The sequence below is a fragment of the Enterobacter sp. HMSC16D10 genome, from assembly GCF_001807145.1.
GTDB lineage: Bacteria > Pseudomonadota > Gammaproteobacteria > Enterobacterales > Enterobacteriaceae > Enterobacter > Enterobacter roggenkampii.
The window spans coordinates 62,857-120,527 of record NZ_KV787817.1 but is presented as its reverse complement, the minus strand read 5'-3'; the positions used below and the strand labels follow the sequence as shown (position 1 = coordinate 120,527).

At 59.8% G+C, this 57,671-nt stretch carries 52 protein-coding genes (1 of these 52 running past the window's edge); 27 read left to right on the top strand and 25 right to left on the bottom strand.

The window, feature by feature from the left end:
• A protein-coding gene (locus tag HMPREF3143_RS26440) for an ash family protein (protein ID WP_157843337.1) crosses the window boundary here: on the bottom strand, window positions 1-63 show its 5' portion. 45 nt of this gene lie to the left of the window's left edge; 63 of the gene's 108 nt are visible here — the first part of the coding sequence; it begins with the start codon at window positions 61-63; its stop codon lies beyond the left edge, outside the window.
• A 254-nt stretch (window positions 64-317) separates the two neighbouring features.
• Window positions 318-1,199: a LysR family transcriptional regulator gene (locus tag HMPREF3143_RS00795; RefSeq protein ID WP_021242639.1), complete on the bottom strand. Its 882-nt coding sequence runs from the start codon at window positions 1,197-1,199 to the stop codon at window positions 318-320.
• Between the two features lie 105 nt (window positions 1,200-1,304).
• Between HMPREF3143_RS00795 and budA the strand changes: the two genes are divergently transcribed.
• The 4 genes from budA to HMPREF3143_RS00775 all read left to right on the top strand — a co-directional run bounded on the left by budA (window position 1,305) and on the right by HMPREF3143_RS00775 (window position 5,173).
• Window positions 1,305-2,084: an acetolactate decarboxylase gene (gene budA, locus HMPREF3143_RS00790; RefSeq protein ID WP_031275271.1), complete on the top strand. Its 780-nt coding sequence runs from the start codon at window positions 1,305-1,307 to the stop codon at window positions 2,082-2,084.
• Between the two features lie 13 nt (window positions 2,085-2,097).
• The gene (gene alsS, locus HMPREF3143_RS00785; protein WP_008499405.1) at window positions 2,098-3,777 is read left to right on the top strand and encodes an acetolactate synthase AlsS; all 1,680 of its coding nucleotides are present in this window, start codon (window positions 2,098-2,100) and stop codon (window positions 3,775-3,777) included.
• Window positions 3,778-3,797: 20 nt separating this feature from the next.
• Window positions 3,798-4,568, top strand: coding sequence for a (S)-acetoin forming diacetyl reductase (locus tag HMPREF3143_RS00780; protein ID WP_008499406.1), 771 nt, complete (start codon window positions 3,798-3,800; stop codon window positions 4,566-4,568).
• Between the two features lie 131 nt (window positions 4,569-4,699).
• On the top strand, window positions 4,700-5,173 hold the full coding sequence (locus HMPREF3143_RS00775; protein WP_008499407.1) for a cold-shock protein: 474 nt from the start codon (window positions 4,700-4,702) through the stop codon (window positions 5,171-5,173).
• 108 nt (window positions 5,174-5,281) lie between these two features.
• On the opposite strand, the gene HMPREF3143_RS00770 is transcribed toward HMPREF3143_RS00775, so the two are convergent.
• The 5 genes from HMPREF3143_RS00770 to HMPREF3143_RS00750 all read right to left on the bottom strand — a co-directional run bounded on the left by HMPREF3143_RS00770 (window position 5,282) and on the right by HMPREF3143_RS00750 (window position 10,315).
• Window positions 5,282-5,986, bottom strand: coding sequence for an ABC transporter ATP-binding protein (locus tag HMPREF3143_RS00770; RefSeq protein ID WP_070531367.1), 705 nt, complete (start codon window positions 5,984-5,986; stop codon window positions 5,282-5,284).
• Window positions 5,973-6,809: an ABC transporter ATP-binding protein gene (locus HMPREF3143_RS00765; RefSeq protein WP_070531364.1), complete on the bottom strand. Its 837-nt coding sequence runs from the start codon at window positions 6,807-6,809 to the stop codon at window positions 5,973-5,975. Before HMPREF3143_RS00765 ends, HMPREF3143_RS00770 begins: the two co-directional genes overlap by 14 nt.
• Window positions 6,802-7,635: an ABC transporter permease gene (locus HMPREF3143_RS00760; RefSeq protein ID WP_008499410.1), complete on the bottom strand. Its 834-nt coding sequence runs from the start codon at window positions 7,633-7,635 to the stop codon at window positions 6,802-6,804. The genes HMPREF3143_RS00765 and HMPREF3143_RS00760 overlap by 8 nt, the downstream gene beginning before the upstream one ends.
• On the bottom strand, window positions 7,635-8,648 hold the full coding sequence (locus HMPREF3143_RS00755; protein ID WP_070531361.1) for an ABC transporter permease: 1,014 nt from the start codon (window positions 8,646-8,648) through the stop codon (window positions 7,635-7,637). Before HMPREF3143_RS00755 ends, HMPREF3143_RS00760 begins: the two co-directional genes overlap by 1 nt.
• Before the next feature lie 98 nt (window positions 8,649-8,746).
• Window positions 8,747-10,315 (bottom strand): ABC transporter substrate-binding protein, encoded by a 1,569-nt coding sequence (locus tag HMPREF3143_RS00750; protein WP_070531359.1) that lies wholly within the window; start codon window positions 10,313-10,315, stop codon window positions 8,747-8,749.
• A gap of 201 nt (window positions 10,316-10,516) precedes the next feature.
• On the opposite strand from HMPREF3143_RS00750, the gene HMPREF3143_RS00745 reads away from it, so the two are divergent.
• Complete coding sequence (locus tag HMPREF3143_RS00745) at window positions 10,517-11,215, top strand: GNAT family N-acetyltransferase (protein WP_008500968.1); 699 nt, start codon at window positions 10,517-10,519, stop codon at window positions 11,213-11,215.
• Window positions 11,216-11,248: 33 nt separating this feature from the next.
• Here the strand turns inward: HMPREF3143_RS00745 and HMPREF3143_RS00740 are convergent, their stop codons facing one another.
• The 8 genes from HMPREF3143_RS00740 to betI form a co-directional block, all read right to left on the bottom strand.
• A complete protein-coding gene (locus HMPREF3143_RS00740; RefSeq protein ID WP_070531356.1) occupies window positions 11,249-12,943 on the bottom strand; it encodes a thiamine pyrophosphate-binding protein in 1,695 nt (564 codons plus the stop codon).
• Window positions 12,944-12,976: 33 nt separating this feature from the next.
• A complete protein-coding gene (locus HMPREF3143_RS00735) occupies window positions 12,977-13,717 on the bottom strand; it encodes an SDR family oxidoreductase (protein ID WP_070531353.1) in 741 nt (246 codons plus the stop codon).
• A 273-nt stretch (window positions 13,718-13,990) separates the two neighbouring features.
• Window positions 13,991-14,638 carry an anti-sigma factor gene (locus HMPREF3143_RS00730; protein WP_070531349.1) on the bottom strand — a complete coding sequence of 216 codons (648 nt, stop codon included), beginning with the start codon at window positions 14,636-14,638 and terminating at the stop codon, window positions 13,991-13,993.
• Window positions 14,635-15,189, bottom strand: a complete 555-nt coding sequence (locus tag HMPREF3143_RS00725) for an RNA polymerase sigma factor (RefSeq protein WP_032674326.1) — start codon at window positions 15,187-15,189, stop codon at window positions 14,635-14,637. Before HMPREF3143_RS00725 ends, HMPREF3143_RS00730 begins: the two co-directional genes overlap by 4 nt.
• A 43-nt stretch (window positions 15,190-15,232) precedes the next feature.
• Entirely contained in the window at window positions 15,233-15,796 is a 564-nt protein-coding gene (locus tag HMPREF3143_RS00720) for a fasciclin domain-containing protein (RefSeq protein ID WP_008500973.1), read from the bottom strand.
• A gap of 143 nt (window positions 15,797-15,939) precedes the next feature.
• Entirely contained in the window at window positions 15,940-17,604 is a 1,665-nt protein-coding gene (gene betA / locus HMPREF3143_RS00715) for a choline dehydrogenase (protein WP_023293075.1), read from the bottom strand.
• Window positions 17,605-17,617: 13 nt separating this feature from the next.
• Complete coding sequence (gene betB / locus HMPREF3143_RS00710) at window positions 17,618-19,090, bottom strand: betaine-aldehyde dehydrogenase (protein WP_070531346.1); 1,473 nt, start codon at window positions 19,088-19,090, stop codon at window positions 17,618-17,620.
• A gap of 13 nt (window positions 19,091-19,103) precedes the next feature.
• The gene (gene betI / locus HMPREF3143_RS00705; RefSeq protein WP_008500977.1) at window positions 19,104-19,691 is read right to left on the bottom strand and encodes a transcriptional regulator BetI; all 588 of its coding nucleotides are present in this window, start codon (window positions 19,689-19,691) and stop codon (window positions 19,104-19,106) included.
• 128 nt (window positions 19,692-19,819) lie between these two features.
• Here betI and betT point away from each other — a divergent pair, with 128 nt between their 5' ends.
• From betT to HMPREF3143_RS00670, 7 genes are all read left to right on the top strand, one after another.
• Window positions 19,820-21,853 (top strand): choline BCCT transporter BetT, encoded by a 2,034-nt coding sequence (gene betT, locus HMPREF3143_RS00700; RefSeq protein ID WP_045335450.1) that lies wholly within the window; start codon window positions 19,820-19,822, stop codon window positions 21,851-21,853.
• 676 nt (window positions 21,854-22,529) lie between these two features.
• Window positions 22,530-22,910: a hypothetical protein gene (locus tag HMPREF3143_RS00695; RefSeq protein ID WP_025912684.1), complete on the top strand. Its 381-nt coding sequence runs from the start codon at window positions 22,530-22,532 to the stop codon at window positions 22,908-22,910.
• A gap of 33 nt (window positions 22,911-22,943) precedes the next feature.
• The gene (locus HMPREF3143_RS00690) at window positions 22,944-23,540 is read left to right on the top strand and encodes a hypothetical protein (protein WP_025912685.1); all 597 of its coding nucleotides are present in this window, start codon (window positions 22,944-22,946) and stop codon (window positions 23,538-23,540) included.
• Window positions 23,541-23,643: 103 nt separating this feature from the next.
• A complete protein-coding gene (locus HMPREF3143_RS00685) occupies window positions 23,644-24,198 on the top strand; it encodes a fimbrial protein (protein ID WP_025912686.1) in 555 nt (184 codons plus the stop codon).
• Window positions 24,199-24,258: 60 nt separating this feature from the next.
• Entirely contained in the window at window positions 24,259-24,936 is a 678-nt protein-coding gene (locus HMPREF3143_RS00680) for a fimbrial biogenesis chaperone (RefSeq protein ID WP_050009998.1), read from the top strand.
• 172 nt (window positions 24,937-25,108) lie between these two features.
• Complete coding sequence (locus HMPREF3143_RS00675) at window positions 25,109-27,472, top strand: fimbria/pilus outer membrane usher protein (RefSeq protein WP_046092251.1); 2,364 nt, start codon at window positions 25,109-25,111, stop codon at window positions 27,470-27,472.
• A 77-nt stretch (window positions 27,473-27,549) separates the two neighbouring features.
• On the top strand, window positions 27,550-28,530 hold the full coding sequence (locus HMPREF3143_RS00670; protein ID WP_025912689.1) for a fimbrial protein: 981 nt from the start codon (window positions 27,550-27,552) through the stop codon (window positions 28,528-28,530).
• Between the two features lie 161 nt (window positions 28,531-28,691).
• Here the strand turns inward: HMPREF3143_RS00670 and entD are convergent, their stop codons facing one another.
• Together entD and HMPREF3143_RS00660 are read right to left on the bottom strand one after the other, a co-directional pair.
• Complete coding sequence (gene entD, locus HMPREF3143_RS00665; RefSeq protein ID WP_046092250.1) at window positions 28,692-29,333, bottom strand: enterobactin synthase subunit EntD; 642 nt, start codon at window positions 29,331-29,333, stop codon at window positions 28,692-28,694.
• A gap of 86 nt (window positions 29,334-29,419) precedes the next feature.
• Window positions 29,420-31,669: a TonB-dependent siderophore receptor gene (locus tag HMPREF3143_RS00660; protein WP_008500981.1), complete on the bottom strand. Its 2,250-nt coding sequence runs from the start codon at window positions 31,667-31,669 to the stop codon at window positions 29,420-29,422.
• A gap of 144 nt (window positions 31,670-31,813) precedes the next feature.
• Between HMPREF3143_RS00660 and fes the strand changes: the two genes are divergently transcribed.
• From fes to entF, 3 genes are read left to right on the top strand one after another with little or no spacing between them, the layout of a single operon-like run.
• On the top strand, window positions 31,814-33,013 hold the full coding sequence (fes, locus tag HMPREF3143_RS00655; RefSeq protein WP_070531342.1) for an enterochelin esterase: 1,200 nt from the start codon (window positions 31,814-31,816) through the stop codon (window positions 33,011-33,013).
• Between the two features lie 10 nt (window positions 33,014-33,023).
• Window positions 33,024-33,236 carry an MbtH family protein gene (locus HMPREF3143_RS00650; RefSeq protein WP_063453219.1) on the top strand — a complete coding sequence of 71 codons (213 nt, stop codon included), beginning with the start codon at window positions 33,024-33,026 and terminating at the stop codon, window positions 33,234-33,236.
• Window positions 33,233-37,090, top strand: coding sequence for an enterobactin non-ribosomal peptide synthetase EntF (gene entF, locus HMPREF3143_RS00645; protein WP_070531339.1), 3,858 nt, complete (start codon window positions 33,233-33,235; stop codon window positions 37,088-37,090). The genes HMPREF3143_RS00650 and entF overlap by 4 nt, the downstream gene beginning before the upstream one ends.
• 40 nt (window positions 37,091-37,130) lie before the next feature.
• Here the strand turns inward: entF and fepC are convergent, their stop codons facing one another.
• Genes fepC through fepD form a run of 3 tightly spaced genes read right to left on the bottom strand, consistent with a single transcriptional unit; the run spans window position 37,131 to window position 39,915 of the window.
• Window positions 37,131-37,925, bottom strand: coding sequence for an iron-enterobactin ABC transporter ATP-binding protein (fepC, locus tag HMPREF3143_RS00640; RefSeq protein WP_070531336.1), 795 nt, complete (start codon window positions 37,923-37,925; stop codon window positions 37,131-37,133).
• Window positions 37,922-38,911 carry an iron-enterobactin ABC transporter permease gene (gene fepG / locus HMPREF3143_RS00635; protein WP_139145848.1) on the bottom strand — a complete coding sequence of 330 codons (990 nt, stop codon included), beginning with the start codon at window positions 38,909-38,911 and terminating at the stop codon, window positions 37,922-37,924. The genes fepC and fepG overlap by 4 nt, the downstream gene beginning before the upstream one ends.
• Window positions 38,911-39,915: a Fe(3+)-siderophore ABC transporter permease gene (gene fepD / locus HMPREF3143_RS00630; RefSeq protein ID WP_070531331.1), complete on the bottom strand. Its 1,005-nt coding sequence runs from the start codon at window positions 39,913-39,915 to the stop codon at window positions 38,911-38,913. The genes fepG and fepD overlap by 1 nt, the downstream gene beginning before the upstream one ends.
• Window positions 39,916-40,023: 108 nt before the next feature.
• Between fepD and entS the strand changes: the two genes are divergently transcribed.
• Window positions 40,024-41,262: an enterobactin transporter EntS gene (gene entS / locus HMPREF3143_RS00625; RefSeq protein ID WP_070531326.1), complete on the top strand. Its 1,239-nt coding sequence runs from the start codon at window positions 40,024-40,026 to the stop codon at window positions 41,260-41,262.
• 77 nt (window positions 41,263-41,339) lie between these two features.
• Here entS and fepB read toward each other — a convergent pair whose 3' ends face one another.
• Window positions 41,340-42,299 (bottom strand): Fe2+-enterobactin ABC transporter substrate-binding protein, encoded by a 960-nt coding sequence (gene fepB / locus HMPREF3143_RS00620; RefSeq protein ID WP_070531324.1) that lies wholly within the window; start codon window positions 42,297-42,299, stop codon window positions 41,340-41,342.
• A gap of 188 nt (window positions 42,300-42,487) precedes the next feature.
• Here fepB and entC point away from each other — a divergent pair, with 188 nt between their 5' ends.
• From entC to HMPREF3143_RS00585, 7 genes are all read left to right on the top strand, one after another.
• The gene (gene entC / locus HMPREF3143_RS00615) at window positions 42,488-43,663 is read left to right on the top strand and encodes an isochorismate synthase EntC (protein ID WP_032674342.1); all 1,176 of its coding nucleotides are present in this window, start codon (window positions 42,488-42,490) and stop codon (window positions 43,661-43,663) included.
• Between the two features lie 9 nt (window positions 43,664-43,672).
• Window positions 43,673-45,283, top strand: coding sequence for a (2,3-dihydroxybenzoyl)adenylate synthase EntE (entE, locus tag HMPREF3143_RS00610; RefSeq protein ID WP_070531321.1), 1,611 nt, complete (start codon window positions 43,673-43,675; stop codon window positions 45,281-45,283).
• Between the two features lie 10 nt (window positions 45,284-45,293).
• The gene (locus tag HMPREF3143_RS00605) at window positions 45,294-46,148 is read left to right on the top strand and encodes an isochorismatase (RefSeq protein WP_059363406.1); all 855 of its coding nucleotides are present in this window, start codon (window positions 45,294-45,296) and stop codon (window positions 46,146-46,148) included.
• Window positions 46,145-46,900, top strand: coding sequence for a 2,3-dihydro-2,3-dihydroxybenzoate dehydrogenase EntA (entA, locus tag HMPREF3143_RS00600; RefSeq protein WP_087450592.1), 756 nt, complete (start codon window positions 46,145-46,147; stop codon window positions 46,898-46,900). Before HMPREF3143_RS00605 ends, entA begins: the two co-directional genes overlap by 4 nt.
• Complete coding sequence (entH, locus tag HMPREF3143_RS00595) at window positions 46,901-47,314, top strand: proofreading thioesterase EntH (RefSeq protein ID WP_008500995.1); 414 nt, start codon at window positions 46,901-46,903, stop codon at window positions 47,312-47,314. It begins immediately after the preceding gene.
• A 145-nt stretch (window positions 47,315-47,459) separates the two neighbouring features.
• A complete protein-coding gene (gene cstA, locus HMPREF3143_RS00590; RefSeq protein ID WP_032656163.1) occupies window positions 47,460-49,565 on the top strand; it encodes a pyruvate/proton symporter CstA in 2,106 nt (701 codons plus the stop codon).
• Between the two features lie 59 nt (window positions 49,566-49,624).
• Window positions 49,625-49,822, top strand: coding sequence for a YbdD/YjiX family protein (locus HMPREF3143_RS00585; protein ID WP_006809671.1), 198 nt, complete (start codon window positions 49,625-49,627; stop codon window positions 49,820-49,822).
• Here HMPREF3143_RS00585 and HMPREF3143_RS00580 read toward each other — a convergent pair.
• From HMPREF3143_RS00580 to HMPREF3143_RS00565, 4 genes are all read right to left on the bottom strand, one after another.
• A complete protein-coding gene (locus tag HMPREF3143_RS00580) occupies window positions 49,819-50,223 on the bottom strand; it encodes a helix-turn-helix domain-containing protein (RefSeq protein WP_008500997.1) in 405 nt (134 codons plus the stop codon). The genes HMPREF3143_RS00585 and HMPREF3143_RS00580 overlap by 4 nt on opposite strands.
• On the bottom strand, window positions 50,204-50,500 hold the full coding sequence (locus HMPREF3143_RS00575; protein ID WP_023326881.1) for a type II toxin-antitoxin system RelE family toxin: 297 nt from the start codon (window positions 50,498-50,500) through the stop codon (window positions 50,204-50,206). The genes HMPREF3143_RS00580 and HMPREF3143_RS00575 overlap by 20 nt, the downstream gene beginning before the upstream one ends.
• Before the next feature lie 183 nt (window positions 50,501-50,683).
• Window positions 50,684-51,427, bottom strand: a complete 744-nt coding sequence (locus tag HMPREF3143_RS00570) for an SDR family NAD(P)-dependent oxidoreductase (protein ID WP_070531318.1) — start codon at window positions 51,425-51,427, stop codon at window positions 50,684-50,686.
• Between the two features lie 57 nt (window positions 51,428-51,484).
• Window positions 51,485-52,573, bottom strand: a complete 1,089-nt coding sequence (locus HMPREF3143_RS00565) for an oxidoreductase (RefSeq protein ID WP_070531315.1) — start codon at window positions 52,571-52,573, stop codon at window positions 51,485-51,487.
• Between the two features lie 159 nt (window positions 52,574-52,732).
• Between HMPREF3143_RS00565 and HMPREF3143_RS00560 the strand changes: the two genes are divergently transcribed.
• The 4 genes from HMPREF3143_RS00560 (at window position 52,733) to HMPREF3143_RS00545 (ending at window position 57,636) form a co-directional block, all read left to right on the top strand.
• Window positions 52,733-54,235 (top strand): sugar ABC transporter ATP-binding protein, encoded by a 1,503-nt coding sequence (locus tag HMPREF3143_RS00560; RefSeq protein WP_070531313.1) that lies wholly within the window; start codon window positions 52,733-52,735, stop codon window positions 54,233-54,235.
• The gene (locus tag HMPREF3143_RS00555; RefSeq protein WP_045909610.1) at window positions 54,232-55,227 is read left to right on the top strand and encodes an ABC transporter permease; all 996 of its coding nucleotides are present in this window, start codon (window positions 54,232-54,234) and stop codon (window positions 55,225-55,227) included. The genes HMPREF3143_RS00560 and HMPREF3143_RS00555 overlap by 4 nt, the downstream gene beginning before the upstream one ends.
• Window positions 55,228-55,246: 19 nt before the next feature.
• Window positions 55,247-56,311, top strand: coding sequence for a sugar ABC transporter substrate-binding protein (locus tag HMPREF3143_RS00550; RefSeq protein WP_070531310.1), 1,065 nt, complete (start codon window positions 55,247-55,249; stop codon window positions 56,309-56,311).
• A gap of 83 nt (window positions 56,312-56,394) precedes the next feature.
• Window positions 56,395-57,636, top strand: a complete 1,242-nt coding sequence (locus tag HMPREF3143_RS00545; RefSeq protein WP_172513528.1) for an LVIVD repeat-containing protein — start codon at window positions 56,395-56,397, stop codon at window positions 57,634-57,636.
• Window positions 57,637-57,671: the final 35 nt, after the last annotated feature.

Below are 57,671 nucleotides of genomic sequence, written 5' to 3'. Positions count from 1 at the left end.
GGAGGTAGGAATACCGTGCATAAAGAAAAACGGCCAGCCTTTCGACTGCTCCGTCAGCGCCACCGTGATTCTAACGGGATATGCGCTGTCGCGACAAAAAATATCGCTTTATGCTAACGGGTTCCTACGCCCGGTTACGGATGGGCCGCAACGCAGGCACTTTACGGCGGTGAAAAAAGGATGGAAAGGGGATAACCCTGAATTACATAAGGTTGCTTGCAGGTTTGCGAGGCGGCTTCCAGAAGGGCATTGCCGGGTGGCGGCTACGCCTTACCCGGCCTACAAAAACCACCAACCAATCCCGCCGGGCACGGCCGCTACCCCTCGCTCATCATCGCCAGAAACCGCTTCACCGTCCGCGAGCGTTCAAAGCGCCGCCAGCAGAGCGCGATATCGGTGTAAAGCTCCGGCGAGCTCAGCGCGTGGTAGGTGACATTCGGCGGAGAAATGGCCGCCATGGATTTCGGCACCAGCGCAAACCCGCCGCCCGCGGAAACCATGCTCAGGGAGGATGAAAGCTGTGACGACTGCAGCGCGTGCTGCACGTCGATGCCGGCCCGCTCGCAGCAGCCGTGAACCCGGTCGTACAGGCCGGGCGCGACCTCCTGCGGGAACAACACCACCGGCGTATCCCGAAGCTGCTCTAACGCCAGCGAATCGCACGCCGCCAGCGGATGGTCGCGATGCAGCGCCACCACCATCGGCTCCCGGTCGAGGATGGTTAACTCGAACGCCTTGCTGCTCTCGCACGGCAGGCGCACGAAGGCGATATCCAGTTCACCCTCCGCCAGCATCGTCGTCAGCGACGACATATTGGCTTCCACCTGGTGAACCTGCACCGCCATGTTCTGCACCTGAAACTGGCGAATCAGCGCGAAAATTTTGGGATGAAAAGCATCGGAGCTGGTGATGCCAATCGACAGGTTACCGTTCAGCCCGCGCGCGATGCCGCGGGCTTTCTCCAGCGCGGCGTCGCTCAGCGCCAGGATCTTGCAGGCGTCCTCGTAGAAGGCTTCTCCCGCTTCGGTCAGCTCCACGCCCCGCGTCAGGCGTCTGAACAGCGGCGTGCCCACTTCCTCTTCGAGCCGTTTGATCTGCTGACTCAGAGGAGGCTGTGAAATACCCAGCGCTTCGGCCGCCCTGGTGAAGTGTCGCTCGCGTGCTACCGCGACAAAATACCGCAGATAACGAAGTTCCATATCTAAAACGTCTCAAACCAGCATGGTTTCTATATTGGAACTCTCTGCTGAATCGGGTCAACATTTATTTAACCTTTCTAAATAAAGTTGAAGAGGACGAGCATGATGGTGCATTCATCTGCCTGCGACTGTGAAGCCAGCCTGTGCGAGACCCTGCGCGGGTTCTCCGCCCAGCATCCTGACAGCGTGATCTATCAGACATCGCTAATGAGCGCCCTGTTAAGCGGCGTATATGAAGGTGAGACCACCATCGCCGATCTGCTGGCACACGGTGACTTTGGTCTGGGCACCTTCAACGAGCTGGACGGCGAAATGATTGCCTTCAGTAGCCAGGTGTACCAGCTGCGCGCCGACGGCAGCGCCCGGGCCGCGAAGCCGGAGCAGAAAACGCCGTTCGCGGTGATGACCTGGTTCCAGCCGCAGTACCGTAAAACCTTCGACGCGCCGGTCAGCCGTCAGCAGATCCACGACGTCATCGACCAGCAGATCCCCTCCGATAACCTGTTCTGCGCGCTGCGCATTGACGGCAACTTCCGCCATGCCCACACCCGCACCGTACCGCGCCAGACGCCGCCGTACCGCGCGATGACCGACGTGCTGGACGACCAGCCGGTGTTCCGCTTTAACCAGCGCGAAGGGGTGCTGGTCGGGTTCCGCACGCCGCAGCATATGCAGGGGATCAACGTGGCGGGTTACCACGAACACTTCATCACCGACGACCGTCAGGGCGGGGGCCATCTGCTTGACTACCAGCTGGAGAGCGGCGTGCTCACCTTCGGTGAAATTCACAAGCTGATGATTGACCTGCCCGCCGACAGCGCCTTTTTACAGGCCAACCTTCACCCCAGCAATCTGGATGCGGCGATCCGTGCCGTCGAAAACTAACAGGAGAACTACCGTGAACAGTGAGAAACAGTCACGTCAGTGGGCGCACGGCGCCGATTTGGTTGTCGGCCAGCTGGAAGCGCAGGGCGTGAAGCAGGTGTTCGGGATCCCGGGGGCGAAAATCGACAAGGTCTTTGACTCTCTGCTGGACTCCTCCATTGAGATCATCCCGGTGCGCCACGAGGCGAACGCGGCGTTTATGGCGGCGGCGGTAGGGCGGTTGACCGGCAAGGCCGGGGTGGCGCTGGTCACTTCCGGGCCGGGCTGCTCGAACCTGATCACCGGCATTGCTACCGCCAACAGCGAAGGCGACCCGGTGGTGGCGCTGGGCGGGGCGGTGAAGCGGGCGGATAAAGCCAAGCTGGTGCACCAGAGCATGGACACCGTCGCCATGTTCAGCCCGGTCACCAAATACGCCGTGGAGGTGAGTGCGCCGGACGCGATTGCTGAGGTGGTATCGAATGCGTTTCGCGCCGCCGAGCACGGCAGGCCGGGGGGCGCGTTCGTCAGCCTGCCGCAGGATATTGTCGACCAGCCCGCCACGGGGGCGATTTTACCCGCCAGCGGTCCCGCGCTGATGGGCCCCGCACCAGAATCCGCTATCAACGACGTGGCGAAGCTTATCGAAAAGGCCAAAAACCCGGTCATCCTGCTGGGGCTGATGGCGAGCCAGCCCGCCAACAGCGCGGCGCTGCGCAAGCTGCTGGAGAAAAGCCGTATTCCGGTCACCAGCACCTATCAGGCCGCCGGGGCGGTGAATCAGGAGCACTTCACCCGCTTCGCCGGACGCGTCGGTCTGTTCAATAACCAGGCGGGCGACAGGCTGCTCCATCTGGCGGACCTGATTATCTGCATCGGCTACAGCCCGGTGGAGTACGAGCCGTCCATGTGGAACAGCGGCGACGCCACGCTGGTGCACATCGACGTGCTGCCTGCCTATGAAGAACGTAACTACGTGCCGGATCTGGAGCTGGTGGGGGACATCGCCGAAACGCTGAATCAGCTCGCGAACCGTATCGATCACAAGCTGGAGCTGAGCCAGCGGGCCTCCGAAATTCTGGTCGACCGCCAGCATCAGCGCGATCTGCTCGATCGCCGCGGCGCCTCGCTCAACCAGTTCGCCCTGCATCCGCTGCGCATCGTGCGGGCCATGCAGGACATCGTGAATAACGACGTGACCCTGACCGTCGACATGGGCAGCTTCCACATCTGGATCGCCCGCTACCTCTACAGCTTCCGGGCGCGCCAGGTGATGATCTCCAACGGCCAGCAGACCATGGGCGTCGCGCTGCCGTGGGCCATTGGCGCGTGGCTGGTCAACCCGGGCCGCAAGGTGGTGTCGGTCTCCGGTGACGGCGGCTTCCTGCAGTCAAGCATGGAGCTGGAAACCGCGGTGCGCCTCAACGCTAACGTGCTGCACATCATCTGGGTGGATAACGGCTACAACATGGTTGCCATTCAGGAAGAGAAAAAATACCAGCGTCTTTCCGGCGTCGAGTTCGGCCCGGTCGATTTCAAAGTCTATGCCGACGCCTTTGGCGCGAAAGGCTTTGCCGTGGAGAGCGCCGACGCGCTCGAACCCACGCTGCGCGCGGCGATGGATGTGGATGGCCCGGCCGTGGTGGCCATTCCCGTCGACTACAGCGATAACCCGCTGCTGATGGGCCAGCTCCATCTCAGCCAGATTTTGTGACTCAACATAAGGACAGAGAAATGCAAAAAGTTGCTCTCGTAACAGGCTCAGGCCAGGGGATTGGTAAAGCGATTGCGCTTCGCCTGGTGAAGGATGGCTTTGCCGTCGCCATCGCCGACTATAACGCGGAAACGGCCAGAGCCGTGGCCGATGAAATTATCCGCAACGGCGGTAACGCCGTCGCCGTGAAGGTGGACGTCTCTGACCGCGAGCAGGTATTTGCGGCGGTGGAGAAAGCCCGCACCGCGCTGGGCGGTTTCCACGTGATCGTCAATAACGCCGGGGTCGCGCCGTCCACGCCAATCGAATCCATCACGCCGGAGATTGTCGATAAGGTCTACAACATCAACGTGAAAGGGGTGATCTGGGGCATTCAGGCCGCGATTGACGCGTTTCGTAAAGAAGGGCACGGCGGGAAAATCATCAACGCCTGCTCCCAGGCGGGCCACACCGGTAACCCGGAGCTGGCCGTCTACAGTTCCAGTAAATTCGCGGTGCGCGGCCTAACTCAGACCGCCGCGCGGGATCTTGCTCCGCTGGGGATCACCGTTAACGCCTACTGCCCGGGCATCGTGAAAACGCCGATGTGGGCGGAGATCGATCGTCAGGTCTCCGAGGCGGCGGGTAAACCGCTCGGCTACGGAACCGAGACTTTTGCCAAACGCATTACGCTTGGCCGCCTGTCCGAGCCGGAAGATGTCGCCGCCTGCGTCTCATACCTGGCAGGACCGGACTCTGACTACATGACAGGCCAGTCTCTGCTCATCGATGGTGGGATGGTGTTCAACTAAATTCTAATAAGCTCTGACATGAGTTTTCCCCTGCCCCCGTGCAGGGGCTTTTTTTTGTCTCCTCCGTCATTGTGCATTACACTGCGCGCTGCAAAACTTTAGTCATTACGATCTGACAGGCGGTAACAGCGATGAACGGTACAATCACAACGTGGTTTAAAGATAAAGGCTTTGGATTTATCAAAGATGAAAACGGCGACAACCGCTATTTTCATGTGATTAAGGTCGCGAACCCCGATCTGATTAAGAAAGATGCCGCGGTGACCTTCGAGCCTACCACCAACAACAAAGGCCTTTCCGCCTATGCGGTGAAGGTGATCCCCGAAAGCAAACATCTCTATATCGCAGGCGAGCGCGTAAAGCTCACCTCGATCAAATCCTTCGTGGTGTTCAGCGAAGAAGAGCCCGTTGATACCAAAATCGACAAAGAGAACGCGGTGCTGTCGGTGGGCCTGCTGATGAACAGCATCAAGCCAAAATCCGATAAAAAGCCGGGCGAAATGCGCACGGTGAAGAAGCTGGCGATCACCACCTTCCAGAATACGACGCTGATCTTCACCGAAGATGAGATCGACATCGATGCCACGGTGAAGCTGCTGAAGTAATTGTTTGCCGGGTGGCGGCTACGCCTTACCCGGCCTACGAAAAACCATCAACGCGGCACAAAACGTAGGCCCGGTAAGCGCAGCGCCACCGGGCACCGCCGCACGCACTTAACCCATCCTGTGCTCGCCCCGTAACATCGCCTCACGGTCAAACACCTTCTGGATCTTCCCGTGCGCCATCAATGCCGCCCGGTCGGACATATGGGCAATCACGTCCGCGTCGTGGCTCACCAGCAGATACGTCATCTCATGCTCGGCCTTCAGGCGGTTAAGCAGGTTCAGGATTTCCGCCTGCACCGACATATCCAGCGCCGAGGTCGGCTCGTCCAGCAGCAGTAGCTGCGGGCGCAGCAGCAGCGCGCGGGCAATCGCAACGCGCTGACGCTGGCCGCCGGAAAGCTGGTGCGGATAGCGCCTGCCCGCGTCGGCGGAGAGCCCCACTTCGTGCAGCGCATTGGCCACCTTCTCCGCGACCTGCGTCTCGCCGCGAATGTTCAACGGCTCCGACAGCGTGCGAGAAATCGTGTGGTTGGGATGCAGCGACGCCCACGGATCCTGAAACACCATCTGCACGTTGCGGCGAAGCTCGCCTTCAAAGCGTCGCCCTGGCGTTAACGCTTCTCCCAGTAGCGCAATACTGCCGCGCCACTCGCGCTGCAGCCCCGCCAGCACGCGCAGAAGGGTCGATTTCCCGCAGCCGGATTCACCGATCAGGCTGAACGTCTCGCCTTTCTCAATGCTAAAGCTGGCGGCCGAAACCGCCGTTTTTTCCCCGAAGGCGACCTGCACCTGGTTAACCTCAACGATCGCCATCGCTGGCCTCCTTCCACGGCTGCGAACGGTCGAGCGTCGGCAGCATCTGCCCATAGGTATGGGCGTCTGGACGACATGTCCACAGGGTGCGCGTGTACGGATGCGTCGCCTGCGGGAGCCGGCTTGCCGCCATCTCATCGACCTTTTCGCCCTGATACATCACCAGCACGCGGTCGCAGTGCTCCGCCACCAGCGTCAGATCGTGGCTGATGAGCAGCATCGCCATCTGGCGTTCTTCGCACTGCTGCACCAGCAGCTCGAGGATCTGGTTGCGCAGGCGGGCGTCCAGCGCGGAGGTCGGTTCGTCGGCAATCAGCACCTGCGGGTTGTTGATCAGCGCCATCGCAATCATCACCCGCTGGCCCATGCCTCCGGAAAGTTCGCCGGGATAGCGTGACAGCACGTTCTCGCTCAGCCCGACGGCGCGGAGGATGTCGTGAATACGCGCCGTACGCTCCGGACGCGGCAGGCGCTGATGCAGGCTCAGCGCCTCATCAAGCTGCGCGGCGACGCTTTTCACAGGGTTAAGGGCGTAGCGCGGGTCCTGCAGGACCATCGCAATCCCGTTGCCGCGCAGCGCCTGCCAGCGGCGGGCGTTCAGGGTCAGCAGATCGTTGCCCAGCACGTTAAGCCGGTTGGCGCTTACGATACCGGGTTTACGCACCAGACCCATCAGGGCGCGGGCGGACATGGACTTGCCGGAGCCGGATTCCCCCACCAGCGCCAGCCGCTCGTTGCCAAGCGTAAAGCTCAGGTTGTTGACCACGCGTGCGGCGGGGTAGTCGATATTCAGCGCATCGACGATGACGCGGTGTTCAGTCATGCTGTGGCTCCAGTACATCGCGCAGGCCATCGCCCAGCAGGTTAAACGCCAGGCTGGCAAACAGAATCGCTCCGCCCGGAATAGCGGCAATCCACCACTGGTCGAAAATCACCTGCATGCCGTCGGCAATCATCGCGCCCCATTCGGCCATGGGCGGCCGTGCGCCAAGGCCGAGGAAGCCGAGACCGGCGGCGGCCAGAATAATCCCCGCCAGATCCAGCGCCAGCCGCACAATCGCGGACGGCAGGCACAGGGGCAGAATATGGCCGACCAGCAGGCGCGGGCCGCGGATCCCCATCATCTCCGCGGCGGCCAGATAATCGCTGTGGCGCAGACGCTGAATCTCGCTCCGGGCCTGACGCGCGTAGGCGGGCCAGCTGGTTAAGGCCAGCGCCAGCGCGCCGTTGACCAGCCCCGGGCCGAGCATCGCCACAAACGCGAAGGCGAGGATCAGGCGCGGCATCGACATCACCACGTCGGTAAAGCGCATCAGGACTCGCTCCAGCCAGCCGCCGTAGTAGCCGGACAGGATCCCCACCAGCAGCCCGGCGGGCAGGGTGATAACGGTGACTAATGCCACCAGCCCGAGCGCCGGACGGGTGCCGTAAATCAGGCGCGAGAGCAGATCGCGCCCGTAGCTGTCGGTGCCCAGCCAGTGCTGGCCGTTCGGTGCCTGCAGGCGCGCGGCGGCGTCCTGCCAGTTCGGATCAACCGGTGCCAGCCAGGGCGCGAACAGGGCAATAAACACCAGCAGCGCCAGGGCAATCAGCCCGCAAACGGCGGCAGGGGAGCGGCGCAGGCGGCGTAAGAAGAGATAAAACGGCATCAGCGCACCCTGGGATCGGTCGCCCGCACAAGCAGGTCGGTAAGGTTATTGATCAGGACAAAGCAGACGCCGATCAGCAGCGTGCCGCCCATGACCGCGGTGGTGTCTCCGGCGAACAGGGCGGTGGTGAGATAGCGTCCGATGCCCGGCCACGAGAAGACGGTTTCGGTTAATACCGCACCTTCCAGCATGCTGGTATAGGCCAGGGCGATCACCGTCAGCAGGGTGCTGCGAATGTTCGGCAGCACGTGGCGCAGCAGAATGGTCATCTCCCCGGCGCCCTTGGCGCGGGCAAGCAGGATGTACTCCTTGTTCATTTCGCTGAGGCAGGCGGAGCGGGTCAGACGGGTAATGCTCGCCAGCGAGTAGTAGGCCAGCAGCACCACCGGCAGCACCAGGTGGCTGATGGCGTTGCGGAATGCCTCGCGATCGCCGGAAAGCCAGGTATCTATCAGCGCAAAGCCGGTGCGCGGCTCGACGGTGAACTGCCAGATATCGTCCAGCCTGCCGGGGCCCGCGCTCCACTGCAGCTTCGCGTAGAACAGAGCCAGCATCAGCAGGCCGAGCCAGAAAATCGGCACCGAGTTGCCGAGCAGGGTGAGCGTTCTGATCGCTAAGTCCACTGGCGAACCGGCGTAGCGGGCGCACAGCACACCCGCAATCACGCCGAGTATCGTGCCGATAATTAGCGCCAGCGTTGCCAGCTCCAGCGTGGCGGGGAAGGCGTGCAGCAGATCCTGCAGCACCGGCTGCCCGGTGGCGCTGGCGGTGCCTAAATCACCGTGGGCGAGGCTCTGCAGATAGTGCCAGAACTGCACGGGCAGGGGACGATCCAGCCCAAGCTGGTGGCGAACCTGATCGTAGGTTGACTGGCTGGCGTGATCGCCGACGATCTGCAGCACGCGATCGACCGGGGAAAACGCCGAGAGCGCAAACGTGACGAGCAGCAGCCCGAAGAGCGTGAGCAGCAGGGTCAGAAGACCCTGAAGCACGCGGGTGGAAAGATGTGGCATGGAAAATCTCTTCATGCCGGGTGGCGGCTTCGCCTTACCCGGTCTACAAAAACCGAGAACACAGGCCGGGTAAGCGCAGCGCCACCCGGCAACAAGGGCTACTTCGTGACGCGATCGTACCAGACCATATCCGCGTTCAGCCCCTGCTGATACCCCTTCACGTTATCGCGCACCACGATCTGGGTTTTGCCCTGATCGACGAACACGTACGGCGAGCTCTGCTGCAGCTGTTCCTGCATCTTCTTGTACAGATCCAGACGTTTCGCCGGATCCGGTTCGGCAACCGCCGCCAGCGTGGCCTTGTTCAGCTCCGGAATTTTCCAGCCGTTCAGACCGGCCACGGTGCTGGACTTCCCGTCGTTCCACGCGAAGGCGCTGGCGTTGGAGTGCGCATCGAAGTAGTCCGGGATCCACAGACGAATCGCCGCCTGAGGCTGCTTCGCGCGCACGCGGGCATAGACCTGGCTCCCGGCGGCAGGCAGCAGATCCACCTTCACACCACCCTGCGCAAAGCTCGCCTGCATCGACTGGGCGATGGTGATAAACGGCGGCTTGTTCTCCACGTCCAGCGTGAAGTGCGCGTCCTTAATGCCCGCTTTGGCGAGGATTGCCTTCGCTTTTGCCGGATCAAATTTAAACGGATTGTCTTCCAGCGCGCCCGGCAGGCCGACCGGCAGGAAGCTCTGGTGAACAAAATACTGGCCTTTCAGCAGGTTCTTCGTGATGCCGTCATAGTCGACCAGCCAGCGCGACGCTTCCCAGAACGCCGGGTTGTTCAGCAGCGGATTGGCGCTGTTGCCGGTGTTAAACACCAGGTAATTCTGCTCGGCGGACGGAATGCTCAGCACCTTCACGCCCGGCTTGCCGTCCAGGGCGCTAATCTGGTCTGCACCCAGATCGCGCGCCACGTCCGCATCCCCCTGCTGGATCAGCAGGCGGCGTGAAGCCGGATCGGGGACGTTTTTAATGATGATGCTTTTGAGCTTCGGCGCGCCGCCGGGCGCGGAATCGTTGGCTTCCAGCACGATGGCCTGATGCGGCTGATAGACGCGCATTTTGAACGCGCCGCTGCCCGCCGAGTGCATTTTCAGCCAGGCGTTACCGAAGTCGTTATCCTTGACGTTCGCGGCGACCTCTTTTTCATCGACGATAGAGGCAATCGGCGTGGAGAGGATATTCAGCGCCACCGACGGGCTGACGTCCGCCGTCCAGTGAAGCTGGAGGGTATGATCGTCCACCTTTTTCAGCTGGCTGGCGATGTTGCTCGCGTCCCAGCCCAGCACGTTGAGGATAAAGGCCGGGGATTTGTTCAGCGTCACGGCGCGGGTATAAGAGAAGATCACGTCTTCCGGGCGCAGCGGGTTGCCGGAGGCGAATGTCGCATCGGGTTTAAGCTTGATGGTCAGGGTTTTTGCTGCTGCGTCCGCTTCCCAGCTTTCTGCCAGAACCGGCGTGATTTTTTCCGGATTATCGCGGTCCGGCTGCACCAGACGCTGGTACAGGCTCGGCACGGTCTGGATGCTGGAGAGCTCGTTGGCTTCGGCCGGGTCGAGGCTCACGATATCATCAAGCCCCTGGGCAACCACCAGCGTGTTGGGCGGCGTAGCGGCGTGGGCGGCGCCTGAGAGCGCAGCCAGCACCAGTAACGGCAACAGTTTTTTTGTCATAGCGATCCCTGAGAAGAATATATTGTGATTGTTTTATGCTCCGCTACGTTAGGGCGACTGTGACATTCCACAAAGTCGAAATTCAGCTTTACTTATGCCTTCCGGGAATATCGCATGCGCTCGGGCTATTAAAACACGCGGCTTTTCGCCTGCTTTTTAACCTGCTATAACAAATGCCTTACCTTTCAGGGAGTCACCGCCGTGCCCGAAATCAATCAACATGGTCAAACCGTTAACGATATCGTTCCCGACTGGAAAGGCGCGCGCGCGTTAACCCGCACGCCGCTGTTCGGCCAGTATTGTCGCCTGGAGCCGCTGGACGCCGATCGCCACGCGGCCGATCTCTTTGAGGCCTACGCGCTGGGAGACGACAGCGACTGGACGTGGCTTGCCAGCACGCAGCCCACGAGCGTGGAAGCCACCGCGCACTGGATCATGGCGAAGGTCATGGACGATGAACTGGTGCCGTTTGCCGTCATTGACTTACGCACCGAACGAGCGGTGGGGCTGGTGAGCTATATGGCCAACGAGCGGCTGCTGGGGTCGGTGGAAATTGGTCACGTCACCTGGTCGCGCAAAATGAAAGGTTCCCGCATCGGCACCGAAACGGTGTGGCTGCTGCTGAAAAATGCGTTTGAGCACGGCTACCGGCGCCTCGAGTGGAAGTGCGATTCCATGAACGTGGCGTCGCGCAGGGCGGCGGAGCGGCTGGGGTTTGTCTGGGAAGGACGCCTGCGCCAGAAGCTGGTGCGTAAAGGGCGCAACCGCGACAGCGATATGCTTTCTATTATTGACGGCGAATGGCCGCAAAGAGATGCGGAGCTGCGCGCCTGGCTGGCGGCAGAGAATTTTGACGAGGAAGGGCGGCAGATAAAGCGGCTTGAGGCGTTTCGGTTATAAGTTTTTTATGTAGGGTACAGCGTAAACGCGCGGTTAATCCGCGGAAATCGCGATTTCAATCAGGTTGGTTTTTCCTGACTGCAGGCCGCGCGTTACCGCTTCGGCGATATCGGCAGCCTCGGTTACCCGGCAGCAGTGGACGCCCATGGCGGTGGCTAGCGACTGAAAATCGATATGCGGGTTCACCAGGTCCATCCCGATAAAACGCCCCAGCCGCGTTGAGCTGTAGTCAGCCTGGCTCTTCATAAAGTTTTTCAGGATGTTGTACTCCCTGTTATTCATGACGATAAAGGTGACCGGCAGATTTTCGTGTGCCGCCGTCCAGAGCGCCTGCGGCGAGTAGAGGGAGGCTCCGTCTCCAACTAAACACACTACCGGCTCGCGGCCCAGCCCCAGCGAGTGACCTACTGCTGCGGGCATCCCCCAGCCCAGTCCGCCGCCGCGCATAAAGTAGTAGCGCTGGTGCTGCTGGTCAGAGATGAACCGGCGGACATGCCTGGCGGTCGCTATCGCCTCATCCACGATGGTGGTACCCGCCGGAATGGATCGGATGACTTCCCAGGCTGCGACCATCGGCGAAAGGGCCGGGCGTAGCCGCTCGACGGCCAGACGTTCCTCCTGCTGCTGCCACTCCTTCTCTCGTTCGTCGCGGGCCGCCACCAGCAGCCGCTGGTGGGCCAGCGTGCTGGCGATCAGGCGCTGCTTAAGCTTTGGCAGCAGTTCGTGCAGGGACAGTTTGATATCCCCCATCACCGAAAGGCGAGTGGCATAGGTGCGGCCAAGCTCGTGCATATCCGCCGAGAGCTGGTACACCGCGCAGGTCGCCGGAATAGCCTCGCCCTCGCTGTACAAAATGGTGATCAGGCTTCTGCCGCCGATGATAAATACGGCATCGTAGGCATTGATGATGCTGGCGATTTCGCTGGCGGTGGTGGGCATATTGCCCCGCCAGAGCGCGTGCTGAGTGGGAAAAGGCAAATTCAGCGGCCAGGAGGAGCCGTAGACGTGGGCGCTGAGCGCTTCCGCCAGCTCGACAATCTCCTGCGTCGAGCCGCTGGAGTGCACCTCATCGCCCGCCACAATCATGATCCTGCCCGGCGCGATCTCGCTGAGCGCCTCCGCCAGCTCGTCCAGCGAGCCCGCCACGGTGTGGTAGTTCACTCTCGACGCCGTCTGTATTCCGGCGTCGCTCAGCTCTTCCATCACGTTCATCGGCAGGGAGAGCAGCACCGGACCAGCCGGAGGGTAGCTGGCAGCGTGAAACGCGCGGCGTACCAGCACCGGGAGCTGGTCGGCGCTGGTGACCTCCTGCGCCCACTTCATGACCGGAGAGCCGATGGACACAATATCGTCATACAGCAGCGGGTCGCGGACGTAGTGCCGCGTATCCTGCTGTCCAACGGTCACCACCAGCGGGGTTTTCATGATCCGCGAATTAATGAGATTCCCCATGCCGTGCCCCAGGCCGCTCGCGGTATGCAAATTGATAAAGCCCGTTTTGCCGGAGGCTTTCGCATAGCCGTCGGCAATCGCCACCACGGTGCTCTCCTGAAGCGCCAGAATATAGTGAATATTTTCATGGCGAAGCAGGGCATCAATCAGAGGAAGTTCGGTGGTGCCGGGGTTGCCAAAAATATATTCCACGCCTTCACTCTCCAGCACTTCAAGAAGAATATCGGCACCCGTTCGCATATTGAGATCTGATAAGGACGTTAATGATTTAATCATACTGACACCTCATTCAGTATTATTTAACCCAGGCTAAAATTCTTCCTGCGTCGGACGAACAACAATTTCATTAATATCAACGTCGCCAGGCTGTTCTATGGCAAATAAAACCGCGCGGGCAATTGCGTCAGCCGGAATAGCCTGCTTATAAAACTCATGGAGAAATTTTTTACTCTCTTCGTCAGAGCTGCCGAATTGCAGTTCGCTCTCGACGGCGCCGGGTGAAATAAGCGTCGTGCGGAGGGTTCTACCCGCCTCCTGACGTAAGCCTTCACTCAGCGCGCGGACGGCGAATTTCGTGGCGCTGTACACCACGCCGCCAGGCGCCAGCACCTTGATGCCCGCAACGGAGGCAACGTTAATAAAATGCCCGCTGCCCTGACGCTGGAACACCGGCCACGCGGCCGCGATGCCGTACAGCACCCCTTTCAGATTGGTGTCAATCATCTTGTCCCATTCGTCGGTTTTCAGCTCGCTCAAGGGGGCGATAGCCATAAAGCCCGCGTTGTTGATCAGCACATCCACGCGCTGGTAGGCGGCAACGGCAGCGTCAATGGCGCGCTGAACCTCCTCCTGACGGGTGACATCGGCCTTCACGGCTATCGCCTTGCCGCCTTGCTGAATAATCTGATCCACCAGGGCATTAATTCTGTCCAGACGGCGCGCCACCAGCACCAGCGAAAACGCGTTATTCGCTAAATGGAGGGCAATCGCCTGACCAATACCGCTGCTGGCACCGGTAATGACAACAACCTTGTTTGCACTATTATTCATGATCTTATCTCGCTATTGAGTGATGCAAAAAATAAAAGGCAGAGAAGCGTAAATGAATAATGACAAATTCATTAATGCGGTTTTTGATATATTGTGTATCGGAAATAAAATGATGTTCATTTAAAACTTAATGGAGTGCGCAAGAGTCTGTCAATGTTGTTTTTTAATAATTAAATTAATTACAGGCTTAATATTTAATTCTTATAGGTAACCGAGAATAGTATTTAAATGAAATGGGGTCACGATAGCGGCCCTGCGAACAGGGCCTGAGAATTACAATTTGCCACTGTAAAGCACCGGGCCTGTGGGGAGCCCAGTGGGCGATCCGCCCGCTGGTTCAAGGCTTATGGCTATCGTGGCGTCAGGAGGGAGCGTTGTGTTCCTGAGGGTGACGCGTGTCGGTATGTCGTTATGCAGCAGCCCCATGGAGACCGGCGCCTGCCCGCCTGGGATCAGCCAAAGCTGGAGGCTGTGTTGCGCCGCGACGGCCGTCGGCCGAAGAGGGGCAATGCTCAGGTGCTGGCGGCTGGCATCCGCGCTGACGACCCATTCCCCGTGCTGTTGGGCATCGTTGAGGACGATCAGCGGAGCGAGTTCCGGTGTACGGGTGGCATACCAGGCAACGACCGACAGGGCGGCGAGGGAGGCCGCAACCATCCAGCCGACATAAGGCCGACTTTTGCGTAAAGGCTTTTTGGGCGGCAGGTCGAGGGCGATTCTTTTCCACACCGTCTCGGGTGGAGGGACGGGCACAAGATGACTATCCAGCGTGCTGAACATTTTCTGCCAGTACGCGACGCGGGCGGCCAGAGCCGGTTCACGGAGGACCCTTTTCTGGAACTGAAGCCGTGCTCCTCCCCGCAGCGTGCCGAGGGCATACTCTGCTGCCAGCATGTCGTCGCGTTTTTCTGCGTCATTCATAGCCCCACGCACTCCCGAAGATGATCCATTGCCCGACGTATCCAGCTTTTCACCGAGCCTACAGGCTGCTGGAGCCAGTCGGCAATGTCGCTGTGAGACATGCCTTGATAGTAGGCGAGCGTAATGCTCTGGCGCTGCTCGCTGCTCAAATGTTCGAGACAATGCCTGAGCCGCTCTGCCTGCGCATCGTCGTGCCAGTTATTCTGCTCATCGCTTTCGCTCAGCAGAATATCTTCCGAATACGACTCTTCACGGGCTGCAGCCCGGGTTTGCCCGCTGCGCAGCCAGTCAATACAGCGGTTGCGAACAATATGCGTAAGCCAGGTCATCGGGGAGCTCAGGGTAGCGTTATAGGTTTCGGCTTTACTCCAGACGGTGACAAAACAGTCGTGCAGGATCTCTTCTGCCCAGGCGCGGTCGCGCAGCATGCGCAGCGCAACGGCAAACAGGTGAGGCGATGTGAGTCGGTAAAGTTGTTCAAATGCGCGGCGATCGCCGTTAGCGATCGCCTGCATTAATTTCAACTGCTGTTCAGCCAGCGCGTTATCCATGTTTTTTCCGGAAGGCAACGTCACACTTCCGAAGTATAGACAACTACTTAGGCATCAGGACGGTATCAATCACATCGATCACGCCATTTTTCTGATGGACGTCGTAGGTGCTGATGTTCGCCACGTTACCTTTACCGTCCTTAAGCTGAATATTGTGCGGGCCGTTGCTCATGATCCACAGCGGTTGACCGTTAACGGTCTTCAGCTCCGCGTGGCCGCCGCCCTGTTTAATTTTCTGCTCCAGCGCTTTCATATCGTAATTACCGGCGACCACGTGATAGGTGAGGATGCTGGTGAGCGTGGCTTTGTTTTCGGGTTTGACCAGGTTCTCGACCGTGCCGGCAGGCAATTTCGCAAACGCCGCATCGGTCGGCGCAAAGACGGTGAAAGGCCCTTTGCTCTGAAGCGTATCCACCAGCCCGGCCGCTTTGACGGCGGCCACCAGCGTAGTGTGATCTTTCGAGTTCACGGCGTTTTCAACAATATTTTTGCTCGGGAACATCGCCGCTCCGCCCACCATCACGGTGTCTGACGTCATGGCTGCTGATGCGCCTGCACAGAAGAGTATCGCGCTGGATACGAATGCAACACTGAGTAGCTTTTTCATCATTTATCCTCGGATTAAGGAGCAAAGGCGTTGCTCACATACTCATATACGAGGGGCGGGGGGAAACTGGATGCAGGGAAATGAAAATAAATTTGTGGCTGGGAAGTGAATTCCCTCTCCCCGGTGGGGAGAGGGCAAATGACTTAGCGTCTCACCGGCGCCCCGTTCGCCACATAATACGCCGCCGTGCTCTTCGCCAGCGGCTCGCGCCCGCGAATGGCGTCGGCAATCTTCTCACCAATCATAATGGTGGTGGCGTTCAGGTTGCCGGTGATAATCTGCGGCATAATCGACGCATCCACCACGCGCAGCCCTTCCAGCCCGTGAACGCGGCCTTCGCCGTCGACCACCGCCATCTCGTCATAGCCCATCTTGCAGGTGCCGCACGGGTGGAAGGCGGTTTCGGCGTGGTTGCGCACGAACTCGTCCAGCTGCTCGTCGGTCTGGCAGTCAATACCCGGACTGATTTCACGGCCGCGGTACTTGTCCAGCGCGGGCTGGTGCATGATCTCGCGGGTGATGCGGATCGCGTCGCGAAACTCCTGCCAGTCCTGCTCGTGGGACATATAGTTGAACAGGATCGCCGGATGCTGGTGCGGATCGCGCGACTGGATGCGCACGTGTCCACGGCTCGGGGAGCGCATGGAGCCGACGTGGCACTGGAAGCCATGTTCTTTCACCGCGTTCGAGCCGTTGTAGTTAATCGCCACCGGCAGGAAGTGGTACTGAATGTTTGGCCACTCAAACTCCTCGCGGCTGCGGATAAACCCGCCCGCTTCGAAGTGGTTGCTCGCACCTATGCCGGTGCCGCCAAACAGCCACTCCGCGCCAATCTTCGGCTGGTTCCACCACTGCAGGGCAGGGTAGAGGGAGACCGGCTCTTTACATTCGTACTGGAGGTACATCTCCAGGTGATCCTGCAGGTTTTCCCCCACGCCGGGCAGATCGTGCACCAGCGGGATATCAAACTGCTTCAGCAGGTCAGCGTTGCCCACGCCGGAGCGCTGGAGGATCTGCGGGGAGGCAATCGCCCCGGCACTCAGTAGCACTTCTTTTTTTGCCGTCGCTTTGGATGGGATGGTGCTTTCACCCTCCAGCCACTCGACGCCCACCGCGCGCTTGCCCTCAAAGAGGATGCGATCGGTCATGGCGTGGGTGCGGATGGTCAGGTTCGGACGCGGTTTCGCCTGATCCAGATAGCCGCGCGCGGTGCTGGCGCGTCGGCCCTGCGGCGTGACCGTGCGGTCCATCGGGCCGAAGCCCTCCTGCTGATAGCCGTTGAGATCGTCGGTGCGCGGATAGCCCGCCTGCACGCCCGCCTCCACCATCGCCTCAAACAGCGGGTTCACGCCCGGTTTCGAGGTGGTAACGCTCACCGGACCGTCGCCGCCATGGTAGTCGTTCGGCCCCACGTCGCGCGTCTCTGCCTTGCGGTAGTAGGGCAGGCAGTTGAGGTAGCTCCAGTGCTCCAGGCCCGGCTCTTTCGCCCAGTGGTCGAGGTCCATCGCGTTACCGCGGATGTAGCACATGCCGTTGATCAATGACGAGCCGCCCAGCCCTTTGCCGCGTCCGCACTCCATGCGGCGGTTGTTCATGAAGGGTTCTGGCTCGGTTTCGTACGCCCAGTTGTAGCGCTTGCCCTGCAGCGGGAACGCCAGCGCGGCGGGCATCTGGGTGCGGAAGTCAAATCGGTAATCCGGTCCGCCCGCCTCAAGCAGCAGGACGGTGGTGTTCGGATCTTCAGTCAGTCGTGTCGCCAGCACGTTGCCGGCAGAGCCGGCCCCGATAATGATGTAGTCAAATTGCAAATAAACCTCCCGGTTAAAATATGGACTGGAATTTACCCATCTCAACCTGGATGGACTTCACCTGGGTGTAGCTCTGCAGCGTCATCACGCCGTTCTCGCGGCCAATGCCGGAGTGCTTGTAGCCGCCGACCGGCATCTCTGCGGCGGATTCACCCCAGGTGTTGATCCAGCAGATGCCCGCTTCGAGCTGATGAATGGCGCCGTGGGCGCGGTTCAGGTCGGCCGTGACGATGCCTGCCGCCAGCCCGTAGTCGGTGTCGTTGGCGCGGCGAATCGCTTCCTCAATGGACTCATAGGTGAGGATGGACATCACCGGGCCGAAGATCTCTTCGCGCACGATGGTCATCTCGTCGGTGCAGTCGGTGAACACGGTCGGGGCCACCCACGCGCCGTTATCGAAGCCTTCGCCCTTCAGCACGTCACCACCGCACAGCACGCGCGCGCCTTCCTCTTTGCCTTTGGCGATGTAGCGCATCACGCTGTCGCGGTGCGGGAAGCTGACCATCGGGCCAAAGTTGGTAGCTCCATCGAACAGATCGCCCGCGCGGATGCGGCCCACGCGTTCAACGATTTTCTGCTCAAACGCGGCTTTGAACTTAGCCGGAACAAACACGCGGGTGCCGTTGGTGCACACCTGGCCGGAGCTGAAGAAGTTGGCCATCATGGCGATGTCCGCCGCGAGATCCAGATCCGCATCGTCGAAAATAATCAGCGGGGATTTACCGCCCAGCTCCATCGTCACCTCTTTCAGGGACGAGGCCGCGGCGTTCGCCATCACTTTTTTGCCGCTGGCGACGCCGCCGGTGAAAGAGACTTTCGCGATGCCCGGATGCTCGGTCAGGTACTGGCCGGTCTCTGCGCCCACGCCAGGCAGGACGTTAAACACGCCGTCCGGCAGGCCCGCTTCGGTGTAGATCTCGGCAAGCTTCAGGGCGGTAAGCGGCGTCACTTCGCTCGGCTTGAAGATCATCGCGTTGCCCGCCGCCAGCGCCGGGGCCGATTTCCACAGGGCGATCTGGATCGGGTAGTTCCACGCGCCGATGCCCGCCACCACGCCCAGCGGCTCGCGGCGGGTGTAGACGAATGAGGTCTCACGCAGCGGGATCTGGCTGCCTTCCAGCGCCGGGATCAGCCCCGCGTAGTACTCCAGCACGTCCGCGCCGGTGACGACGTCGACGGTGGAAGTTTCGGAATACGCTTTACCGGTGTCGAGGGTTTCCAGCTTTGCCAGCTCGTCGTTGCGCTCGCGCAGGATGTCGACGGCGCGACGCAGAACGCGGGAGCGCTCCATGGCGGTCATCGCCGCCCAGATTTTTTGCCCGCGTTTTGCGCTTTCCACGGCGCGGTCGACGTCTTCACGCCCGGCGGCCTGTACGGTCGCCAGAACGTCACCGTTGGCCGGGTTGATGGTCTCGAAGGTGCGACCGCTGGTGGCCGATGTATAACCACCATTGATATAAAGCTGCTGTTCTGCCATTCGGGACATAAATTCTCCTCGGTTAATCGGTCGGTAAATGCTGGCTGATAAAGTGGCTGGTGAGCGACTGCGCCAGGGTCTTATCCAGCGGCTTGCCGCTCAGCGCGGCGCGCAGCCACAGCCCGTCGATCAGCGCCGCCAGCCCGTAGCCCGCCTCCTGGGCCTGCTCGCGCGGCAGCTCGCGGCGGAACTCGTACACCAGGTTCGACAGCAGGCGGCGGCTACTCACCTGCTGCAGGCGGTAGAGCATGGGCTGATGCATGCTGCTTGCCCAGAAGGCCAGCCAGGCCTTCATCGCCGCGCTGCTCACCTGGGTTTCATCAAAGTTACCGCCGACAATCGCCTGCAGACGCTGCTCCGCGCTGCCGTTCGGCAGGGCGTGCAGGCGGCTTAATACCGCATCGCGCAGCTGGCCGGTGATGTCGCGCATGGTCGCTTCCAGCAGACCGTTTTTGTCTTTGAAATAGTGACTGATGATCCCCGTGGAAACGCCCGCCCGACGGGCGATCTGCGCGATCGTCGCGTCATGCATTCCCACTTCATTTATTGCTTCCAGCGTGGCGTCGATAAGCTGCCTGCGCCGGATCGGCTGCATCCCCACTTTGGGCATTATTGCCACTCCATTCATCAGCTTTGGTTAACCATTAAAGCGGTTTTTGATTGGACGTTCAATATAAAATGTGTCTTAATTGTTGCGGATTTGGATTTTAATAGTTACAAAAACAGTGAGGATACTGGATGACAGACCTTTCACAGGACAGAGAAAAAGACAAAATCAACCCGGTCGTTTTTTATACGTCCGCCGGGCTGATTTTGTTGTTTTCCCTGACAACGATCTTCTTTCGCGATTTTTCTGCCGAGTGGATTGGGCGCACCCTGAACTGGGTATCGAAGACCTTCGGCTGGTACTACCTGCTGGCGGCGACGCTCTACATCGTCTTTGTGGTCTGCATTGCCTGCTCGCGCTTCGGCTCCGTGAAGCTCGGGCCAGAGCAGTCCAAGCCTGAGTTCAGCCTGCTGAGCTGGGCCGCGATGCTGTTTGCCGCGGGCATCGGCATTGACCTGATGTTCTTTTCCGTGGCGGAACCGGTCACGCAGTATATGCAGCCGCCGGAAGGGGCAGGGCAGACGATGGAGGCTGCGCGCCAGGCGATGGTCTGGACGCTGTTCCACTACGGCCTGACCGGCTGGTCAATGTACGCCCTGATGGGCATGGCGCTGGGATACTTTAGCTATCGTTATAATTTGCCCCTCACCATTCGCTCCGCGCTGTACCCGATTTTCGGTAAAAAGATTAACGGCCCGATTGGCCACAGCGTCGATATCGCGGCGGTGATCGGCACCATCTTCGGTATTGCGACCACGCTCGGGATTGGCGTGGTGCAGCTCAACTACGGGCTGAGCGTGCTGTTTGATATTCCGGATTCGATGGCGGCGAAAGCGGCGCTGATTGCGCTCTCCGTCATTATTGCCACCATTTCGGTGACGTCGGGCGTCGATAAAGGCATCCGCGTGCTCTCCGAACTGAACGTGGCGCTGGCGCTGGGCCTGATCCTGTTCGTGCTGTTTATGGGCGACACCTCGTTCCTGCTCAATGCCTTAGTGCTGAACGTGGGCGACTACGTAAACCGCTTTATGGGCATGACGCTGAACAGCTTCGCCTTTGACCGTCCGGTGGAGTGGATGAACAACTGGACGCTGTTCTTCTGGGCGTGGTGGGTGGCGTGGTCGCCGTTTGTCGGCCTGTTCCTGGCGCGTATTTCGCGCGGGCGCACCATCCGCCAGTTTGTGATGGGCACGCTGATTATCCCGTTCACCTTTACCCTGCTGTGGCTGTCGGTGTTCGGCAACAGCGCGCTGCATGAGATTATCCACGGCAACGCGACCTTTGCACAGGAAGCGATGGCGCACCCGGAGCGCGGCTTCTACAGCCTGCTGGCGCAGTACCCGGCGTTCACCTTTAGCGCCTCCGTGGCGACCATTACCGGCCTGCTGTTCTACGTCACCTCGGCGGATTCCGGCGCGCTGGTGCTGGGCAACTTCACTTCGAAGCTCAAAGACATCAACAGCGATGCGCCGAACTGGCTGCGCATCTTCTGGTCGGTCGCCATCGGCCTGCTGACGCTCGGCATGCTGATGACCAACGGCATCTCGGCGCTACAGAACACCACGGTGATCATGGGGCTGCCGTTCAGCTTCGTCATCTTCTTTGTCATGGCCGGGCTGTATAAATCGCTCAAGGTGGAAGATTACCGCCGCGTCAGCGCCAGCCGCGATACCGCACCGCGTCCGATGGGGGCGCAGGACAGACTGAGCTGGAAGAAACGCCTGTCGCGCCTGATGAACTACCCGGGCACGCGCTACACCAAACAGATGATGGAGACGGTCTGCTTCCCGGCAATGGAAGAGGTGGCGCAGGAACTGAAGCTGCGCGGTGCGTACGTGGAGCTGAAAAACCTGCCGCCAGAGGAGGGTGAAACCCTGGGTCACCTGGATCTGCTGGTGCACATGGGCGACGAGCAGAACTTTGTCTACCAGATCTGGCCGCAGCAGTACTCTGTCCCCGGCTTTACCTACCGGGCGCGCAGCGGGAAATCGACCTACTACCGGCTGGAAACCTTCCTGCTTGAAGGAAGCCAGGGGAATGATTTGATGGACTACAGCAAGGAGCAGGTGATTACGGATATTCTGGACCAGTATGAACGGCACCTGAACTTTATCCATCTGCACAGGGAAGCGCCGGGGAATAGCGTGATGTTCCCGGATACGTAAGTTACTTTTTACAAACGCGCAATATAAGGCAAGTGTCTATCGGCACTTGCCTTTTTTATCTCTTGAGTTTGCTGGCAGAACTCATCACGGGAAGGGAAGAAGGAATGTGCCGGAATAATGTTAATTTTCATCAAAAAAATTGATCTGAGTGTGATTTCTCATGATGTGATTGATTTTTAATAAGTTTTTTTATTATTCACACGAGAGGGGGTTAGGGTTTTGTAAAGAAAATTCAGGTTTTGTATTGGGTGTTTTACTAAAACTCAAAGTTTTGTCATGAATAATCTTAAATTAACCCTATTAAGAAAAGGTTTAATTCCTTTTCTTTACTCTACTAACTTATTGATTTGAATTATTGATTGTTTATTGTTTGGTTTTTTGTTCTGTTTTGTTAATTATAATGGATGAATATGCTTGTGTAATAATTTCGTTAAAAATTAGTGTTGGCTTTATACATTTTTTTATCAAAAGGATTTTTATACTTAATAATGTTAATTTATTGGTTGAATATTTCTAATAGAGTCTAAGTTGTGATTTTTTATCTTGATAAATCTGTCTCATTGTCACATTTTCTTCATTCAAATACCATCTTCTACAAATCAGGCGAACACTGATTACCCAGTGCGGAGGAGGAGATGTCAAAGAAATGAGAACGATAAGCCCCTAAGGAGTGGTTGTGCCTTTTGTCTCTGACGAACTTCTGTATGGATACACCATTTTCCAGCATCTGGAATACAGGCCAACAACGCGCACGCTAATTAATATCAAAAATGGCCGAATCAAAAGATTTGGTACAACGAAAGCCAGATTGTTTGAGTATTTATTGTCAGGAATGGATGAAGGAATTGTCTACGATAATGACATCATCGTACATGTTTTTGAAGATCATGGGTTGCGGTGCTCCAGATCTTATCTACTGTCCATGATTAAAAAAATTCAAAATGCGTTTAATACCGTCGGCTTTGAGCGGTATCCCTTTGCAAGGGTTGATGGAAAAGCTTATGTAATCGATAGGTCTTGCTTAGAGCGCATATATGTTGTCAAAACTTCATCTTAATCATGTTATGTGAATTAAAAAAAGGAATGAACGTTGACGACGCTACTGGTGTTCACTCGGAATTTTGCAATGAGGCAGGCCATTCAGGGCTTATCCTCAGCGGACAAAGCGGTATTCTTTTTTGATAACCGCCTTGAGTTTATCGTCTGTGCAACGATCCTGGATAAGCCTTGCATTTTGATTGATGCAATTGATGAAACAACAGATAACATAAGGTGGTTGTATTCTCGGCTCGCGGCCAGAGGATTATCGCGACGAACCTATTTTATTTCACCAGAAGAAAACACAGGCAATAGCTATTTAAAACTCTTCTGGCTGGTTACGACGATCAAAGAGTTGAAGGCGCTTTGCGATCGCGCAGCGAAACTCCCCGCAACGGAAAAACCCTGGGAAGTAGCCGATGTTATTTACGACAGGTTATCGGTAAAGTTATCGCCAGAACATCTGGACTTTCTGATGACGCTATACGATGCGTCGACCGGGAAATATCGTTGCAATGACCGCGATGACATTAATAAAAACTACTATTTAAGAAAGCGACTTGCATTAGGAAGCAGTTCAGAGATGAAACAGCTCATCGTTATTTTATCCACTCAGGCTTATCACCATCCTTGTCTAAAATCAGCCTGACTGGGCAATAAATAATACATTAACTGGTTTAGCGGACTTATTCCGCTGTTCCTGCATTGACATGACGTCAATGCAGATAATGTTCAATCCTAAGGATAAAGCTATGCAAACTAAAGTTACCCGTGTAATTCGTAATGTACTGACGGCCGCTGCCGTGAGTGGAATCACCTTTGCCGCTCAGGCGGCCGATGGAAAAATTAATTTCACCGGCACAATCCTTGATTCGGCCTGTACGATTGAATCCAGTACGGCGAATCAGACCGTTAACCTTGGGAAAATCCCTAAAAGCTCGTTCAGCGCGGCCGGATCTGTTGCTGCTGCAACCCGCTTCAGCATTATGTTGAACAATTGCCCCGCGGCCGTTACCTCTGCATCTATTAAGTTTGATGGTACTGCGGACAGCTCTGACACCAGTATTCTTGCGCTGAACAGCGATCAAACGGCGAAAGGTGTAGGCGTTGCGTTTTATGAAGAGGATGGCATTACCGCGATCCCTCTGGCAACCCAGTCGAAGAGCATCACCCTTGACACCAGCGCAGGCGAAGATGCCGCAAACAGCAATAAGATGACCTTCGTGGCCAAATATAAGGCAACGCAGGCTGCCGTGGTGGCGGGTACGGCAAACGCGACGTCAGATTTTACCATTACCTATCAGTAATATCCCGGGCGTACCTAAGGTGCGCCCCGTTGTCTCTTGCTGAAATATTGGGAACGTATGATGAGTCAACTTATTCGAACGATTGCGTTATCAGGCGTTTGCCTGCTCTCTCTACCGGTTCAGGCCAGCATAACCGTCGGGGGGACACGCTTAATTTATAATGGAAATGAAAGCGAAGCCTCACTCCCGGTGAGTAACAGTCGGGATGCCGTTCCCTATTTAATTCAGTCATGGGTTGAGTTAGGTGAAAACTCGAAGGAGAAGGTTCCTTTTATCGTTACGCCGCCCCTGTTCCGCCTAGACGGAGGCCATGAAAATACGCTGCGGATCATTTATACCGGTGAAAAAACACTGCCTGATAATCGCGAATCTATCTTTTGGCTAAACGTTAAGTCTATTCCCTCAATGACCCGGTCAGATGAAAATCGGCTGCTTATTGCCGTTAAGACGCGTATGAAAATTTTCTATCGCCCTGCGGCGCTGGCGTCTGAAAAATCCGGTGAAGCATGGACGAAATTAAAGTTTGAGACGCGCGGTGAACACCTGGTGATTAATAACCCAACGCCGTTCTACGTTTCTCTTTATTCATTAACGATTGGCAATAAAACGATTGCGCAGCCGCCGATGATTTCACCCTTTAGTTCCGCAACGGTGGCCGGCAGTGGAACGCAGGTGGCCTGGAAAGCCATAAATGATTTTGGTGGCGTAACGACAGAAAAGCGCCAGATGCTGAAATAAAAAATATTAACAATACGCTATGTCACTCGCGCAGGTAAGCAAAGTGAATACTGTTCCTTTTTCTCGATATGGTTTTTTCTCTGGCTCGTGGCCTAACCGCGTAAGTCGACTCTCGACGATAGCGCTTTTTATTTCGGGCGTTTTTCCCGCAGCTGCGGGCGAACTCTATTTTATGGCCGATGCGCTTGAAAAAACACACTCGACTTCTCAGGGCATCGATCTGGGCCGCTTCGAGCGGGGAGAACAGTTACCCGGCACCTACAGGGTGGAAATATGGCTTAATGAAAATTATATCCGAACGGAAAATATCTCTTTTGTATCTGTTAACGGCGTCGGGCTGGCGCCGGAGCTTAACCGGAGCGTGCTGGAATCACTTGGTGTCAGGGTCAAGGCATTTCCTGAATTATCCATGCTGCCTGCCGAGGCAATAATTACCGATCCCGGCGCATTTATACCGGATGCCTCCACCCGGCTGGATTTTGACAGGCAGAGACTGGATATCTCTATCCCTCAATCGGCGCTTAACGCGCGGGCACGCGGCACCGTTGATCCGTCGCGCTGGAACCAGGGCATTTCTGCACTGCTGGTAAATTACAGCATCAACGGCTCGCGCAGCTGGAGCCGGGACGGTGAGGCGCAGGATCAGCTTTACACCAATCTGCAAAGCGGTATTAATGCGGGACCGTGGCGCCTGCGTAACTACAGCACCGTGACGAAGAACAACGGAAAGCAGTCGTTTTCGTCGTTGAATACGACCCTGAGCCGCGACGTCCAGTTTTTGAGAGGGCAGTTTCAGGTGGGGGAAACCAGCACCCCCGGCGACGTGTTTGACAGCGTGATGTTTCGCGGCGCCCAAATTTTTTCCGATGACACCATGTTGCCGGAAAGCATGCGCGGCTTCGCCCCCATCATTCGGGGGATCGCCCGCACCAACGCCACGGTTACCGTGAAGCAAAACGGCTACACGGTTTATCAAACCTACGTGGCGCCTGGCAGCTTTATCATTCGCGATCTTTATCCCACGTCAGCGAGCGGCGATCTGGATATTGTCGTCACCGAAGCTGACGGCAGCGTCCAGCATTTCGTGCAACCTTTCTCCGCGGTTCCCGTCATGCTGCGGGAAGGCCGCGTGAAGTATGCGCTGAGCACAGGCGAGTTTCGAACGACGAAGCATGGGGCACATACGCCCACATTTGGCCTGGGCACGTTGGCTTATGGCCTCTCCAATAATCTCACGCTGTACGGTGGCGTCCTGGGGGCAAGTAACTATGCGTCCGGCGTGCTTGGTTCCGGCCTCAGCTTTGGCGATATAGGCTCACTATCGGCGGACGTTACCCTTGCCGAAAGCCAGCTCGTTGAGGAGAAAAATCGCCGCAGCCGGGGACAGTCCTATCGGGTGCAGTATTCAAAAACGGTGGCCACGACCGATACCACCGTGACGCTCGCAAGCTATCGCTACTCCACGGAAGGCTTTTATACCTTCCAGGAGGTGAATGAATTCAGCAGCCAGCGCTACAACAAGCGAAGCCGACTGCAACTCAACCTCAGCCAGTCGCTGCAAAGCTGGGGAAATTTTTATATTTCGGCATACCAGCAGGACTACTGGGGCAGACAGGGCTATGAGCGCAACGTCAGCACCGGCTTTAACACCAGTATTCGCGATATCAATTACTCGCTCGGCTACACCTACAGCGAAACGCCGGGCAAAGACCGTAGGGACCAGATTGTAGCCTTTAACTTACAGGTGCCGCTGAGCAAATGGCTGCCGCAAAGCTGGGCCAGCTATAGCGTGAATATGCAAAAGAACGGTCCTGAGACGCACCTGGTGGGTCTGAGCGGCACCGCACTCTCTGATAATAACCTGAGCTACCTTGTTCAGCAGGGCTATACGTCGTCTGGCGGAGAATCGAGAAGTTCCCTAAGCGGAACCTATAAAGGCGGCTACGGTACCGTAAGCGCAGGCTACAACTACAGCCGACAGAACAGTCAGCTGAACTTCGGTCTGCAGGGGGGGATTGTCGGCCACGAGCATGGCGTGACGTTCTCTCAGCCGCTGGGGGATACCATTGTGCTGCTAGAAGCGCAGGGCGCATCAGGCGTGAGCGTGCGCAATAACCCTGGCGTTAAAACGGACTGGCGCGGATATGCGGTAGTGCCCTATGCCAGCGCTTATCAGGAAAACCGGATTGCGATAGACATCGGTTCGCTGGGGCCGGACGTGGATGTGGACGAATCCGTAGTCAACGTCGTACCTACGCGCGGTGCCGTGGTGCGCGCGACGTTCAAAGCGAGAACGGGGTTCCGGGCTCTGATAACGTTGCTGTATCAGAACTCGCCGGTGCCCTTTGGGGCCATGGTAAAGCTTAACGGAAGCGATGCGATGAGCATTGTCGGGAGCGACGGAGAGGTCTATATGAGCGGCCTGAACGACGGTGACAGCATAACGGTACAGTGGGGAGCGAAAACCTGCCGCGCCAAAATAAACTTGAACGCCTTACCGGGTAAAATTCAGCGTACCGCTGCGACGTGTCGTTAAATTTCTCATTGCGTTAATACGTATTATTACTTTTACGAGAGAAGGCCTACGCCTTGCCTGAAATGAAGGAACATATCATGTCCACCGTATTTAAAATCGCGACGGCAGCCGTGGGATGCGCTGTCTCTCTGAATGCCTTTGCGCTGTGTTCTGCAAACGACGTAGCGGTCAACTTCGATCACAATATTGTCGTTCAGCGGGATGCGCCGGTTGGAACGGTATTAGCAACGATAATTACCAGTAACCCCATAAAATGTGACCCTGAGGGTCAGCAAATCGGATACGATGGCTCGTGGTTTATTCAGCTCTCCGGGGCGAATACGGATTACGGCGCCTCGCCGCTGGCAAACGTGCGGGCGACAGAGGTTCCTGGCATTGGCATCCGGTGGAAGAACTTTTCCAGCACCACGCAAAGTAGCGAATTTGTCACCAGAATGGACCTCAATAACCCGAACTGGAGGCGAGGGATCCTCCAGGATGGTGTATCAACGTTCACGGATACTTTTGAGCTGATCAAAACCAGCACTACCCCGGAGACGGGCTCAATACCCGCTCTGGCGATAAATATGGAATACAGTACTCCGAGAAGTAATAACATTATGCGCCTGCCGCTTTTTAAATATATATTTTCGCCGATGAATATAAGCACTGCATCCTGTCAGATTGAAGATAAAAATTTGAATATTAATATGGGAATTGCGCTATTACCGAAGTTTAACGGCGTCGGCAGCACCCAGAATCAGGTGACATTTTCCATACCGCTTATCTGTAGTGCACAGACCGCAGTGAATGTGACGTTGGATAATGTCAGCCCGCTTGCCGATCCTGTTAACGGAGTATTGGGGTTAAACAGCAGTTCGACGGCTACAGGTTTGGGCATTCAGCTAAAATATAACGATTCGCCCGTGCAGTTCGGCAAGCTTATTAAATACGGCACGACGACCTCGGCAGGAGAAATCGTCAATATTCCCTTTAAGGCCGCTTATTATATGACCTCTGCGAATGCTCGATCAGGCTCGGTGAGCGCCACGGCGTCGTTTACTATGACCTATCGTTAACGCATTATTTGAAATACCCTCGCATCCGGCCTGTTCTGCGCGGTTTACACCGAATGCCTGAAAGATAACAGCCGAATCAAACAGAATGGGTTATGGGGATCATTTTTTCAGGCATGTTTGGTGTCGGGTTGAGCCTCTGCATTCCCGTCGGCAGGAGAGCCTTACAGCAGGGTGATCGCCTTTTCGCCGTGCTGTCGCCAGTGAAGGGTGAAGGCGGTGGCTTTGGCGTATCCTGCGCGTTGAAGGGTTAATGCCAGGGTAAGCGTTTTATCGTCGAGCTGTGTGACGCGAGTGCTGTCAAACCCCATCCAGGACTGTACCTTCGGAAAGAGGGCTTTGAACAGGCTCTCTTTGGCGCTAAACGCCAGCGTCAGGGCGAGGGGGAACGGAAAACCTGAGCAGGAAAGGACGAGCTCTTCCTGGGCATCAATGACGCCGTCTTTTATTTCCTGAGCTTCATTCTCGGAGAGGATCGTTTCGCAATCGATGCCGATAATCGCCGGATGGTCGCATGTTACAACCGCCATCGCCTGCGTGCCGCTGTGGGTGATGCTCCCTGAAACGCCTTCCGGCCAGAGCGGTTCACCGCTGGGGCCGATGCCGGGCACAGTGTGGTCAGGTAAGGCATGCGCGGCGGCGATGCGGCCTGCCAGATGCTCGGCTTTGCGTTTGCGCCCGGCGTTTGCAAGCTCAGCGTGGTGGGGGAGCCAGAGGAGATCGGCGTCGGTGAAGGTGGTTGGGTCGAAGGTGACGTGGTGTACGGTATGGCCGGCGAGAATGAACGTGCGGTGGGTGGTGTGCATGGTTTCCCCTCTATCAATAAATAGTGCGGCCTGTTGCCCTCACCCCAGCCCTCTCCCACGGGGAGAGGGAGGCGTTGTTGCCTTTATCAGAATCGCGTATTCACGCTCATATACCACGTGCGGCCTGGCTCATTATAGGTATAAGCCCCCGCGCCGTACATATACGCGCCGGTGGTGGCGTTCCCGGTCGTCTGGGCATTACCCGCACGCCACTGACGCTTGTCGAAGACGTTATCCACGCCGCCGGTCAGGCTGACGTTTTTGGTCATGTCCCAGGTCGCGCTCAGACCAACGATGCTGTACGGGCTGACCTCGTCTTTTTCAGACCCGGTCACAGGCTGACCTTTGTAGTTGTACTTCTTCGGCTGCTGCTTGCCGTACCAGGTAAAGGTCGACTGGAGCGACACGTCCTGATGAACCTGCCAGCTCAGTGTCGAGTTCAGCGTGTACTCCGGAATGATCGACAGACGGTCGCCGGTCTCCTTGTTCTTGCTCTGCAGCATGTAGGTGATGTTGTTGGTCCAGTTAATGGTGTCGCTGACCGGCACGTTCAGGGAGCCTTCCAGCCCTTCAACCACCGCTTTCGGCACGTTTTCCCACTGGTAGATATCCGTCTGCACTTTACCGGACGAGGTGTGGCCGATCGGCGCGTAGCCCGCTTCGATCTTGTTGCGGTAGTCGTTGCGGAACCAGGTCACGCCCGCCAGCCAGCCGTCGCGCTTCCACTCCAGACCAATCTCTTTGTTGATGCTGGTTTCGGCCTTAAGATCGTCGTTACCCATCATATAGCAGCCTACGCCGTCGGAGCTGGCGTAGCAGCCCTGACCTTTGCTGTAGAGCAGGTAGTTCGGGTTGGTCTGATACAGGCTTGGCGCTTTATAGGCGCGGGCGATGCCCATTTTCAGCGTGAAGTCATCCCCCAGACCCTGCGACAGGTTCAGGGACGGGCTCCAGTTGTTGCCGACGATGGTGTGGTGGTCGAAGCGCAGGGCAGGGGTCAGCATGGTGCTGTCGGTCAGCTCCATGTTGTTCTCAGCGAACAGGGAGAAGATTTCCGCTGAGGTGTACGGGCTGCGATCGTTACTCATGCCCGGAATGGTGCCGCCCTGCAGGGTTTGCGTGAAGGAGGTGGAATCTTTCATGCGCTGCTGGTTCCACTCGGTACCCAGCGTCAGGTTCTGGTTAACGAGGAAATCAATCGGCAGGTTGATTTCGCTGTGCAGCATCACGTCGGCCAGATCGGTGTCGGTGAATTTATTGCTGTTGAACAAGCCTTCCGTACCGCCCGCCAGCCCTTCACCCAGACGGGAGTTGCGGGTGTGCTCGTACTGCGCCCAGTTGCTGGTGGTAATGCCGTTATCCCAGCCGCCGTTCCAGGTCACCGCGAAGTTCTGGCGATAGATACGGTTGGTCTCTTTGCCGTAGTTCTTTTTCACCAGGCCGCTGGAGCTGTTGTCGTTGTTGGTGTTCTGGGTATCACCGGCGTAGAGGTTATTCTGACGGCTGTAGCCCGCCTCAAATTCCAGAGACTGCATCGGCGCAAAGTCCCAGCGCACCACGCCGTTGATGTCTTTATTTTCCACCCCTTCACGGCCCGCGGGCAGCGTGTCGGCGTAGGCGCCGGTACGGTCAGACTGGTGACCCTGGTTGATGTCCCACGCGTCGGCCTGGGTTTTGTCCAGATTGCCGAACATGCGGAAGCTGAAGTCGCCGCCCAGCGGGCCGCTCAGGCTGAAGTTGGTGCGTTTGGTGGAACCTTCATCCTTGTGCTCAGGCGCATTCAGGTAGGTGTTCCAGGAGCCGTGCCACTGGTCGTCGAATTTTTTGGTGATGATGTTCACCACGCCGCCTGCCGCGCCGTTGCCATAGCGCGCGGCGGCCGGACCGCGGATCACTTCGATGCGCTCGATCATCTCCGGCGGCACCCAGCCGGTATCGCCGCGGGTGTCACGCTCGCCGCGCCAGCCCAGACGGATGGAGTTACGGCTGGTCACCGGCTTGCCGTCGATCAGGATCAGGGTGTTTTCTGGCCCCATGCCGCGGATATCAATCTGACGGTTATTCCCGCGCTGGCCGCTGGTGGAGTTACCGGTCAGGTTAACGCCCGGCATGGTGCGGATGATTTCCGCCACGTCGCGCGCGGGCGGGTTTTTGCGGATCTCATCGGCGGTGATGGTCGATACCCCCGGCGCCTGCAGATTCTGCTCGGCGGCGGTGATCACCATCGTATCTTCGTGCTGCGCAGAGGCGGTGTTGTCGTCTGCCAGAGCAGGCAGCGCGACGCCATAAATCCCTAAATTGACCAGCAAGGCCAGAGAGTGAATCTTCTTATTCATTGTACGTCCTGCTTTTGTGGTTGTTTTATGAGCGCTTCCCACAGCGCGGGCACTACGCTATTGCAAATGCAAATAGTTATCAATAATATTATCAATAAAATTTGCTCTGAAACAAAAAAGACTGTTAAACATGAGGTTATAAGGGTGACGGCGTTAACAACGGGAAGTGAAGCGTGGTGGCAGTCGAAAAACGGGCCTGAATGGACGCCGGAAAAGGGAAACTATCGCGTCACGTTCTGGTGGCGTGACCCGGCAGGAACGCAAAGAACGTCACCGATCAAACGCGTCTGGCTCTACGTCACCGGCGTGACCGATCACCATCAAAATGCCCGCCCGCAGTCCCTCGAACGCATTCCCGATACCGACGTCTGGCAGTGGCAGGGCGAGTTCAGCCCCGAGTGGCGCGGAAGCTACTGTTTTATCCCTTCCGTGAATGAAAACGATTTTGCCAGCGTCGTGTTTGAAGGCGAGCAGCCGGAGCGCATGGCGCTGCGTGAAGGCTGGCGCAAGCTGCTGCCTCACGCGGTTTCAGACCCGCTGAATCCGCAAAGCTGGCGCGGCGGGCGCGGCCATGCCGTCTCCGCGCTGGAGATGCCGCAAGCACCGGTTCAGCCGGGGTGGAATCATCCCGATACGCCGTATCAGCCGCCAGTCTGCATTGAGTGGGAAAGCGCGCGCCTGAAAAATCGCCGCCGCATCTGGATTTTCACCACCGGGGGCGACGACTCGGAACGCCCGCTGGCGGTGCTGCTCGACGGGCAATTCTGGGCCGAAAGCATGCCGGTCTGGCCTGCGCTGGCGTCGCTCACCGCCGGGCGCAACCTGCCGCCAGCGGTCTACGTCTTAATCGATGTTATCGATATGGCGCATCGCAACAGCGAGCTGCCGTGCAATCCCGACTTCTGGCTGGCGGTGCAGGAAGAACTTCTCCCCCTTGTCCAGCAACGCGCGCCGTTTAGCGACCGCGCCGACCGTACGGTGGTCGCAGGGCAAAGCTTTGGCGGTCTCTCTTCCCTTTATGCCGCACTGCACTGGCCGCAGCGTTTTGGCTGCGTGCTTAGCCAGTCCGGCTCCTACTGGTGGCCACACCGCGGCGGCCAGCAGGACGGGCTGTTAATCGAACAACTTAAAACCGGCGAAATATCCCCTCGCGGGCTACGCATCCTTCTTGAGGCCGGGCGCAACGAGCCGCTCATCTTCCGCGCGAATCAGGTGATTTATGCCGAACTGCACACACACCAACCGGTTATCTGGCGTCAGGTTGACGGCGGACACGATGCGCTTTGCTGGCGCGGTGGGCTGACGCAGGGGCTTATCACCCTCTGGCAGCCGCTTATTCACTAACGGAGTCTGTATGGAATTCAGCAATCCTTTCGATAATCCGCAGGGACAGTTCGCCATTTTGCAAAACGACCAGGGGCAGTACAGCCTCTGGCCACAGCAGTGCGAACTGCCGGCAGGGTGGGGCGTGGTGTGCGAAGCACAGTCTCAGGAGGCGTGCCAGCAGTGGCTGGCGGAACGCTGGCAGACGCTTGATCCGTCTTATTTCGCGGGGGAGAACGCATGAACCGTCTTCCTCTCGTCGCCGCCCAGCCTGGTATCTGGATGGCGGAACAGCTGTCCACGCTGCCAAACGCCTGGAGCGTGGCGCACTACACCGAGCTGAAAGGCGATATCGATGCGCCGCTGCTGGCAAAAGCCGTTGCCGCGGGCATGATGCAGGCCGATACCCTGCGCATGCGCTTTGCCGAAGATAACGGCGAGGTATGGCAGTGGGTGGATGGCACCGTCATTTTGCCGGAACCGTCCATCGTTCGCGTTGATTCCCACGCCGCCGCCGTGGCGCTGATGGACGCCGATCTCAGTCAGGATCTGCGCGTGGACAGCGGTCAGCCGCTCGCTTTCCATCAGCTGATTCAGGTCGGTGAAAAACACTGGTACTGGTATCAGCGCTATCACCATCTGGTGGTGGATGGCTTCAGCTTCCCAGCCATAACCCGCCAGATCGCCGCGATTTATGCCGCGTGGAAAAAGGGCGAACCCACGCCGGAATCCCCGTTTACGCCATTCGCAGAGGTGGTGGACGAGTATCAGCGCTATCGCGACAGCGAGGCGTACCGGCGCGACGGCGCCTTCTGGGCCGGGCAGCGCAAAGAGCTGCCTTCTCCGGTCTCGCTCTCCTCCGCGCCGCTGCCGGGCCGCGCCGCCACGACCGACATTCTGCGTCTGAAAATTACCGCCGACGGCCGCGCTTTCAGCAAGCTTGCACAGGCGGCAGGGCAGGTACAGCGCACCGACCTGGCGCTTGCGCTGGTGGCGCTGTGGCTGGGGCGCCTCACCGGACGGCTGGACTACGCCGCCGGGTTTATCTTTATGCGCCGGATGGGATCCGCGGCGCTCACCGCGACCGGGCCGGTGCTTAACGTCCTGCCGCTGGCGGTCAATATCGATCCCCAGGAGAGCCTGCCCTCGCTGGCGCTGCGCCTGGCGAACCAGCTGAAAAAAATGCGCCGCCACCAGCGCTACGACGCCGAGCAGATCGTGCGCGACAGCGGACGTGCCGCAGGCGATGAAGCGCTGTTTGGCCCGGTGCTGAACGTAAAAGTGTTCGATTATCAGCTGGATATCGACGGCGTGGAGGCCATCACCCACACGCTGGCGACCGGCCCGGTGAACGATCTGGAGCTGGCGCTGTTCCCGGACGAGCAGGGCGGGCTGAGCATGGAGATCCTCGCCAATAAGCAGCGTTACGACGAGGCGACGCTGACGCGACACGTTGCGCGCCTGAACGCGATGCTGATGCAGTTTGCGGCCAACCCGGACCTGCGCTGCGGCGAGGTGGAAACCGTTTCAGAGCAGGAATACGCAAAGCTCGCGCGCATCAACGATACCGGGCTGGCGCTGCCGTCCACCACGCTCGCGGATCTGGTGGCGGAACAGGCGAGCAAAACGCCGGATGCCACGGCGCTGGTGGATGCGCACGTTGAACTCAGCTATCGTCAGATGCGCGAGCAAGTCGTCGCGCTGGCAAACCTGCTGCGCGCGCGCGGCGTGAAGCCGGGCGACAGCGTGGCGGTGGCCCTGCCGCGCTCGGTATTCCTGACGTTAGCGCTGCACGGCATTGTGGAGGCGGGCGCCGCGTGGCTGCCGCTCGACACCGGCTACCCGGACGATCGCCTGCGGATGATGCTCGAGGACGCGAAGCCGTCCCTGCTCATTACCACCGACGAACAGCTTCCGCGCTTTAGCGATCTGTCCGTCGAGACGTTTAGTTACAACACACTTTTACCGGCCACCGATGCTGAACCGCTGCGTCTGGCGAAGCCGGAGCAGACGGCGTACATCATCTTTACCTCCGGCTCGACAGGGCGTCCAAAAGGGGTCATGGTCGGCCATACCGCCATCGTTAACCGCCTGAAGTGGATGCAGGACCATTATCCGCTGGGCGCGAACGATGTGGTGGCGCAGAAAACGCCGTGCAGCTTTGACGTGTCGGTGTGGGAGTTCTGGTGGCCGTTTATCGCCGGGGCGAAGCTGGTGATGGCGGAGCCGGACGCGCACCGCGACCCGCAAGCAATGCAGAGCTTCTTCGCGCAGTACGGCGTGACGACACCCCACTTCGTGCCGTCGATGCTGGCGGCGTTTGTTGCCTCGCTGACGCCGGAAAACGTCGACTGCTGCAACACGCTTAAGCAGGTGTTCTGCAGCGGCGAAGCGCTGCCGACGGCGCTGTGCCGTGAGTGGGAAGCGTTGACCCATGTGCCGCTGCATAACCTCTATGGTCCAACCGAAGCGGCGGTGGACGTCAGCTGGTATCCGGCGTATGGCCCCGAGCTGGCGGCGGTGGAAGGTAACAGCGTGCCGATCGGTTTCCCGGTGTGGAACACGGGGCTGCGCATTCTGGATGCGATGATGCGCCCGGTACCGTTCGGCGTGGCGGGGGATCTCTACCTCACCGGCATCCAGCTGGCGCAGGGATATCTGGGACGCCCCGATCTCACCGCCAGCCGCTTTATTGCCGACCCGTTCGCGCCGGGCGAGCGCATGTACCGCACCGGGGACGTTGCCCGCTGGCTGGACAACGGCGCGGTGGAGTATCTGGGCCGCAGCGATGACCAGCTGAAAATCCGCGGCCAGCGCATCGAGCTGGGTGAAATCGACCGGGCGATGCTGTCGCTGCCGGACGTGGCCCAGGCCGTGGCGCACGCCTGCGTGTTCAACCAGGCGGCGGCGACGGGCGGCGATGCGCGCCAGCTGGTGGGGTACGTGGTTTCTGAATCCGGCTTACCGCTGGACCGCGACGCGCTGCTGGAATCGCTCAGAACCCAGCTGCCGCCGCATATGGTGCCGGTGGTGCTGCTGCAAATCAGCGCGCTGCCGCTGAGCGCCAACGGCAAGCTGGATCGCAAGGCGCTGCCGCTGCCGGAACTGACCGGTAAAACCTCCGGTCGCGCGCCGGAAAGCGAAACTGAAATCGCCGTGGCGCAGGCGTTTGCCGCGCTGCTGGGCTGTGAGATCAGCGACATTGAGGCGGATTTCTTTGCCCTCGGCGGCCACTCGCTGCTGGCGATGCGCCTCGCGGCGCAGCTCAGCCGCGCGTTCAACCGCAAGGTCACGCCGGGGCAGATTATGGTCGCCTCGACGGTCGGCAAGCTCAGCGCGCTGCTGGACTCTCAACTGAGCGACGAGCAGGCGCAGCGTCTGGGGTATGAAACCCTTCTGCCGCTGCGCGAAGGCAACGGCCCGACGCTGTTCTGCTTCCATCCTGCGTCCGGCTTTGCCTGGCAGTTTAGCGTCCTGGCGCGCTACCTCAGCCCGCGCTGGTCAATTACCGGCATTCAGTCTCCTCGACCAGAGGGGCCGATGCAGCAGCGTGCGGATCTGGATGGGGTGATTGAGCATCACCTGAATACGTTGCGTAAGCAGCAGCCGCAGGGGCCATATTATCTGTTCGGCTATTCTCTCGGCGGCACGCTGGCGCAGGGCATTGCTGCGCGTCTGCGCGAGCTGGGTGAAGAGGTGGCCTTCCTCGGCCTGCTGGACACCTGGCCGCCGGAAACCCAGAACTGGGCGGAGAAAGAGGCCAACGGCCTCGACCCGGCGGTGCTGGCGGAAATCGAGCGCGAGCGGCAGGCGTTTATCGCCGCCCAGCAGGGACAGGGCTCCAGCGAGCTGTTTAACGCTATCGAAGGCAACTACGCCGATGCGGTGCGGCTGCTCACCACGGCGCACAGTTCACGCTTTGACGGTAAAGCGACGCTGTTTGTTGCCGAACGCACGCGCATGATGGATCCGCAGGCCGCCTGGGCACCGTGGGTGGGGGAACTGGAGGTGTACAGCCAGGACTGCGCCCACGTGGATATCATTTCACCGCAGGCGTTTGAGAAAATTGGGCCAGTGTTGAGGAATATTTTGGGGTAACGTCAAAAGCGCCGGGTAAGGCGTAACCGCCACCCGGCAATTACCGCCGACCTAACGGCACCACCAGCGGCGTTCCCGCCACCGGATCGTCAATAATCATGCAGCGCATACCGTAGATCCGCGCGATCAGCTCCGGCGTGACAATCTCTTTCGGCGTACCCTGCGCCACAATCTCCCCGTCGCGCAAGGCAATCAGGTGCGTGGCGTAACGGCACGCCTGGTTTAAATCGTGCAGCACCGCCGCCAGAGTATAGCCCTGCGTGCGGTTCAGCTCGCTCAGCAACTCCAGCAGATCAATCTGGTGGCTGATGTCGAGCCAGGTTGTCGGCTCGTCCAGCAGCATGATCGACGTTTCCTGCGCCAGCACCATCGCAATCCACGCCCGCTGACGCTGGCCGCCGGAAAGGGTGTCCACGCTCTGCTGGGCGAGATCGGTGATGCCCGTCGCCCGCATCGCGCGGTTCACCGCCTCGTCATCTTCCTTGCGCCAGCGGGTAAACAGCGGCTGGTGCGGGTAGCGCCCGCGCGAGACCAGCTCCTGCACCGTGATGTCCCCCGGCGTGGTGGCGTTTTGCGCCAGCAGCCCGATGCGCCTGGCCACCTCTTTGCTGGCGAAGCGCTGGATCTGCTCCCCGTCGAGGAACACGCTGCCCTCAGCCGGCGTCATCAGGCGGCTCAGGGTGCGCAGCAGGGTCGATTTACCGCAGCCGTTCGGCCCGATAATCGCGGTGAAGTGGCCGTCCGGAATGGCAACGGATAAGTCACGGGCAATGATTTTTTTGCCGTAGCCGAGGGTGAGGTTTTCGCCGCGCAAGCGGGTGGTTGTGTCTGTCATTTCTTGCGTGACTCCTGAACGAGCAAGACGATAAGGTAAATGCCGCCGAGGCTGACGGTCACCACGCCCACCGGAAGCTGGTAAGGCATAAACAGCCGCTGGGCGCAGAGATCGGCGGCCAGCAGTAACAGCGCGCCGCACAGCGCCGCCTGAGTTAATCCCCAGCGCGCCGTCCCGCTTAGACGTCGTGCGATATGCGGCGCGACAAGGGCGATAAACGAGATCGGCCCGGCGATGGCGGTGGAGGCGGCGGTCAGCAATACCGCCACCAGCATCAGCATCAGGCGCGAGCGTTCGACGCTCACCCCCAGCGCGCAGGCGCTGTCGTCGCCCATCTCCAGCAGCCGCATGCGTCGCACCAGCAGCAGCGCGCCGATAAACATCAGCACAATCAGCGGCGCGGCGGGCCAGGTTTTGCCCCACGTCAGGTCGTTGAGAGAACCTGCGTACCACAGCCCGGCGGAAAGCGCCGTTTCCAGCGAGGCCTGCAGCAGCAGCCAGGTGTTAAAGGCCATCAGCATCGCACGGATGCCGATACCGATAATGATCAGCCGGAAGGTGTCGATACCGTTGCGCCAGGCCAGCAGCCAGATAACCAGCGACGTCAGAATGCCGCCCGCCATCGCCGTGAAGGTAATGGCCGTCAGGTGCTGGCCGAACAGCACCATCGCCACCAGCACGCCGCTCCAGGCCCCGGTATTGAGGCCCATCACGTCCGGGCTGCCGAGCGGGTTGCGCATCAGCGACTGGAATATCGCGCCGCTGACGCCGAGCGCCGCGCCGACCAGGATTGCCATCGCCACGCGCGGCAGTCGCCATTCGGTGACCACCATGGTGATGTTACGCGGCGCGCTGCCGGTGAGAGCGTGAAAGACCTGCGCGAAATCAAGCGTTACGGCACCGCTTTGCAGGCTCCAGACCGCCAGCAGCAGACTGGCGACGACCAGCAGGGAGACGCTGGTGACTAAACGACGGGACGGGGCCATCATGCGCCACCTCCGCGTTTACGGCGCACCAGGAAAATCAGCACCGGTGCGCCGATAAAGGCGCTGACCACCGAGACGCGCAGTTCACCCGGCACCAGCAGGCGGCCCAGCACGTCGGCAAACAGCAGCAGGGCAGGCGTCGCCAGCAGCGTGACCGGCAGAGACCAGCGGTGATCCGCCCCTACCAGCCAGCGCGCCATGTGCGGCATCATCAGGCCGATAAAGGCGATTGGCCCGACCACGGCGGTCGCGCTGCCGCACAGGACGGTGATGGCCAGCAGGCCAATCAGCTGCGTGCGCGCGACGCGGTTGCCGAGCGCGGTGGCGGTGTCGCTGCCGAGGCTCAGGCTGTTCAGCGCCCGGCTTAAACACAGCGCCACGGCGGCGGCAATCATCACCGGGATCGCCACCACTTTCAGGGTTTCAAGGGTGCGGATATCCAGCGAGCCGGCCTGCCAGAAGCGCAGCTGGTCGTAGACGTCCGGGTTGAGCAGGGCGATGCCGTTAGATAAGCCTTCCAGCACCGCCGCGAGCGCCACGCCCGCCAGCGTCAGGCGTACCGGGCTCAGCTGCCCACCGCCCTGGCTGCCGGTAAACGCCACCACCAGAGAGGCGACCAGCGCGCCGCAGAAGGCCATTACCAGCTGCTCAGACGGAGAGGTGAAGCCGAACAGCGCCGCGCCCAGCACGATGGCAAAGCTGGCGCCGGCGTTCACGCCGAGAATGCCGGGGTCCGCCAGCGGGTTGCGGGTGAGGGTTTGCATCAGGGCACCGGCAAGGCCGAGCGCGCCGCCGGCCAGCAGTCCAGCAAGGGTGCGGGGCAGGCGAGCGTCGAGCACGATAGTGCAGTCAGCGCTTTGGCAGGTGCCAGTAAGCGCATCAACGATGACGGACGCGGGAAGCGGCTTCGCGCCGACCAGCAGGCTGAGTGCAATCGCCAGGATCAACAGCAGCAATAAAACGGGCACAGCAACGGCGCGCACCGAAGATGAGGAAAACGACATAGCAACATCCATGATTTGATAATGATAGTGATTATCGTTATCTATCTTATTTGGCTATGTTAGCATGTGCGCCCATGGAATGGGTAGAATTACACTCAAGGCTTTGTCATGAATCAAAAATCCTGGCTGCTCAACCTCAGCCTGCTTAAAACGCACCCGGCGTATCGCGCCGTGTTTATTGCCCGCTTTATCTCCATTTTGTCCCTCGGCCTGCTCGGCGTGGCCGTGCCGGTACAGATCCAGACGATGACCCACTCCAGCTGGCTGGTGGGGTTATCGGTGACGTTAACCGGCGGGGCGATGTTTATCGGTCTTATGGTCGGCGGCGTGCTGGCGGACCGCTACGAGCGTAAAAAGCTGATCCTGCTGGCGCGCGGCACCTGCGGCGTGGGCTTTATCGGGCTGTGTCTGAACGCCATGCTGCCGGAGCCGTCGCTGATGGCCATTTATGCCCTCGGGCTGTGGGACGGCTTTTTTGCCTCCTTAGGCGTGACGGCGCTGCTGGCGGCGACGCCCGCGCTGGTCGGGCGCGAGAACCTGATGCAGGCGGGGGCGATCACCATGCTCACCGTGCGCCTCGGCTCGGTGATTTCGCCGATGGTTGGCGGCCTGCTGCTGGCAACCGGCAACGTGGCGTGGAACTACGGCCTGGCCGCGGCGGGGACGTTTATCACCACGCTGACGCTGCTGCGCCTGCCGCTGCTGCCACCTCCGCCGCAGCCGCGCGAGCATCCGCTGAAGTCCCTGATGGCCGCGATTCGTTTCCTGTTCAGCAACCCGCTGATTGGCGGGATTGCGCTGCTCGGCGGCCTGCTGACGATGGCGAGCGCCGTGCGCGTGCTCTACCCGGCGCTGTCGGGCGAGTGGCAGATGAGCGCCTCGGAAATAGGCATTCTCTACGCCGCCATTCCGCTCGGTGCGGCCTGCGGGGCGCTCATCAGCGGCAACCTGGCGCAGAGCGCGCGGCCGGGGTTGATTATGCTGCTTGCCACGCTGGCCTCGTTTATCGCCATTGGCTTCTTCAGCCTGATGCCGGTCTGGGTGCTGGGGGTGATGTGTCTGGTGATCTTCGGCTGGCTGAGCGCCATCAGCTCGCTGCTGCAGTACACCCTGATCCAGACCCAGACGCCGGAAGGAATGCTCGGGCGCATTAACGGCCTGTGGACCGCGCAGAACGTCACGGGCGATGCCATTGGCGCGGCGATCCTCGGCGGGCTGGGGGCAATAATGACCCCGGCGGCGTCCGCGAGCAGCAGCGGGTTTGTACTTGCGATAGTTGGCGGGATTTTGTTGATGGTATTAGCGGAATTGCGGCGGTTCAGGCAGGAGAGAGTGTTGACCTTGTAGGTCGGGTAAGGCGGAGCCGCCACCCGACAAAACGCCCGGTGGCACTGCGCTTACCGGGCCTACGGGGAACGTGCTTGTTATTTAAACATCGCATTCAAACGCTGTAACACCAGCATCGCGCTGTAATAATCCAGGCGGAACGTCTCGGTTCCCAACGCCCATACGCGCTTGTTTTTTACCGACGGCAGGTGCGCCAGCAGCGGGTTAGCGTAAATCGCCGCCACGTCTTTCTCGTCACCGGCAAACACAAACAGCCCTTCGCCGTTCAGCCCCGTCGCCAGGTTTTCACCGCCCAGCTGGATAATGTCGTGGCGCTTGCCCTGGCTTGTTGAGGTCTGCAACCCGGCAGGCAGGTCCGCCAGCGTAAAGCCCAGCTGGTGCAGCAGTTTGCCCTGCGCCGATTCGGCGGTCCACAGGTTGGCGGAATGCGCGGCGGCGGTGTAGACGATGGCGTTCACCGGCTGCGGCGGCAGCGTCATCTGCTGTTTCACCTGCGCGAGCTGTTTATCAAACGCGGCAATGCGCCCGGCGGCCTGCTTTTCGTGTCCGGTGATCGCGCCCAGCTGGGTCAGCAGCGCCTGCCAGCTCTTGTCGTCGTAGTTGATGATAAGCGTCGGCGCAATGGCGGAAAGCTGATCGTACAGCGCCAGCGCGGAATCCCCGCCGGTGGCGCTGATCAAAATCAGGTCCGGCATTTGCGCGGCCACCGCTTCAGCGCTCGGCTCGCCGATATACAGCCGGGCAACCTTGCGCTGCTTCGCGATATCGCCCCACTGGCGCAGGAAACCCTGTCCATCCGCCACGCGGTTGTTCGGCGTGGTCGCGCCGCTGGCGACGACCGGTGCGTCAATGGCCAGCAGGGAGCCGGTTAAGGTCACGCTGGTGGAGACAATGCGCGTCGGTTTGCTCTCAAGCGTGTGAACGCCGCGGCTGTCGGTCACCTGACGGGGCCAGTCGGCGGCAGCGGCTGAGGTAAGTCCTGAAACAAAAAGTGATAATAAAAGCAGGGGATTACGGAAAACGGCAGGGAATTTCACAGCGCGGGATCCTGTTTTTGTTGGAGATAATGCTTCTCATTTTCATATTTGCCGCAACGGGATGCAAGCTTTTGTCGCACAAGTTATTTGCCCGACGGTTGACAGCGAAGCGATGTGGGATTAGGTTAGCCGACGAAAATATAAATGATAATCATTATTGCTTCTTTTATCATTTTGAGGAGGATGATATGGATACGTCCCTGGCTGAGGAAGTTCAGCACGCCGCAACCACGCTGGAATCAGACCGTTTTTTCTTTATGTCGCCTTACCGCAGCTTTACCACGTCCGGCTGCTTTGCCCGCTTCAGTGAACCCGCCGTCGGCGGTGACGATCCGGCGGGTCGCTTCCAGCAAAAATTAGCCCAGGCCTTCCGCACGGCAAAAGCCAGCGGTATTGCTCACCCGGTGATGGTGGGGGCGATCCCGTTCGACACCCGCAAGCCCTCGTCGCTGTTTATTCCGCAACGCTGGGAGACCTTTTCCCGTCCCGCACGTCAGCAGTCCGCACGTTATTTTTCCGGCGCGCAGGCCCTGAAGGTGGCACAACGCACCGAGATCCCGCCGCAGCCCGTCTTCGAAGAGATGGTCGCTCGCGCCGCGTCGCTGACCGCCACGCCGCAGGTGAACAAGGTGGTCCTGTCGCGCCTGATTGATATCGCGACCGACAAACGCCTGGACAGCGGCGCTCTGATGGAGCGCCTGATCGCCCAGAACCCGGCGAGCTTCAACTTCCACGTGCCGCTGGAAGACGGCGGGGTGCTGCTGGGCGCCAGCCCGGAGCTGCTGCTGCGCAAAGAGGGAGCGCACTTTAGCTCGCTGCCGCTGGCGGGCTCCGCGCGCCGTCAGCCTGACGATGTGCTGGATCGCGAGGCGGGCAACAAGCTGCTGGCCTCCGAAAAGGACCGTCACGAGCACGACCTGGTCACCCAGGCGATGAAGGCCATTCTGGCACCGCGCAGCCACCATCTCAGCATGCCTGATTCTCCTCAGCTGATTACCACGCCGACGCTGTGGCATCTGGCAACGCCGGTAGAAGGCGAGGCGCGTGAAAACGAGAACGCCCTGACGCTGGCCTGCCTGCTGCACCCGACCCCGGCGCTGAGCGGCTTCCCGCATCAGGCGGCGAAAGAGCTGATTGCCGAGCTGGAGCCGTTCGACCGCGAGCTGTTCGGCGGCATCGTTGGCTGGTGCGACAGCGAAGGCAACGGCGAGTGGGTGGTGACCATCCGCTGCGCGCGTCTTCGCGAAAATACCGTTCGCCTGTTTGCCGGTGCGGGCATTGTGCCTGCCTCCTCCCCGGTGGGCGAGTGGCGCGAGACGGGCGTGAAGCTCTCCACCATGCTTAACGTTTTTGGTTTGCACTAAGGAAGACTCATGACCATTCCCTTTACCCGCTGGCCTGAGGATTTTGCCCGCCGCTACCGTGAAAAAGGCTACTGGCAGGATCTGCCGTTGACCCACATCCTGACGGATCGGGCGGACAGCGATGCGGTGGCGATTATCGATGGCGATCGCCGCATTACCTACCGCGCGCTGAATCAGGCCGTAAACAACCTGGCCTCAGCCCTTCAGGCGCGAGGATTGCAGCGCGGCGAGACGGCGCTGGTGCAGCTTGGCAACGTGGCCGAGTTCTACATGACCTTTTTCGCGCTGCTGCAAATCGGCGTCGCGCCGGTGAACGCGCTCTTTAGCCATCAGCGCAGCGAGCTGAACGCCTACGCGGCGCAGATCAAACCCGCCGTGCTGATCGCCGATCGCGACCACGCGCTGTTTGCGGGCGATGACTTCCTCAACGCTTTCGTGGGTGAACACCGTTCGGTACGCGTCGTGCTGCTGCGCGGCGATAAGGGTGAACATGCCCTGGACGCGGCGATTGCGCGTCCCGCGGACAACTTCATCCCGAACCCGACGCCCGCCGACGAAGTGGCGTTCTTCCAGCTCTCCGGCGGCAGCACCGGCACGCCGAAGCTGATCCCGCGAACGCACAACGACTATGACTACAGCATTCGTCGCAGCAACGAGATCTGCGGCATTACCGCCGAAACGCGTTACCTGAACGCGCTCCCTGCGGCGCACAACTACGCCATGAGCTCGCCGGGGTCGTTAGGCGTCTTTACCGCGGGCGGCTGCGTGGTGCTGGCGAACGATCCGAGCGCCACGCTCTGCTTCCCGCTGATTGGACAGCATCAGATTAACGTCACCTCGCTGGTGCCGCCTGCCGTCAGCCTCTGGCTGCAGGCGATTGCCGACGGGGCGGACAGCGCGCAGCTTAAATCACTGAAGCTGCTGCAGGTGGGCGGCGCGCGCCTTTCCGCCACGCTCGCGGCGCGTATTCCGGTGGAGATCGGCTGCCAGCTGCAGCAGGTGTTCGGCATGGCGGAAGGGCTGGTGAACTACACCGCGCTCGACGACGCCCCGGAACGCATCATCAACACCCAGGGCCGCCCGATGTGCCCGGACGACGAAGTGTGGGTGGCGGACGAGCACGGCAACCCGCTGCCGCGTGGGGAGGTCGGACGCCTGATGACGCGGGGCCCGTACACCTTCCGCGGCTATTTCAACAGCCCGGAACACAACGCCAGCGCCTTCGACGCCGACGGCTTTTACTGCTCCGGGGATCTGATCGCCATTGACGAGCAGGGCTACATCACCGTGCAGGGGCGCGAGAAAGATCAGATCAACCGCGGCGGCGAGAAGATCGCCGCCGAGGAGATCGAGAACCTGCTGCTGCGCCATGAGTCGGTGATCCACGCCGCGCTGGTGAGCATGGAGGACAGCCTGCTGGGCGAGAAGAGCTGCGCGTATCTGGTGGTGAAACAGCCCCTGCGCGCGGTCGAGGTGCGTCGCTTCCTGCGCGAGCAGGGCGTCGCCGAATTTAAGCTGCCGGACCGCGTGGAGAGCGTGGATGCGCTCCCGCTGACGCCGGTCGGCAAAGTTGATAAGAAACAGTTGCGCCTGTGGCTTGCTGAACGCGCCCGGGGCTGAGGAAAAGAGTATGGCCATTCCAAAATTAACCGCTTACGCGCTGCCGACCGCCGCAGAGCTGCCGACCAGCAAGGTGAACTGGGCGTTTGAGCCCGAGCGCGCCGCGCTGCTGATCCACGATATGCAGGAGTATTTCCTGAACTTCTGGGGCGAAAATAGCGACATGATGCAGCAGGTAGTCGCGAACATCGCCAGACTGCGCGCGTACTGCAAAGAACACAATATCCCGGTGTACTACACCGCGCAGCCGAAAGAGCAGAGCGATGAAGACCGCGCCCTGCTGAACGACATGTGGGGGCCGGGCCTCACCCGCTCGCCGGAGCAGCAGCGCATCGTTGCCGAGCTGGCGCCGGATGAAGCGGACACGGTGCTGGTGAAGTGGCGCTACAGCGCGTTCCACCGCTCGCCGCTGGAGCAGATGCTGAAGGAGACGGGGCGCAACCAGCTGTTGATTACCGGCGTTTACGCCCACATCGGCTGCATGACCACCGCCACCGACGCCTTTATGCGCGACATTAAGCCGTTCTTCATTGCCGACGCGCTGGCGGACTTCACCCGCGACGAGCACCTGATGTCGCTGAACTACGTTGCAGGACGCTCGGGCCGCGTGGTGATGACCGACGAGCTGCTGCCGTCCGTTCCGGCCTCGAAGGCCGCGCTGCGCGCGCTGATCCTGCCGCTCCTGGACGAGTCCGACGAGCCGATGGATGACGAAAACCTGATCGACTACGGCCTGGATTCAGTGCGCATGATGGCGCTGGCCGCCCGCTGGCGCAAAGTACACGGCGATATCGATTTCGTGATGCTGGCCAAAAATCCGACCCTCGACGCCTGGTGGGCGCTGCTCTCCCGCGAGGTGAAGTGATGGTGTTTGATTTCACCGGCAAAACCGTCTGGGTGACGGGCGCGGGGAAGGGGATTGGCTACGCGACCGCACTGGCGTTTGCCGAAGCCGGCGCGCAGGTGACCGGCTTCGATCTGGCCTTCCCGCAGGATGACTATCCGTTTGCCACCGAAACGCTTGACGTGGCGGATGCCGGGCAGGTGCAGGAGGTGTGCGGGCGGGTGCTGGCTTCGCTCGACCGCCTGGACGTGCTGGTCAACGCGGCGGGCATCCTGCGCATGGGGGCGACGGACCAGCTCTCGCAGGAAGACTGGCAGCAGACCTTTGCGGTCAACGTCGGCGGCGCATTCAACCTGTTCCAGCTGACGATGGGCCAGTTCCGCCGTCAGCAGGGCGGGGCGATTGTTACCGTGGCGTCCGACGCGGCGCACGCGCCGCGCATCGGCATGAGCGCCTACGGCGCATCGAAAGCGGCGCTGAAAAGCCTGGCCCTGACCGTCGGGCTGGAGCTGGCGGGCAGCGGCGTACGCTGCAATCTGGTGTCGCCGGGCTCAACGGACACCGACATGCAGCGCACCCTGTGGAAAAGCGACGATGCGGAGCAGCAGCGCATTCGCGGCTTCGGCGAGCAGTTTAAGCTCGGCATCCCGCTGGGCAAAATTGCCCGTCCGCAGGAGATAGCTGCGACCGTGCTGTTCCTTGCCTCCGATGCCGCCAGCCACATCACCCTGCAGGATATCGTGGTGGACGGCGGCTCCACGCTGGGGGCGTAAATGATCTGGAAACGTCATTTATCGCTTGAGGAGCTGAACGCCACCAGCGTGAATACCCTGGTGGCGAACCTGGGCATCGTCTATACCCGCCTCGGGGATGACGCGCTGGAAGCGGAGATGCCGGTGGATGCGCGTACCCATCAGCCGTTTGGCCTGCTGCACGGCGGGGCCTCGGCGGCGCTGGCGGAAACGCTCGGCTCAATGGCCGGATTTCTGATGACCCGCGACGGGCAGAGCGTGGTGGGAACGGAGCTGAACGCCACGCATCATCGGGCGGTATCCCACGGCAAGGTTCGCGGCGTGTGTCAGCCGCTGCATCTTGGGCGTTCGAGCCAGAGCTGGGAGATTGGGGTCTTCGACGAGCAGGGGCGGCGGTGCTGTACCTGCCGGTTAAGCACGATGGTGCTGGGCTAACTCAGATCAAAGTGATCGGCTTAACACTGTGGTGTAAATCTCTGGTTTGACCACACATTATTGCGTTTCAAAGTTGTTAAATTTTTCCGGTTGTTCTAGAAACAAAATGTAACATCTCACTGTTTCACGACAACGGACAACAACTATGAACAACTCAGGGAAATACCTTACATGGGCAGGGCTCTCCGTTGTGGGAGCTTTTGCCCTGGGCTATATCGCCCTCAACCGGGGAGAGCAGATCAACGCGCTCTGGATCGTCGTTGCCTCGGTCTGCGTTTACCTGATCGCCTATCGTTTTTATGGCCGCTATATCGCCAGGAACGTCCTGGGCGTTGATGCAACGCGCATGACGCCTGCCGTCCGCCATAACGACGGTCTGGACTATGTGCCGACCGACAAGAAAGTGCTGTTCGGTCACCATTTTGCGGCGATTGCCGGGGCAGGCCCGCTGGTGGGGCCGGTGCTGGCGGCGCAGATGGGTTACCTGCCGGGTATGATCTGGATCCTCGCCGGGGTGGTGCTGGCGGGGGCGGTGCAGGACTTTATGGTGCTGTTCGTCTCTACCCGCCGCGACGGACGTTCGCTGGGTGAGCTGGTGAAAGAGGAGATGGGGGCGACCGCCGGGGTGATTGCGCTGGTGGCGACCTTTATGATCATGGTGATCATCCTCGCGGTGCTGGCGATGATCGTGGTGAAAGCGCTGACCCACAGCCCGTGGGGAACCTATACCGTTGCCTTTACCATTCCGCTGGCGCTGTTCATGGGGATCTACATCCGCTACCTGCGTCCGGGCCGCATTGGTGAAGTGTCGGTGATTGGCCTGGTATTCCTCGTGTTCGCCATTATCTCCGGCGGCTGGGTGGCGGAAAGCCCGACCTGGGCGCCGTTCTTCGACTTTACCGGCGTACAGCTGACCTGGATGCTGGTGGGCTACGGCTTTGTGGCGGCGGTGCTGCCGGTATGGTTGCTGCTGGCCCCGCGTGACTACCTCTCTACCTTCCTGAAAATCGGCACCATTGTCGGGCTGGCAATCGGTATTCTGATTATGCGCCCAACGCTGACCATGCCGGCGTTAACCAAATTTATCGACGGTACCGGCCCGGTCTGGACCGGCAATCTGTTCCCGTTCCTGTTTATTACCATCGCCTGCGGTGCGGTGTCGGGCTTCCACGCGCTGATCGCCTCCGGGACGACGCCGAAGATGCTGGCGAATGAAAATCAGGCCTGCCTGATTGGCTACGGCGGCATGCTGATGGAGTCTTTCGTCGCCATCATGGCGCTGGTATCCGCCTGTATTATCGACCCGGGCGTGTATTTCGCGATGAACAGCCCGATGGCGGTCCTGGCTCCGGCGGGCACCGTTGACGTGGTGGCTTCCGCCGCGCAGGTGGTGAGCGGCTGGGGCTTTGCGATTACGCCTGAAACGTTGACGAGCATCGCCAGCGAAGTGGGCGAGCAGTCGATTATCTCCCGCGCGGGCGGGGCGCCGACGCTGGCGGTCGGCATGGCCTACATCCTGCACGGCGCGCTGGGCGGGCTGATGGACGTCTCGTTCTGGTATCACTTCGCCATTCTGTTTGAAGCGCTGTTTATCCTGACGGCGGTGGATGCGGGAACCCGTGCGGCGCGCTTTATGCTGCAGGATCTGTTGGGCGTCATCTCCCCGAACCTGAAGCGGACCGATTCGCTCCCGGCTAACCTGCTGGCGACGGCGCTGTGCGTGCTGGCGTGGGGCTACTTCCTGCATCAGGGCGTGGTCGATCCGCTGGGCGGGATCAACACCCTGTGGCCGCTGTTCGGTATCGCCAACCAGATGCTGGCGGGCATGGCGCTGATGCTCTGCGCGGTGGTGCTGTTCAAGATGAAGCGCCAGCGTTACGCGTGGGTGGCGCTGGTGCCGACCGCGTGGCTGCTGGTCTGTACCCTGACGGCGGGCTGGCAGAAGGCCTTCAGCCCGGATAACAAGGTGGGCTTCCTGGCGATCGCCAACAAGTTCCAGGCGATGATCGACAGCGGCAAGATCCCGGCGCAGTACACCGAATCGCAGCTGTCGCAGCTGGTGTTTAACAACCGTCTGGACGCCGGGCTGACCATCTTCTTTATGGTGGTGGTCGTGGTGCTGGCGTTGTATTCTCTCAGGACCGCGCTGGCGGCATTGAAAGTCGACGCGCCAACGGCGAAAGAGACGCCGTATGAGCCAATGCCTGAAAACCTGGAAGAGATTGTGACCCAGGCCAAAGGGGCGCATTAACCCGTGTGCCGGGTGGCGCTAGCGCTTACCCGGCCTACATTCCCTGTGAGATCAGAACTATGTTCGACACCCTTTCCAAAGCCGGTAAGTACCTGGGCCAGGCCGCCAAAATGATGATTGGCGTGCCGGACTACGACAACTACGTCGAGCATATGCGCGTCAACCATCCGGACCAGACGCCCATGACCTACGAAGAATTTTTCCGCGACCGCCAGGACGCCCGCTACGGCGGCAAGGGCGGGGCGAAGTGCTGTTAACCCTCTTTCGGGAGATAGAGGCTGATCTGCTCCTGCTTACAGCCGTAGATCGCCGCCAGCTTTTCGCGGGTGCGCTTTTGCGGACGGGAGTCCAGCGCTTCCAGCTGTGACACGGCGGACTGGCTGATGCCGAGTTTCTCCGCCACCTCCTGCTGGGATAGCCCGCGCAGGATACGCCACGCGGCCTGCAGGCTGACGTTCTGCCAGGTCATGATGCTGCACACGTCTCCGGGCAACTCCACGTCATCCAGACTATCGTGTTCGACCTCAATATCCTCCAGATCGTCATCGGTTTCGTCGTCGATCTCTGCCATCTGTGAGCACATGCGGAAGTATTCGTGATAAGGAATAACCACATACTGCGTTTTACCGTTATCGTCCTTAATTAGCTGAACAGCCATAGGTGGCTTTCTCCTCATGCAGGTAAGTCGTTGAAGTTCTGCGCTTGACGGCTAAAACATAACAGTGGTTATCGGGATCGTCCCGAAGCGTATAGATGATGCGGTAATCGCCAACGCGTAGCCGGAAATGATTTTCTGTCGCCGATATTTTTTTGATATCGGGCCGGGGTGCCGAGCGGTCATCCAGTTCGGCAAGCTTTACCTCAATGCGGCGTTGATACCGCTCGTCAATTCTGGAAAAAGCCTTTTTTGCACCATTAGACCAGACAATCTTCATCCGTACCTCCACTGTACGCCCACACAAATTATAAGGAAATAATAAGACTATTAGATAAATTCCGAATTTCTTATGGGGTACTGTAGAACGGAGAAAAAACCGGAGAAAGCGGCAAAACGCGAACCGTCGAGAGCGCTCGGAAACGCCTCTGCCTGGCGACAGAGGCTTACAGCGAGATTGCGATCAGGCGTTCAACCCGCCGTCGACATCCAGCCCTGTGCCGGAGATCTGCCCGGCCGCCGGGCTGGCGAGGAAGGTGACCGCCGCCGCGATATCTTCCGGCTGGCCGTAGTGGCCGACCGCAATCATCTGGCGCTGGGCTTCCGCCTGTTCGCCGTCTTCCGGGTTCATATCGCTGTTGGTGGGGCCGGGATGCACCAGGTTAACGGTAATGCCGCGCGGCCCCAGATCGCGCGCCAGGCCGCGGGTGAGGGAGTTAAGGGCAGACTTGGTCATCGAGTAAACGGCAATACCCGGCATCGCCACGCGGTTCGCCAGACAGCTGCCGATGTTGATGATGCGCCCGCCGTCGGACATGTGCACCAGCGCTTCCTGAATGGCGATCACCACGCCGCGTATGTTGACGTTGATAAGAGCGTCAATATCCGCCAGCGTCATGGACTCCAGCGGGCCGCCTCGCGCGATCCCGGCGTTGTTGACCAGAATGTCCAGCCCGCCAAGGGAACGCGCCGCATGGGTGACGGCATCCTGAATCGCCTGCGCGCTGGCGCTGTCGGCCTGAATCGCTTCGCCGTGCCGCCCAAGCGCCTTGATTTCATCGGCGACCGCCTGGGCTTTATCGGCGGATTTTTCATACGTAATAACCACATCGGCACCGGCGCGTGCCAGCGACAGCGCGATAGCCCGACCCAATCCACGGCTGGCGCCGGTAACCAGCGCCTTTTGACCTGTTAAATCGATCTGCATGATGACCTCGTGACGAGAGTGGTGAGAATCATCATTAGGTATAGCCTGTCGGCGCGATTAACGGCTGAAGGATTCCACCTTCTCAAACGCGGCGCGCAGAACGTCGGGCGTTAACGTCACCGGCAGAGAGTGAATTGACTCCACCGGACGCAGGGTGTGAGCTATCACCTTATCCAGCTCGTCGCGGTTGTGAATATCGACGTCCAGCGCGCGAAGCGTGGTCGGGAGGTTAAAGCGCCGGTACGCCGCCACCAGCTGCGCCAGCACGTCGTCCTGGCCGAGCAGGGCGCTCTGGGCCAGAATGCCGTAGGCCACTTTAGTGCCGTGCAGGTATTTTTCCGTCTGCGGCAGCACGGTTAAGCCGTTGTGCACCGCATGCGCCGCCGCCACGCGGGTATAGCGCTCGCCCAGACCGCCGACCATCCCGCCGCCGGCGATAATCGCGTCCACCACGTCCCGGAACGCCTGCGTCTGTTCGCCGCGCTGCTGGTCGGCCAGCGCTTCCTCACTGTGCTCCAGCAGCACGTCGCGGATCGCCAGCGCGCCGTTAAGGCCAAGCCGCACGGTCAGCGGCAGGTTCTCCGGCTCAGGTGCCAACACCACCGCTTCGTACCATTTCGCCAGCGTATCGCCGATACCCGCCAGCAGGTATTCGGCCGGGGCGTTGAGAATGATCTGCGGCTCCACCAGCACCAGGAAGTTGGCGTCATCGAAGATCTCAAACTGCAGCGCCTGACCGGCATCGTTGTACCAGACGGAGAGTGGCGTCCACGCCGCGCAGGTGGCGGCAATGGTGGGGATGCCCACGAACGGCACGCCCAGACGACGCGCTACGGCCTTGACCGTATCCAGCACCGCGCCGCCGCCGACGCCAATCACCACGCTGGTGTCGCTGCCGGATTCGTCCACCAGATGGGTGACGTCGCGCTCGCTGCAGTGGCCTTTAAAAAGCAGGTGTTTCGCTCCCGGCGCGTGAAAGCTCTCCGGCAGGAACGGGCGCGCGCCGTCGATAGCGCGCTCGCCGTAAATCCACACCGCGCGGGAAAGCTGCTCCGGGGTAAAGAAGTCATTCAGACGCGCAAGGCTTCCGGAATGGGAGAAGTAGTTCGCCGGGCCAGGCACGACGCGGATATCGGTGTTGCTCATGGTGTTGTCCTTTTTTAGCAAGCGCTAACCCGATGTTATGTCTGGACATCCGGATGGCTAATAATATTTCGCTTTAACTTATGCCTTTTCCGTCGTTGTCAGTCAACCGGAGCTGTGAAAAATTCGATAAATCAGAAGAGTTATGAAGGATTTACGCGGATGGTTTCCAGTCGCCTTGAGATGCGCGGTATCAGCCTGGCCTTTTCCGGCTTTCAGGCGCTGTCGCGCGTGAACTTCACCTTAACCGGCGGATCGGTACATGCGCTGACCGGCGCCAACGGCGCGGGGAAATCGACGCTGATGGCGGTGCTGTGCGGAACGCACGACCACTATGAAGGCGAAATCTGCATTAATAACCAGCCGGTAAGCATCCGCGAGCCGCTGGACGCCAAACGGCTGGGGATCCACCTCGTGCAGCAGGAGGTGGACGTGGCGCTGATCCCGGGATTAAGCATCGCCGAGAACATCATGCTCGACCAGCTGGCGCAGCCGGGGCATCGCTTCAGCTGGCGCGCCGTCCGCCAGCAGGCGAGACAGGCGCTGGCGCAGCTGGATGTTTCTCTGGACGTTCGCCGCTCCATCGACAGCTGCACGCTTGCCGAAAAGCAGCAGATTTTGCTGGCGCGCGCCCTGTCACACCACTGCCGTTTTCTCATTCTTGATGAGCCCACCGCGCCGCTGGACGCGCACGAGAGCGAGCGCCTGTTTGCGGTGGTGAGACGGTTAAAGCAGCAGGGCATCGGCGTGGTGTTTATCTCCCACCGCATTCACGAGCTGAAGGCCATCTGCGACACCCTGACGGTGCTCCGCGACGGCAAGCTGATTGAGTCCGGCCCGATGGCCGATCTGAGCGGCGAAGCGATCGTCGAGAAGATGCTCGGCCACGTGCTCAGCGATATCTACCCGCCCGCGCGGCCGCCGCACGGCGACGAAACGCTGCTGCGGGTTGAAGGGTTGCACGACGACGCGCTGCTGAAAGATATCTCGCTGCACCTGCGCAAGGGCGAAATTCTCGGCATTGCCGGGCTGGCGGGCGCGGGCAAAACCGAACTCTGTAAGGCGCTGTTTGGCGCCAGTAAAAGCCGCGTCGCGAACGGCGAGCTGAACCATCAGGACTGGAAACCGCGCGACCCGGCGGACTCGGTGCTGCGCGGCCTGGCGCTGGTGCCGGAAGAGCGGCGCAAAGAGGGCATTTTTATCGACGAGCCGGTGAGCATGAATCTTGCCGTGTGCGCCGATAACAGCTTTTCGCGCTGGAGCCTGTTCGGCCATCGTCAGGCGTGGCGCTGGGCTGAGGAGGTGATCGCCCGCGTCGGCGTGCGCGCCCGCGGTCCCGGGCAGGTTTTGCGACGTCTCTCCGGCGGCAACCAGCAGAAGGTGGCCATCGGCAAGTGGCTGCGCAATGACGCGAGCGTGCTGATCTTCGACGAGCCGACCAAAGGCGTGGACGTGAAGGCCAAAACCGATCTGTTCCAGCTGATTGACGGCCTGGCGCGCGAGGGCAAAGGGGTGATTTACGCCTCGGGCGAATTTGCCGAACTGGTCGGGCTGTGCGACCGCATCTGCGTCCTGTGGGACGGGCGCATCGTGGCGGAAATCGCCGGGGCCGAGGCCCGTGAAGAGACACTACTTTATTATTCAACCGGAGGAACGGCGTCGTGAGCAAGGCCCTTTCAGTAAACGCGACGGCGTCTGGCCGTCAGCAGATTTTCGATTTTCTCTACAAGTGGGGCATGCTGTTAACCGTCGTCGCGCTGGTGGCCGTCTTTGGCCTGGCGTCGGACAGCTTCCTCGATCCGAACAACATCATCAATATTCTGCGCTCGATTGCCATCGTGACGGTGATTGCCATCGGCGTGTCGATATCGCTGACCATTGGCGGGTTCGATCTCTCCGTAGGATCGACCGCGTCGCTGGCGAACGCACTGGTGATTTCCCTTTTCGTCTGGCACGGCTTCGGCACCACCGAGTCGATTCTGATCACCCTCGCGCTCTGCACGCTGGTGGGGCTGTTTAACGCCTTTCTGATCGTCATCCTGCGCATTCCGGACATGCTCGCGACGCTGGCCAGCCTGTTTGTGATCCAGGGTGTGGCGATGACCTACAGCTACGGCGGGTCGATTACCGAGAACATGGTGCTGCCGAGCGGTGACATGGCGGAAGGCACCATTCCGGCGACGTTCAGCCTGCTGGGGCAGGTGCCGACGATTGTGATCATCATGCTGGTGGTGACCGTGCTGGCGCAGCTTGGCCTCTCGTTGACCACTCACGGACGCCGGATGTACGCCATTGGCGGTAACCCGGAAGCGGCGCGCCTCTCGGGGATTCGCACCACCCGCTACAAGGTGGCGGCCTACGTGATTGCCTCCCTGCTGGCGGGCCTGGGCGGGATTTTGCTGGCCTCGCGCATTGGCTCGTCGCAGGTGAACGCGGGCGGCGGTTATCTGATGGATGCGGTGGCGGCGGCGTGGATCGGCTTCTCGCTGGCCGGGTCCGGCAAGCCGAATGCCCTGGGGACCCTGGTGGGGGCGGTGATTCTCGGCGTGCTGTCGAACGGGCTGGTGATGCTCTCCGTGCCGTATTACGCCATGGACATTATAAAAGGGCTGGTGCTCGCGGTAGCGCTGGCGATTACCTACATACAAAAACGCTGACAACACAACGGGATAAAAAATGAAAAAGATTGCACTCTCTTTGGTGGCATTAGGGTTATTCACCGCTCTGCCTGGCTTCGCGGCCACGCCCGCACCGCTCCCGGCGGCCATTGCCAGCCATGACGGCCCCATTCGCATCGCAGTGATCCGTAACCTCGGCTCAGACGACAACACCACGCAGTTTATTGCCGGGGCCATTCAGGAAGGGAAGAAGCTTGGCTTTAAGGTCAGCACCTTTTTAAGCAACGGGGACGACGCCAAATTCCAGGACTTCGTGAACCAGGCCATCAGCCAGAAGTACGACGGGATTATCCTGTCTCAGGGCCGCGATCCGTACTCCACCGCGCTGGTGAAGAAGGCGGTGGACGCCGGGATTAAGGTTGCCGTGTTTGATACCGCCGTCAACGGCGAGATCCCGGGCGTGACCGTTACCCAGCAGGACGATGCCTCTCTGACTAATCTCTCCTTCGGCCAGCTGGCGAAAGATTTCAACGGCAAGGCCAATATCGTCAAGCTGTGGGTAGCGGGCTTCCCGCCGATGGAGCGTCGTCAGGCGGCGTATAAAGAGTTGCAAAAACAGTACCCGGACATCAAAGAGCTGGAGTCTATCGGCGCGGTCTCCTCTGACGTGCAGGGCGACACCGCCAACAAGGTGGGCGCGATCCTCGCGAAATACCCGAAAGGTAAAATCGACGCCATCTGGGGAACCTGGGACGCCTTCAGCCAGGGCGCGTATAAGGCGCTGAAAGAGAACGGCCGTACCGAGATTAAACTCTACAGCATCGACATCTCCAACCAGGATCTGCAGCTGATGCGCGAGCCGGGCAGCCCGTGGAAGGTGAGCGTGGCGGTGGATCCGAAGCTGATTGGCGCGACCAACGTGCGTCTGGTGGCGAACAAGATTGCCGGGGAAGCCACGCCTGCGACCTACGATTTTAAGGCGGCCGCTATTCCACAGGCGCTGCTGACCGCCCAGCCGGGCGCGGTGAACGTGGCGTCGCTGGGGAAAATCATTCCGTGCTGGGGTCAGACGGAAGATTTTATCGCGCCGTGGTTTGCGACGCTGGAAGCCAGGTCAAAATAATGCCCGGTGGCGCTGCGCTTACCGGGCCTACGGTTTGGTAGGCCGGGTAAGGCGCAGCCGCCACCCGGCGAAAGGAGCTCAAGGTGACTCATTTACCCCCTCCCGAATACAGCCGCAATATGCGGCTGATTGGCCATAGCGATCAGGGCGGTCGCCCGGACGGCGTGCAGCTGATGGTGCACCGCGGTTTCGCCTGGATCGGCCATATGGTGTCGCAGGGCTTTTCGATAGTGGACGTGCGCGACCCGAAAAACCCGAAACCCGCGGGCTATGTTCCCGCGCCGCCCGGCACCTGGAACGTGCACCTCCAGGCGCATGACGATCTCCTGCTGGTCATCAACGCCCGGGATCTGTTTGCCGATGCGCGTTTTGCCGACGAGAAGGTCTACTACACCCGGCAGGTGGGCGAGACCGTCAGCGACGTGCAGGACAAAGGCTGGAGCGCCGGGCTTCGCGTTTTTGATATCTCCACGCCGGACAGACCGCGCGAAATCGGCTTTCTGTCGCTGAGCGGCATCGGTATTCACCGCATCTGGTACGTCGGCGGCCGCTGGGCGTACGTGTCGGCGCTGATCGACGGCTTTACCGACTACATCTTTCTGACGATTGACCTGGCCGACCCGCGTAAGCCCGAGGTGGCAGGGCGCTGGTGGCTGCCGGGGATGAATCAGGCAGAAGGGGAGAAGCCTAACTGGCCGGAAGGGAAACGCTACGCGCTCCACCACGCGATTATCGCCGGCGATACGGCGTACGGCAGCTGGCGCGACGGCGGCCTGACGCTGCTGGACGTGAAGGATCGTACCCAGCCGAAGCTGATTAGCCACCGTAACTGGAGTCCGCCGTTTGGCGGCGGCACGCACACCGCGCTGCCGCTGCCGGACCGCGATCTGCTGGTGGTGCTGGACGAAGCGGTGCTCGATAACCAGGAAGACGGCGAGAAGCTGATCTGGCTGTTTGATATCCGCGAGCCGTCGAACCCGGTCAGTATCTCTACCTTCCCGCAGCCGGATGAAATCGACTACGTGGCGAAAGGGGCGCATTTCGGCCCGCACAACCTGCACGAGAACCGGCCGGGGAGCTTTGTCAGTTCAACGCTGATTTTTGCCACCTATCAGAATGCGGGCGTGCGCGCGTATGACATCTCCAATCCGTATCGGCCCGTGGAAACCGGTGCGCTGGTGCCTGCGGCACCGGAGAAAATGATGGATACCCGCCCGAATCGCCCGCAGGTGATCCAGTCGTGTGACGTGTTTGTGGATGCGCAGGGAATTATCTACAGCACGGACTATAACGGCGGGCTGTCGGTGATTGAGTATCTGGGGTGAGTTTTTGCCGGGTGGCGGCTTCGCCTTACCCGGCC

Coding starts and splice junctions, on each gene's coding strand:
- fepG (WP_139145848.1), bottom strand. CDS start 38,911: ATGGCCCCGTCCCGTCGTTTAGTCACCAGCGTCTCCCTGCTGGTCGTC.
- HMPREF3143_RS00660 (WP_008500981.1), bottom strand. CDS start 31,669: ATGAATAAGAAGATTCACTCTCTGGCCTTGCTGGTCAATTTAGGGATT.
- HMPREF3143_RS00575 (WP_023326881.1), bottom strand. CDS start 50,500: ATGAAGATTGTCTGGTCTAATGGTGCAAAAAAGGCTTTTTCCAGAATT.
- entE (WP_070531321.1), top strand. CDS start 43,673: ATGACCATTCCCTTTACCCGCTGGCCTGAGGATTTTGCCCGCCGCTAC.
- betB (WP_070531346.1), bottom strand. CDS start 19,090: ATGTCCCGAATGGCAGAACAGCAGCTTTATATCAATGGTGGTTATACA.
- entF (WP_070531339.1), top strand. CDS start 33,233: ATGAACCGTCTTCCTCTCGTCGCCGCCCAGCCTGGTATCTGGATGGCG.
- HMPREF3143_RS00760 (WP_008499410.1), bottom strand. CDS start 7,635: ATGCCGTTTTATCTCTTCTTACGCCGCCTGCGCCGCTCCCCTGCCGCC.
- HMPREF3143_RS00570 (WP_070531318.1), bottom strand. CDS start 51,427: ATGCAGATCGATTTAACAGGTCAAAAGGCGCTGGTTACCGGCGCCAGC.
- HMPREF3143_RS00565 (WP_070531315.1), bottom strand. CDS start 52,573: ATGAGCAACACCGATATCCGCGTCGTGCCTGGCCCGGCGAACTACTTC.
- HMPREF3143_RS00750 (WP_070531359.1), bottom strand. CDS start 10,315: ATGACAAAAAAACTGTTGCCGTTACTGGTGCTGGCTGCGCTCTCAGGC.
- entS (WP_070531326.1), top strand. CDS start 40,024: ATGAATCAAAAATCCTGGCTGCTCAACCTCAGCCTGCTTAAAACGCAC.
- HMPREF3143_RS00780 (WP_008499406.1), top strand. CDS start 3,798: ATGCAAAAAGTTGCTCTCGTAACAGGCTCAGGCCAGGGGATTGGTAAA.
- HMPREF3143_RS00680 (WP_050009998.1), top strand. CDS start 24,259: ATGAGTCAACTTATTCGAACGATTGCGTTATCAGGCGTTTGCCTGCTC.
- betT (WP_045335450.1), top strand. CDS start 19,820: ATGACAGACCTTTCACAGGACAGAGAAAAAGACAAAATCAACCCGGTC.
- entD (WP_046092250.1), bottom strand. CDS start 29,333: ATGCACACCACCCACCGCACGTTCATTCTCGCCGGCCATACCGTACAC.
- HMPREF3143_RS00675 (WP_046092251.1), top strand. CDS start 25,109: ATGGCCGATGCGCTTGAAAAAACACACTCGACTTCTCAGGGCATCGAT.
- HMPREF3143_RS00730 (WP_070531349.1), bottom strand. CDS start 14,638: ATGAATGACGCAGAAAAACGCGACGACATGCTGGCAGCAGAGTATGCC.
- HMPREF3143_RS00740 (WP_070531356.1), bottom strand. CDS start 12,943: ATGATTAAATCATTAACGTCCTTATCAGATCTCAATATGCGAACGGGT.
- HMPREF3143_RS00550 (WP_070531310.1), top strand. CDS start 55,247: ATGAAAAAGATTGCACTCTCTTTGGTGGCATTAGGGTTATTCACCGCT.
- HMPREF3143_RS00585 (WP_006809671.1), top strand. CDS start 49,625: ATGTTCGACACCCTTTCCAAAGCCGGTAAGTACCTGGGCCAGGCCGCC.
- fepD (WP_070531331.1), bottom strand. CDS start 39,915: ATGTCGTTTTCCTCATCTTCGGTGCGCGCCGTTGCTGTGCCCGTTTTA.
- HMPREF3143_RS00560 (WP_070531313.1), top strand. CDS start 52,733: ATGGTTTCCAGTCGCCTTGAGATGCGCGGTATCAGCCTGGCCTTTTCC.
- HMPREF3143_RS00605 (WP_059363406.1), top strand. CDS start 45,294: ATGGCCATTCCAAAATTAACCGCTTACGCGCTGCCGACCGCCGCAGAG.
- HMPREF3143_RS00580 (WP_008500997.1), bottom strand. CDS start 50,223: ATGGCTGTTCAGCTAATTAAGGACGATAACGGTAAAACGCAGTATGTG.
- HMPREF3143_RS00765 (WP_070531364.1), bottom strand. CDS start 6,809: ATGACTGAACACCGCGTCATCGTCGATGCGCTGAATATCGACTACCCC.
- fepC (WP_070531336.1), bottom strand. CDS start 37,925: ATGACAGACACAACCACCCGCTTGCGCGGCGAAAACCTCACCCTCGGC.
- betI (WP_008500977.1), bottom strand. CDS start 19,691: ATGCCCAAAGTGGGGATGCAGCCGATCCGGCGCAGGCAGCTTATCGAC.
- HMPREF3143_RS00775 (WP_008499407.1), top strand. CDS start 4,700: ATGAACGGTACAATCACAACGTGGTTTAAAGATAAAGGCTTTGGATTT.
- HMPREF3143_RS00720 (WP_008500973.1), bottom strand. CDS start 15,796: ATGAAAAAGCTACTCAGTGTTGCATTCGTATCCAGCGCGATACTCTTC.
- HMPREF3143_RS00725 (WP_032674326.1), bottom strand. CDS start 15,189: ATGGATAACGCGCTGGCTGAACAGCAGTTGAAATTAATGCAGGCGATC.
- HMPREF3143_RS00795 (WP_021242639.1), bottom strand. CDS start 1,199: ATGGAACTTCGTTATCTGCGGTATTTTGTCGCGGTAGCACGCGAGCGA.
- cstA (WP_032656163.1), top strand. CDS start 47,460: ATGAACAACTCAGGGAAATACCTTACATGGGCAGGGCTCTCCGTTGTG.
- entC (WP_032674342.1), top strand. CDS start 42,488: ATGGATACGTCCCTGGCTGAGGAAGTTCAGCACGCCGCAACCACGCTG.
- HMPREF3143_RS00650 (WP_063453219.1), top strand. CDS start 33,024: ATGGAATTCAGCAATCCTTTCGATAATCCGCAGGGACAGTTCGCCATT.
- HMPREF3143_RS00755 (WP_070531361.1), bottom strand. CDS start 8,648: ATGCCACATCTTTCCACCCGCGTGCTTCAGGGTCTTCTGACCCTGCTG.
- entH (WP_008500995.1), top strand. CDS start 46,901: ATGATCTGGAAACGTCATTTATCGCTTGAGGAGCTGAACGCCACCAGC.
- HMPREF3143_RS00735 (WP_070531353.1), bottom strand. CDS start 13,717: ATGAATAATAGTGCAAACAAGGTTGTTGTCATTACCGGTGCCAGCAGC.
- HMPREF3143_RS00770 (WP_070531367.1), bottom strand. CDS start 5,986: ATGGCGATCGTTGAGGTTAACCAGGTGCAGGTCGCCTTCGGGGAAAAA.
- budA (WP_031275271.1), top strand. CDS start 1,305: ATGGTGCATTCATCTGCCTGCGACTGTGAAGCCAGCCTGTGCGAGACC.
- HMPREF3143_RS00670 (WP_025912689.1), top strand. CDS start 27,550: ATGTCCACCGTATTTAAAATCGCGACGGCAGCCGTGGGATGCGCTGTC.
- HMPREF3143_RS00685 (WP_025912686.1), top strand. CDS start 23,644: ATGCAAACTAAAGTTACCCGTGTAATTCGTAATGTACTGACGGCCGCT.